A 56,998-nucleotide genomic window follows, 5' to 3' on the forward strand; every position below is an offset into this window, starting at 1 on the left:
AGGCCCGAGCGTCGCGAGGCCGCACCGCCGGCCGAGCCGCGCCAGCCGCCGGGCGACTGGAGCCATTGCGCGGCGATACCCGAGCACCAGGAGGAGGCGGAAGCGCTGGCCCTGGCCGATCTGCGCCGGGTGGCGCGGGACAATCGGGCTGAGCTGAACCGGCTGGCGGACAAGCTGGCGTCCGAGGCCGAGCGGATGGGTACGGGCCTTGGTCAGAACGCGCTGCCCTCGCTTCGCCTGGAGGCGGTGGCGCGGGGTGTGGCGCGGTACTGGCACGAGCGGCCGGCCGAGAGCATGCAGGCGGCGATACGCTTGCAGGGTGCGAGGAAGATCGGCCGCTATGGGACCGGCCCGCCCTCGTGATGGTGGCCGGGTAAGACTCGATCCTCACCCGCGACCGACAACCCCACCCCGACCCGGGTCCAGGGGCCTTTCGGCCCCTGGCCGCCGGAGGCCTCTTCCGCCATCATGCTCTTTCATCGCCGAAAGAGGGCTCGATGTTCGAGGCGTTTTGGGCGTCGTTCGTTGTATTGGTCGTGATTGTGGACCCGGTGGCGCTGGTGCCTATTTTTATCGCGCTGACGCAGGGGCTGGACGATGGTCTGGCGCGGCGGATCGCGCTACGCGGGCCGTTGATCAGTTTCGTGGTGCTGTTAGTTTTTGCCTATGGCGGCGAGAGGCTGCTGGCGACCCTGGGCATTGGCACGCCGGCGTTTCGGATCGCGGGCGGGCTGCTTTTGTTCACGATCGCGTTTGAGATGTTGTTCGAGAAGCGCGGTGCCCGCAAGGAGGGTGTCGCGGACCGGGCGGCGCGCTCGGACGAGGACAGTCTTGATCTTGCGGCGTTTCCGCTGGCGGTGCCCTTGATATCGGGACCGGGGGCCATTGCCTCGGTGGTACTGCTCATGGAGCAGTATGGGAGTAGTTGGCGCGGTCAGGCAGCGGTGATTGGTGCCGTGGCCACGACGTTGCTTTTGACCTTCTTGATGTTGCGGGCATCGGCGCCGGTACAGCGGGTTCTGGGCCGGACGGTGATCAACACGCTCAGTCGCGTCCTCGGTATCATCGTGGCGGCGTTGGCGGTCCAGATCGTGGTGACCGGAATCACCTCCATCTATCCGCCTTGATCCCGCTTCCGCGCCCGCTCAGGCAGTGCGAAGCGGGTTGGCGGCGAAAAATCACTCAAGCGCTGCGCCAGCGCGTCATGCTATGCGCATACGCTCGAAGAGGGCGCTGCTGGTGTCGTAGGGCAGGCGGCCGGCAGCCCAAGCGGATAGCTCGGTGCTGGTGACGTGGCCGGCGATGGCACTGGCGAGGCCGGCGCCTATGAGCGCGCCGAGCTTGAAGCCATGGCCGGAGCAGGGGCTTGAGACCCAGCCTTTGGCGCCCAGGGGCTCGACGACGAAATGTTCGTCGTCCGTGACGGTGTAGAAGCAGATCTTGCGTTCGAGGATGGTATAGGAATCGAAATCCTTGAACGTCTGGCGGCCGCAGGCGATCACGGCGTCGATCTCGTCCTGGCGGGCGATGCGGTCGCCATCGGGATCGCCCTGGCGGGAGAAATGGTGGTCGCCGATCTTGAGCCGGGCATTGCCGCGGGGCGGCAGGCAGTAGGTGATCTGGGGGCCGACATCGGCGATGACGGGGGCCTGCGACCAGGCTTCGGCCAGATCCCGGGGCGGGGCCAGATAGAGGATGCACTGGCGTGAGGGTGTGACGGTGCGGGCAAGGCTGGGCACGAGGCGGGAGACCCAGGCGCCGGCACAGATGACGATCGCATCGCCGGCATGGGTCTTTCCATCGGCCGTGAGCGTGCCTTTCTCGGGGTCGATGGCGGAGACCTTGGTGTCGGCGTGGAAGATGGCGCCGTCCTTGGCCAGCCTGACGACGAGGTCGGTGAGGATGCGAATGGGGTAGAGGATGCCGGCTTTGTCTGTTTCGACGACGCGGGTGTCCTCGTCCAGCCGGACCATGGGCAGGCGTGCATGGATCGCGGCGGTGTCGAGCTCGCGAAAGCCGACATCCATCGTGGAGAGGGTGAGACGGACCCCGTCGTACCAGGGCTGCTCGCCGCGCACGAGGTAGCAGGCGGACGTGGGCAGATGGTGGTTGGCGCCGATGTCCCGCCACATGGCCTCGTAGGCCCTGAAGGCCTGGGGCATCATGTAGGCATAGCCTTCCTGGGTGCCGTAGGCGTGGCGGGTGATGCGGTGCTCGTCGTGGGAGGAGGAGCGGGGATTGGGGATGGGGCCCTGGTCGAATATTTCCACGGCGTAGCCCTGGCGGGTAAGCGCCCAGGCGGTGGAGAGGCCGGCGATGCCGGCGCCGACGACGAGGATCCTGCCGTTGCTGGCTGCGCTCTTCAAGGTGATGCTCCGTCCGGGCCTGATGCTGTCGGCCGGGTTTATGCCCGGGTGCGTCGGGCGTCCAGCGAAGATCGGCCAAGCGACGGCTGGCGGTTCGCCGGGTTCCCGACTGGCGGAAAAGCGGCAGGGGGTGCGTCGACAGGGCGCGGGCGCAAGCGCTAGGTTGACGCGCGCAGGCCCTGGGGCCGACATCACGCAGAAGAAGGCTGAATACGTTGGAAGATCGGCTCTCGCAGGATGCGATTGATTATCACCGGCTGCCCAAGCCCGGCAAGCTCGAGGTGGTGGCAACCAAGCCGCTGGCGACGCAGCGTGATCTGTCGCTGGCCTATAGCCCGGGCGTGGCTGCTGCCTGCAAGGTGATCGAGGCCGATCCGGCGATGGCGGCCGAGGTGACATCGCGATCGAACCTCGTGGGGGTGGTCAGCAACGGCACGGCGGTTTTGGGGCTGGGTGCCATCGGGGCACTGGCATCGAAGCCGGTCATGGAGGGCAAAGCGGTCCTCTTTAAAAAATTCGCGGGCATTGATGCTTTCGACATCGAGGTCGAGGAGCGCGATCCCGAAAAGCTGATCGAGATCGTGGCGGCATTGGAGCCGACCTTCGGGGCGATCAACCTCGAGGACATCAAGGCGCCCGAATGCTTCGAGGTGGAGCGAGCGCTTCGGGCGCGGATGAAGATTCCAGTCTTTCACGACGACCAGCACGGCACGGCGATCATCGTCTCGGCGGCGGTTGTGAATGCCTTGCACATCGGCGGCAAGAAGCTGGCGGAGGTGAGACTCGTTACCTCGGGGGCGGGGGCAGCCGCCCTTGCCACGTTGGATCTCTTGGTGACGATGGGACTCAAGCCCGAAAACATCATCGCCACCGACATCAAGGGAGTTGTCTACAAGGGCCGCAACGAACTCATGGATCCCTACAAGGAGCGTTATGCGGTCGACACGCCGCATCGCACGCTGGCCGAGGCGATCGAAGGCGCCGACATTTTCCTCGGGCTCTCGGCGCCCAACGTGCTGACGGCCGAGATGGCGATGTCGATGGCGCCCAATCCCTTGATCCTGGCGCTGGCCAATCCAACGCCCGAAATCCCGCCCGCGATCGCGCGGGGTGCGAGGCCGGATGCGATCATCGCGACGGGCCGCAGCGATTTTCCAAATCAGGTCAACAATGTCCTTTGCTTTCCATTCATCTTCAGGGGGGCCCTGGACGTCGGGGCCACGACCATCAACGAGGAAATGAAGCAGGCCTGCGTCGAGGCGATCGCAGGTCTGGCGCGCAAGACGACACCTGAGTCGGTGGCTACGGCCTATGGCGTGGAGAGCTTCACCTTCGGGCCCGAATACGTGATTCCGAAGCCCTTCGATCCCCGCCTCCTGGTCGAAGTGCCGGTGGCCGTGGCGAAGGCCGCCATGGAGAGCGGCGTGGCGACCCGCCCGATCGCCGATCTCGAGGCTTATCGCAGCACGCTGGACGAGCGCGTGGTGCGCTCGAGCCTGATCATGAAGCCGGTCGTCGAGGCGGCAAGGCAGCAGCCTCAGCGTCTGGTCTATTCCGATGGCGAGGAGGAGCGCGTGCTGCGCGCCGTGCAGGCGCTGGTCGACGACAAGCTGGTGCGGCCGATCCTGATCGGCCGGCCCGAGGTCGTCGAGATGCGCATCCAGCGCCTGGGCCTGCGATTGCAGCAGGGCACGGATTATGAACTTTGCAATCCCAACAGCGATCCGCGCTTCAACGATTATGTGGCCTTCTATTACGAGCGCATGTGCCGTCGCGGCGTAACGCCCGAATCCGCCAAGGAAGTGGTACGCACGCGCCGGACGGTGATCGCCGCCATCATGGTGGCGCGCGGCGAGGCGGATGCGATGCTGGCCGGCCCTGTTGGCTCGTTCGAAAGCCATGTCCGCCACTTGACCTCGATGCTGGGCCTGAAAGACGATTGCCGGCAATGCTCGACCATCCAGGCCCTGGTGCTGGATTCCGGCCCGCTTTTCGTCGCCGACACCAATGTTGGCTACGAGCCCTCGGCCGAGGAGATCGCGGCGACGACGCTTCGTGCGGCCGAGGTTATTCGTCGGTTCGGCATCGAGCCCCGCGTGGCGCTGGTCAGCCACAGCAATTTCGGCTCGAGCGACAGGCCCTCGGCCGGCAAGATGCGGGACGCCCTGGCGACGCTGCATAAATTGGCGCCGGAACTTGAGGTCGACGGCGAGATGCAGGCGGACGCGGCGATGAGCCAGGTCGTTCGCGACCGGCTGATGCCCGAGGCGAAGTTCAAGGGAGCGGCCAATCTTTTGATGATGCCGTCTTTGGATGCAGCCAATATCGCCTATAATCTGGTAAAAAGCGTGACGGGTGCGGTCTCCGTCGGCCCGATCCTCGTTGGTCCCGCTTTTCCAGCGCACGTGGTAACGCCCTCCGTCTCCTCGCGCGGCATCATCAATATGAGCACGATTGCCTGCGTGGATGCGATTTCCGGCATGCAGGCGCGTTGATAGCCGGCCAGCACCAAAATCTCGTAAGCGTAAAAGAAAAGGGTTAACGCGTATTTCACTATGACATGAAAGGGTTAAGTATCGATTACCACTCGACGTCGGCGGCCAGTTGAACCACTTGTTAGCCAGGACAAAACTGGAAGAAGCCGATGTCGAACCCGCCCGAAGACGTGCGTCTCGTGAGCCTGGAGAACCTTCGTCGAGGCCTGGGCGAGATACTTGGGCGCGATTCGCTCATTTTCCGGCGCTTCGAGCGCGCCTTTATCGACAATAGCCCGGATCTTCTGGACGCGGCGGTCGCCGCCTTGAAACTCTATCCCGCTCCGACCCAGGCTGCCGTCGACGATCTGTTGGTAAGCTGGCTCTTTGGTGCCAACGCCTTGCCCGAGACTCCCGATACGCTCTTGAACAGCCGGGCCTAGATCCGCGGCTCCAGCGGTGCCGGCGTTGACAAGCATATAAAGACATCTACATATGCATCCGCCGCCATGGCGGCGAGCGATGCCCTACCTCTCGTGCTGCAAGCCGCACGAGATCTCGACCCGGCCGCTCGCCCTCTTGGCCCCACCGGGTAAGATGCAATCGCTTGATGACTCCGCTCGACACGTTTCTGATTGGCATGAAGGCCGCCGCCGATCCTTCGCGGCTGCGGCTGCTGGCGATCTGCGCGCATGGCGAGTGGACGGTGAGCGAACTGGTCCAGATTCTGGGTCAAAGCCAGCCGCGCATCTCGCGCCACCTCAAGCTGCTGGCCGAGGCCGGACTGCTCGAGCGCTTCCGCGAGGGCAGTTGGGTCTTTTATCGTCGGGCGCATAGCGGCCCCGGCAGCCGGCTCGCCAAGGCCTTGAGCCGTCATCTCCCGGACGACGATCCGCAGCTTTTGCTCGATCGGCAGCGCCTGGCGACGGCGCGGGACGCGCGCCGTGCCGCGGCCGAGCGATATTTCGACGACCGCGCCGATGGCTGGGACAGCGAGCGCGACCTCGCCGTGGACGGCGGCCTGATCGAACAGGCGCTGACCCAGCTGGCGCAGGAAATCCGCCCCGCGGCGCTCGTCGACATCGGCACGGGTACGGGGCGCATCCTCCGCGTACTCTCGCGCCATATCGGCAGCGGCCTCGGCATCGATTCCAGCCACGACATGCTCAAGGTTGCCCGCGCCCATCTCGACCGGCGCGAGACCCGCCATTGCCAGGTGCGGCACGGCGACATGTATCAATTGCCGCTGCAGGACCAGTCCTTCGAGGCGGCGATCCTCCATCAGGTCCTCCATTTCGCCGACGACCCGTTGGCCGTGCTTACCGAGGCGCGCCGTGTGCTCAAGCAGGATGGCCGGATTATCGTCTGCGATCTTTTGCAACACGACGAGGAGTGGTTGCGCGAGGAAAAGCGCCACCGCCGCCTCGGCTTCTCGCCCGAGGAGATGTCAGCCTGGTTCAGCGAACTGGGCTTCATCGAAGAAGAGCCGCTGCGTTTCGAGGGCGATCGCCTTACCGTTGTCATCTGGCAGGCTAGGCTCGGTCGCGCCCGTCAGGACGACACATCTGCCGAACTTTTGACGCGAGAGGCCGCATGAGCCGCGACGCCACGACGGCATCAGCCGATCTGCCCCCGGTCGAGCTATCGATCGAGATCTTTCCGCCCAAGACAGCGGAGGCGCGGGAGCGGCTGATGGCCAATCTCGAACTCTTCGCCGCCGCCGGGCCGCGCTTCATCTCGGTGACCTGCGGCGCCGGCGGCAGCGGCGAGGACGGCACGTTCCAACTGGCGACGGAGACGGCCAGCCGCTATGCCATCCCGGTCGCCGCGCATTTGACCTGCGCCTATGCCAGTCGCGAGGCGATCGACGCACTGGTCCGGCGCTATTGGGAGCAGGGCGTGCGCCGCATCGTGGCCCTGCGCGGCGACAAGCCCAAGGGAGCCTTGCATTACCAGCCGCGGCCGGATGGCTATGCCTATGCCAATGACCTCGTGGCCGGCCTGAAGGCGATCGCTCCCTTCGATGTCAGCGTCGGTTGCTATCCCGAGACCCATCCCGAGGCTCCGGACGCCGATAGCGACTATCGTTATCTGCTGCGCAAAATCGAGGCGGGGGCCGATCGTCTGATCACTCAATATTGCTTCGAGACGGACAAGATTCTCCGCTTTCGCGACCGGCTGGTGAAGGACGGCGTCACGGTCGAATTCGTCCCGGGTATCATGCCGATCCATAATTTCAGGCAGATCAAAAGATTCAGCGCAGCATGCGGTGCCGGTATCCCCGATTGGCTCGAGGCGATGTTCGAGGGCGTCGACGAGGCGAGCCCGGTGCACGGCATGGTGGCGGCCACTGTAGCGACGGAGCAATGCCGCCGCCTCGCCGCCGAGGGGCTGACCCGCCACCATGTCTACGCGCTCAATCGTGCCGAGTTGCCGATGGCGCTCGTCCATCTGCTGCGTGCCTCCAGCCGAATGCCTCAGGCGGCCTAAGACCCTTACCCATCTCCGCCGACCCACGCGCCTGGCCGCTCGCAGCGCGTACCTGACGCCCTCGGTTCATTTCACTGCTGTTGGATGCCACCCATGACCGATTTCCTCGACTACGCCCGTCAGCGCATCGTGCTGTTCGACGGCGGCATGGGCTCGCAGATCCAGGCCCGCGACCTGACGCTCAAGGATTTCTGGGACCAGGAGAACTGCTCGGAAATCTTGAACCTCAGCCGCCCCGACCTCGTGCGTGAGATCCATACCGCCTATCTCAAGGCAGGGGCGGACGCCATCGAGACCAACACCTTCGGCGGCGCGCCCTTGACGCTTGGCGAATTCGGCCTGCAGGACCGCGCGGTCGAGATCAACAAGCTTGCAGCCGAGCTGGCGCGCGAGGCGATCGAGGCCATGCCCAAGGATGGACGCACGCGCTTCGTCGTCGGCTCCATCGGCCCCGGCACGCGCCTGGTCTCGCTGGGACACGTTGCCTACCAGACCTTGGAGGATGGTTACGAGGTGCAGGCGACCGGCCTCATCGAGGGCGGCGTCGATGCCATCCTGATCGAGACCTGCCAGGATCCCTTGCAGATCAAGGCGGCCGTCAATGGCAGCCGGCGCGCCTTTGCAAAGATCGGTCGTGCCGTCCCGATCATGGCGCAGGTGACCATCGAGACGACGGGCACCATGCTGGTCGGCACAGACATCGCCGCCGCCACGACGATCATCGATGCCCTGGATGTCCCGGTGCTGGGGATGAATTGCGCGACTGGTCCCAAGGAGATGGCCGAGCATCTGCGCTACGTCTCGCAGAACTGGCCGGGTCTGATTTCCGTCCTGCCCAACGCCGGCCTGCCCGAACTGCGCGAGGGCCAGACCTACTACCCGCTCGGTCCCGACGAGATGGCGCTCTGGCTGGAGCGCTTCCTCAATGAGGACGGAATCAACTTCGTCGGCGGCTGCTGCGGCACCGACCACCGTCACATCGCGGCGGTCGATGCCATGTTGCGCCGCAACGCGCCGGACGGCTTCAGGCCCGCGCCCAAGGCCCGTAATGTAAGCCTCCAGCCGCAACTGGCCTCGCTCTTCAGCGCCGTCAGCCTGCGCCAGGAAAGCAGTTATCTTTCCATCGGCGAGCGCTGCAACGCGAATGGCTCCAAGAAATTTCGCGAGCTCCAGGCGGCCGACGAATGGGATTCCTGCGTCGCCATGGGCCGCGAGCAGGTGCGCGAAGGCTCCAACGCGCTGGACGTCTGCACGGCCTTCGTCGGTCGTGACGAGGTCAGCGACATGACCAATGTCATCAGCCGCATGCGCGGTTCGGTCGACGCGCCGATCGTCTTCGATTCGACCGAGCTCAATGTGCTCGAGGCCTCGCTGCGCCTCTATGGCGGCAAGGGCATCTTGAACTCGATCAATTTCGAGGATGGCGAGGAGCCGGCCGAGAAGCGCATGCGCCTCGCCAAGCAATTCGGCCAGGCGGTCATCGCGCTTACGATCGACGAGACCGGCATGGCCAAGGACGTCGAGAGCAAGCTTCGGGTGGCGCGCCGACTCGTGGCCTTTGCCTGCGACCGGTTCGGCCTCAAGCGCCATGACCTCCTGATCGATCCTCTGACCTTTACGATCTGCACCGGCAACGAAGACGACCGCAAGCTTGGCCTCTGGACGCTGGAGGGGATCGAGCGGATCGCCGCGGAATTCCCGGAGATCCAGATCATTCTCGGCCTCTCCAATATCAGCTTCGGCCTCAACGCCGCGGCAAGGCATGTGCTGAACTCGGTCTTTCTTGACGAGGCGATCAAGCGCGGCCTGACGGGCGCCATCGTCCATTCCTCGAAGATCGTGCCACTGCACAAGATCCCGGAGAACGAGGCCAAGATCGCGCTTGACCTGATCTATGACCGGCGGGCCGAGGGTTATGATCCGCTTCAGGCCTTCATCGCCCTCTTCATGGACAGAAAGGCCTCAGAATCGGTCAAGAAGAGCCGCCCCGACACCATTGAGGAAGTTCTCAAGCAGCGCATCGTCGATGGCGACAAGCAGGGACTCGAGGCAGATCTCGAGGCCGCCATGCAGACCTACCCGCCGCTCGAGATCATCAACACGCTGCTGCTGGATGGCATGAAGGTGGTGGGCGAGCTGTTCGGTGCCGGAAAGATGCAGCTGCCCTTCGTCCTGCAGTCGGCCGAGACGATGAAACGTGCCGTGGCCTGGCTCGAGCCCTTCATGGAGAAGGTCGAGGGCCAGGAGAAAGGCACGATCGTGCTGGCGACGGTCAAAGGCGACGTGCACGATATCGGCAAGAACCTCGTCGACATCATCTTGACCAATAACGGCTACAAGGTCGTCAATCTCGGCATCAAGCAGCCTTTGACGGCCATCATCGAGGCCGCGAACGAGAACAAGGCCAACGCCATCGGCATGTCGGGCCTGCTCGTCAAATCGACGGTCATCATGCGCGAGAATCTCGAGGAGATGCAGCGCCTGGGCCTGAGCACGCCGGTCTTCTTGGGCGGTGCGGCCCTGACACGCGCCTATGTCGAGGAGGATTGCTGGAAGGCCTATGGCGAAGGGCCGGTCGCCTACGCTCGGGACGCCTTCGACGGCCTCTCGCTCATGGACAAGGTGGTGACGCAGAAATTCGGCGACTACGTGGCCGAGCGCGTCGCCAAGAATGCCGGCAGGAGCAAGCCCGGCAAGAAGCACCGCACGCTGGAGGCCCTGGAGGAGGAGGCCAAGGGCGGTTCTATCCGCCCGCTCGAGATCGACGAGATCGAGGAAATCCGCCTGCGGCGCAACGAGTTGGTGGGCGACGTTGCCGTGCCTACGCCGCCTTTCTGGGGCGGCAAAATCATCGACAATGTACCGGTGCGCGCGCTCTTGCCCTATCTGAACGAGAACATGCTCTACCAGTTTCACTGGGGCTACGAGAAGCAGGGCCGAAAACTCGATGCCTTTTTAGACTGGGCATCCAAGGAGTTAAGGCCGATACTTAACAATTTGGTTAAGGAGGCCGAGCAAGAGCAGATTTTCTTTCCGAAGGCTGCCTACGGCTATTGGAAGGCGGCGGGCGAGGGCAACGACGTCGTCCTCTTTGCTGAGGATGGGAATACCGAGGTAGCCCGCTTCCGCCTGCCCAGGCAGAAGAAGGAGGGCGGTCTCTGCATCGCCGACTTCCTGCGCGACATCGACGATGCCACCCGCGACGTCATGGCGATGCAGGTCGTCACCGTGGGTCAGCATGCCTCCGAGGTGGCGCGCGAATGGTTCGCCGCTGACCGCTACCAGGACTATGTGAGGCTGCATGGCCTGGGCGTGGAACTGGCCGAGGCCATGGCCGAATACGTCCATGCCAAGATCCGCGCGGAACTGGGATTTGGCCATCAGGACGAGCGCGATATGCGCGAACTTCTAAAGCAGGGCTATCGCGGCTCGCGCTACAGTTTCGGCTATCCCGCCTGCCCCAATGTCGGCGACCAAAAGCAGCTCCTGCGTCTCTTGGGAGCCGATCGGGTCGGCGTCGAACTGGGCGATGAGGATCAACTTTGGCCGGAGCAGAGTACGAGCGCCATTGTTCTTCATCACCCGCAGGCCAAGTATTTCAATGTCTAGCAGGCTTGCCGCCGGCGGCAGACCCGTCAGCCGGCGGCACACCTTGTCTCCGGGATAGGGCATGTCTAGATTCGAGGGCATTGAGACATGCCCGCGGCGGCGCCGGTTCGAATGGCAGCAGGCGTGGTCCTCGTCAGTCGTGATCGCATGCGAGTAAATGATGCTGGGTACCTGGGGCTTTGGCGGTGACCGGAACTACCGCCTCGACAAGATGAGCCTGAAGGAACTCGTGCGTGCGTTCTTCACGCACTACGCGATCCTCGTCTACATCGTGCTGGCGGTCGTCTCCATTCTCCTCTCGTACCGTTTCCTTTTGAGCTGGTGGCAGCCGGTGGTGGGGCTCGTCGCGACCGCCATCGTCTATCCGTTCGCCGAGTATGTGCTGCACCGCTTCGTCCTGCACGCACGCTTCATGTACAAGACCGAGATGACAGCACCCGTCTGGAAACGCATTCACTACGATCATCATCAAAACCCACACGACATGTCCGTGCTGTTCGGTGCACTCTACACCACGCTGCCGGCTTTAATCGGCATTTCGTTTCCGATCGGCTGGCTCCTGGCCGGCCTCTCGGGCGCCTTCGCCGCGATCGCCGCTGCCATGATCGCCTTCACGTTTTACGAATTCATTCACTGCATGCAGCATCTGCCATACACGCCTAAGAACAACTTCCTGCGCTCGATCAAGAAGCGGCATCTGGCGCATCATTTCCACAGCGAGCAGGGCAATTTCGGGATCACCTCCAATCTCTGGGACAGGATTTTGGGGACGATCTACGAATCTCAGCGCGACGTGCCGCGCAGTCCCACCACCTTCAATCTCGGCTATACGGCGGAGGAGCGCGAACGTTATCCCTGGGTGGCGGAGCTGTCGGCCAGCGAGGCTGAACTGGAACGGCGCCGGACCGGGCGCGGGAACGAGCGTACCGCTCCTTGAGCACGCTCACGCTTGAGCCAATCACGGACAAGGCTGGCATCCGCCGGTTCGTGACGGCACCCGATCTCGTCTACGAGGACGATCCCACTTATGTCCATCCGCTCGTCTTCGAGCGCATGGAACATCTGGACGCGAAGAAGAATCCCTTTCTCAAAGGCATCGAGATTGCCTACTGGCTGGCGCATCGCGATGGTCGTCCGGTCGGCCGAATCTCCGCCCAGATCAATGCCCGCCATCTTGAGCGCTATCAGGATTCCACCGGCCAGTTCGGCTTCTTCGAGTGCATGGACGACCCCGAAGCGGCGGCCGCGCTCCTGAAGGTTGCTGAGGACTGGCTGCGCGCCAAGGGGATGCGGCGTGTAAAGGGACCGTTCAACCCGACAATCAATGACGAAGTCGGCCTGCTGGTTAAAGGGTTGGAAACGCCGCCCATGATGATGATGGGCCACGGCCGTGCCTGGTATCCAAAGCTGGTCGAGGGGCAGGGCTACCAAAAGGTGCAGGATCTCCTGGCCTATCACTTCAACGTTCAGGCACCCTGGCCGGCGGCTGCCCAGCGCATCATCGATCGAAGTGCCAAGCTCGAGACACTGCATATCCGTCCCTTGGACATGAAGCGCTTCGATGAGGAGATCCGCCTCGTCTGCGACATTTTCAACGATGCCTGGGCGAATAACTGGGGCTTCATTCCCTTCGGCGAGGATGAAGCGGCCTATCTAGCCAAGTCGATCAAGATGCTGGTCGATGCCCGACATTTCGCGATCGGCGAGATCGACGGTGTGCCCGCAGCCATGGTCGTGACGATCCCCAACGTCAACGAGGCGGCCTTCGACCTCAAGGGTCACCTCCTGCCGTTCGGCTGGGCCAAGTTGCTCTGGCGGCTCAAGGTGAAGGGGGTCAAGAGCAGCCGGATGCCGCTCATGGGGGTGCGTCAGGCCTATCAGCATACCGCCAAGGGTGCCGCCCTGGCGCTGGGCGTCATCGGTGCGGTCAAGGATTATCACAAGGGCCGGGGCGTCGAATGGGCCGAGCTCTCATGGATTCTCGAGAGCAACCGGGCGATGAACGATTTGATCGTGCTGGTGGGGGGTGTGCCCTACAAGACCTATCGGATCTATGAGAAGGCCTTGGCTTGACAGCCATGGCCAGCACCTACGATGCCATCCTCCTCGCAGGCAGTCGCAAGGCGGGCGATCCTTTGGCTGCGGCGCGAGGCGTCGCCTTCAAGTGCCTGATCCCGATCTTGGACGTGCCGATGCTGCTCCGCGTCGTCCGCTCCCTCGCTGGATCGAGCTCGATCGGCCGCATCGTGCTTGTGGGCGACGCGAGCCTCCTCGACGTCTCGCCCGAACTTGGAGCGTTGGCCGAGGCGGGCCGCCTCATCACCGTGTCGGCTGAAACTTCGCCCAGCCGCAGCGTCGCCGCGGCCCTGGAGCGGCTGGGAAGCTGGCCCGTGCTGGTAACAACGGCCGATCACCCCTTGCTGACGCCGGAATTGGTCGAGCGCTTTCTCGGTGATGCCAGGACGAGCGGCGCCGACGTCGCGGCCGGCCTGACGCCGGCGCAAGCGATCCTGGCGCGTTTTCCCGGCAACAAGCGCACATATTGGAAATTCAAGGACGGGCGCTTCTCGGGCGCCAACCTCTTTGCCCTCCAGACGCCGAAAGCTGCAAATGCGGTGCTCTTCTGGCGGCGGGTGGAGGAAGAGCGCAAGCGCCCCTGGCGCATCGCCAGGCTCTTTGGACTTCGTCATCTCGTGGCTTATCTCACTGGACGGCTCAGCCTTGATGCGGCGTTCGGCCGGGCATCCTCGGTCGTGGGCGCCAGGCTAGCCCCGGTCAGCCTCCCGGTGGCCGAGGCCGCCATCGACGTCGACAAGCTGGAGGACCTCCTCCTGGTCGAGAAGATCTTGCGCGAGCGGGCGCATGCCTAACTACGAAACCGTCTGCCGGCTGGCGCATCTCACGGACCTCCATATGGGGCCGCTGCCAGAGGTGAAGATCACCGATCTCTTCAGTAAGCGAATCCTAGGCTACATGTCCTGGATGCGGGGGCGGCGCTTCCGCCATCGGGCTGACATCCTGGAGCGCATCGTCGAGGACGTGGCCGAGCAGGAGGTCGATCACAAGCTGCTGACGGGCGACCTCGTCAACATCTCGCTGCGCAAGGAATTCGAGGCCGCCGCCCGTTGGCTGGAAGGTGTCGGCACGCCCGACAACATGACCGTCATTCCCGGCAATCACGATGCCTATGTGAAGGGGGCGGCCGAGAATAACTGGAAGCTGTGGCGCGCTTTCATGGCAGGCGACGAGAAGGAGCGCGTCCAGCCCTATCCCTTCGTCAAGCGCATCAAGGGTGCGGCCATCATCGGCCTTTCCAGCGCTATTCCGACCGGCTGGCGGGAGGCGGCGGGTGCGCTTGGCGATTCCCAACTCCTGGCCCTGGACGAAACCCTGGCCAGGCTCAAGCCCGAGGATGGCCTGCGGATCGTCCTCATCCATCACCCGCCGATCGACGCCTGGAGCCGCAAGCGCAAGCGGCTGCGCGACGGCGCTGCCTTTCGCGCCATCATCCAGCGGCGCGGCGCGGAGCTCATCCTTTGCGGTCACGAACATATCTTGATGATGGGCACGCTACCCGGTCCGAGGGGCGATGTGCCCGTCTTTTGCAGCCCGTCGGCCTCGGTGGCCGGCGGTCCCGGCAAGGGCGGTGGCGGCTACCTCCTCTTCGAGCTGCAGCAGGCCAAGGGTGCCAGAGGCGCCAATGCGCCCTATCGCCTTAGTGCCGATTATCGTCGTCTCAATGTCGATGACTGGACCGTCGGCAGTGCCTTCAAGGCAAACTTCGAGCGCACGGCGGCGGATTTGCCGGTCGACCTTAGCAAGGTGGCCTGAGCCATGCTTGTAACATCATCATCGCCTGGCACACGGCGGTGCCTTGCACGCAGCGCGAGCGGCCTCTAGTGATCGGCCCTAATGGTAGCGGTCCCAAACGGGCACCGGCTTGGCGTTTGCCAGGACGAGAACCGCCGCCAAGAGCAAGCGCGAGGTCATGAGCCTTTTCAGCCGATACATCGCGGCCGAGCTATTGCGGCCGATGCTGGCGATTCTAGGCAGCGCGCTTTTCGCGCTCCTGGCGGAGCGCATGCTGCGCGTCGTTGACATCGTCATCGGCTGGCGTGGCAGCCTGCTCGTCATCTTCGAGATGATGAGCTACCTGATCCCGCATTATATCGGCTTGGCCCTGCCGGCCGCGCTTTTCATCGCCATTCTCATGACGTTCAGTCGTCTCTCCCGCGACGGCGAGTTCGACGCGATGCTGGGGGCAGGTGCGGGCTTCTGGCGCCTGCAGCGGCCTCTCATGCTGATCTCGCTCGTCCTGATGGTCATTAATATCGGCGTGCAGGGCTATCTCCAGCCCTATAGTCGCTACGCCTACCGCGCTGCGGTCTATGCGCTTTCCAACGTCTCCTTCCAGGCCCTCCTGCGCGAAAACGATTTCGTCACGCTGCAGGACACGACTTATACCGTGGACACGCTGGCCCCCGATCATAACAGCTTCACCGGCGTGTTCCTCGCCAATCTACGCGAGAATGGCGACCTCATGGTCATCACGGCCGAGAAGGGACAGGTCGTGCCGGCCTCCATGGACAAGCCTGTGACGCTGCAATTGCAAAATGGCCTGCAGCAGCTCCTGCCTTCCGGCTTCATCAACGATACGGCGAACGGTGCGGCGCCAACGGTGCTGCGCTTTCGCAATTTCAGCACCGACCTGCAAGGCAACGACACGTCGTTCAGGCCGCGGGGCATGGACGAGCGTGAATACACGCTGCCCGAGCTTGTCGACGCCAAACCCAATCCGGCCGAGGGCATCATGCCCTGGGAGATCACGGCAGAGTTGCATATCCGTCTCGTGCGGATCGCCTCGACTCTGATCCTGCCGCTCATCGCCACGCCGCTTGCCATCGGCCGACGCAGGGCACAGCGTTCCTACGGCTTCATTCTTGGCATCATTCTCCTTCTGGCTTTCAACCAGCTGACCGAATTCGGCAAGTCGATGGCCGATAATAACAAAGTCAGCGTGGCCGTCGGACTCTGGTTGCCGTTCTTCGCCTTCCTGATCCTGGGCATCTACCTGACCTGGCGAAAATCGGTCCGCGTACCGTCGGGCGGTGGCTCCAACTGGCTGGACCGGCTCCTAGACGGCGCGCTCGCTGCCATAAGGCGGCTGCTGCCGGCCAGCCGGGAGGCGTCCCCTTGAGTCGGCTGACCTATTACCTGAACCGCAAGTTCCTCCTGCGCTTCGTGATCATCCTGGTTACGGTTGCGGGTTTCGCCAGCCTTTTCGACCTGCTCGAGACAGGCTCTCGCGTTCTTCGCCGGGCCGCTGCCATCGAGGGCATGGGCGACAGCGTCGGCTGGCGAACGCTGGTCTGGTATGCGGGTATCCGGCTGCCGACGTTGATCACCGATCTTCTGCCCCTGATGGCGCTGGTAGCAGCCCTCGTGACCATCAACGACATCCTGCGTCACCGCGAGCTCGTCATCATCTGGACTTCAGGGGTCTCCAGAGCGGGTCTGGTCCTTCGCATGCTGCCCGTGGCCCTCTTGCTCTTCGCCGGCAAGTTTGCCTTGGACGACTGGGCCATTCCGGCCAGCGCGCCGACGCTGGATGCGCTGGGCCTGGCTGATTTCGGCCGCGTCGCCGGTCCTTCCAGTGACTGGCTCTGGGTACGCGACGGCGAGAACGTTGTGCGTATCCCAGCCACCAGTCGTCCCGGCAAGGAGATGAACAATGTCATCATTTTCCGGCGCGATAATCTAGGGCGGACGACGGAGGTTCTGCGCGCCGCCCGGGTGCGTGCCAACCGTTCGGACTGGCATCTCGAGGATGTGCTGCTTCAGCCGGCCTCCGCCAAGCCGGTGACGCGGATCGCCCAAATGACGCTGCCCATCAATGTCAGGCTCGACAAGGTCGAGGTGATGACGAAGGCACCCCGCGAACTTTCCTTCCTCGACCTCTGGGACGCGGTCAATCATAACGGGTACGGCCTGGGCTCGGTCGAGGCGCAGCGGACCTGGCTGCATGGCCGCCTTGCCGCCGGCGTCACCATGATGTTCATGGTCGGTATCGGCATGGCGATCGTGCGCCGTTTCAACCGCACCTCGATGGTATTTCGCATCTTCACCGAAGGCTTGGCGATCGGCTTTCTCTCGATGATCGTCTCGGGCACGCTTCTGGCCTTCGGCGAAGTCGGTCTCATCAGCCCGATCTTCTCGGCCTGGGCGGTCCCGGCCGTCCTTGCCTTGATCCTTCTTCGCTGGATGGGCCTGCTCGAACTGCCACGCCGGCAGCGGCGGGGTGACGATTTCCACGGCCGCTTCCGTGTCGCCGACGCCGAGGGCGCGACCAAGACCGGCGCTGCCATGCCGTTCGGCTCGCACCGGGCGGAGCGCTCATGAGCAGCAACCGATGGATGCAAGGCGGCACTCTGCTGACATGACGCCCGTCATTCTCGTCCACAACGCGCGCAGCACGCGCAACAGCAAAGGCCTTGAGGCGCTCAAGGAAGTGGCCGCGGCGGATACATCCGTGACCCAGCTCTTCTTCGACGAGCGGACGGATCTCGACGAGATCGCTGCCGTCGTGCAGGCGGCTGTACCCTCTCTCTTGATCGTGAATGGCGGCGATGGCACGGTCCAAGGCGTGTTGACGAGGCTCCTTGGGCGCTTCAGACCAGCGACCTTGCCGCATCTGGCGGTGTTGCCGCGCGGCATGGCCAACATGACGGCGGGTGATTGTGGTCTTAGGAGTCGGAACCCGGCGGCTCTCAGAGAGCTCCTCGAACGGGTCGCGCATGGGCGGATCGAAGAAACCACGACGCATCGGCGGGTTTTGAAGGTTGAGGGCGTGGTCGGACGGGAGGAGGCCGTATACGGCATGTTCGCCGGCTTTGCGGGGATCATGGATGCCATTCGGCTGACGACCGGGAAGGTCCACAAGACTGGCCTCAAGGGCGAGTGGTCGCATCTCGTGACCTTGATCTCGTTGCTTTTCGGCCTGGCGATCGGCCGAAAACCCCATGGCGCGCTGGACGGCGAGCCGATGCGCGTTACGATCGAGGGCAAGACAAGACAGAGGCGCGAACTGCTTTGGCTCGCCACGACGCTGGATCATCTTGTGCTCAGATCGCGGCCCTTCTGGAACGACGCTGACAGCGACTTGCGCTTTACCAGCATCGCCTATCCGCCGCCCAGGCTCATTCGCCATGCCGCAGGTATCCTCTACGGCTGGCCGGCCAGGCCGAGCGAGGCGCAGGGTTTCTTCAGCCAGGGTACTGACCGCCTGAGCCTAAACTATACCGGCACGTTCACCATCGATGGCGAATTCTTCGAGGCGGCGATGCATCAGCCGCTGACGCTGAGCGCGCCCGACGAACTCGCGTTCGTGCGGTTCTAAGATGTATGCGATCGAAATGCGCGCGATCGTCGAGGCCGAGATGGACCGACCGGTCCCGCCCGAGATCACCGCTTTGGTCGACGCGCTTTGCGAGCTCTACCCGCGATCGGCCACGGCCATTCTGTTCTATGGCAGTGCGCTTCGTGACAAGGCGGTTGGCGATCGCATGGTCGACCTCTATGTCCTGACCCAAGGCTATCGGCAGGTCCATAAGAACGCCATCGCCCGCTTCTTTAATCGGCTCATTCCACCCAATGTCTATTATATCGAGGCGTCCATGGCGGACGGGGCGAAAGTGCGGGCGAAATACGCCCTGGTCGACCAGACGCAGTTCAGAAGGCTCGTCTCGCCGCGTACCAGCAATCCTTATTTCTGGGCGCGCTTCTGCCAGCCGGTGGCCGTGCCGTGGACGCGTGACGAGCAGGCACGCCGTGCGGTGCGTGAGGCGCTGATCGCCGCACCGATGACACTGGCAACGCAAATCCGGCCCGTGATCGAAGGTGAGCCCGACAGTCGCACGCTCTGGACTGAGGGCTTTGCCCTGACCTACGCGACTGAGCTCAGGGCGGAGCGCCAGAGCCGTGCGCTTGATGTCTATCTTGCCGACCAGGCCCGCTATGACGAGGTGGCGGCTATCATCGCACCCTGCCTGCCGCCGGCACCGGGCCTCGATGCGCGCGATCGCGCGCTCAGGCTCTGGGCACGTCGGCGCTGGCTGGGCAAGCTCTGGTCAGTCGCTCGCCTTATGAAGGCAGCCTTTACCTTCGATGGCGGTGCCGATTATCTGGCCTGGAAGATCGAGCGTCATTCCGGCGAACGGGTCAATCTCCGCCCTTGGCAACGGCGCCACCCGATCCTGGCGACGCCGACGATCCTCTGGCGTCTCTGGCGCAAGGGCGCCATCCACTAGGCCCGTTGACGGGCATAAACAGATCTTTTGGGGATTCTAACGATCCCCGTTCAGCTTTGACGCAAGGATGGCCGCTCGCCGCTGGAGCCTCATCCTTCCCGCTGCCCATTCGGCCGCGAAGCGCACGCCATCCGATAAAATGCCCGCATTTTGGCGCTGTCTCGACTCCGGACCGCGCCGGCACGCCTCCTTCATGGCGGCGGCGTCACATCTGGATACCGCGAAATGCAGATTGCGCCCCCCAAGCAAGGCTTATTTGGGCCAAGGAACGGGCGGTGCAGGCTGCGTAGAATCGTCAGAATGACAGAATAGCAAGCTTGGCCGCCGGTCGGAAATCTAGGATTGGGCGCTTCATAATTGCGCGGGCCGCCGAATATACGGGCAGATGGACGGCACGCGTAGGTTTCGAACATCGCCTCTAATTCGATTTAAATATAATACATCACGCTTAACCGGCAATAATTATTTTATATGGATAAATTCATATTCGAATTACTTAGGAAAAACTTATACTTATGGTTGTGATCATAAGACAAATCGCTTTTTCCCACGAAGAAAAACCAAGTTGACCTATCCACTAATACTGGAGAACCTTCGTGGGCGATAACGGCATCACATACATGGAGAGACCACATGGCCGACTATGTTGGTACGCTAGGTGACGACCTGACTGTTTACGAGCAGGGAACGCCGCCGGTTACACAGTTCGACGATGTTCAGATCGGCAAACTGGGTGATGACCATTTACGCGGCGCGGGAGGCAATGATCTGCTCTTTGGCGATACCGGCAATGATTTCCTCGAAGGCGGCAAAGGTATCGACCTCGTCATTGGCGCCGATGGCAACGACAATCTCCACGGCAATGACGGGCAGGACACGCTTTACGGTGGCAAGGGCAACGATGTCCTCTTCGGCGGTGCGGGCGACGACACGCTGATCGGCAATCAGGGCATCGACACCCTGACCGGTGGCGCCGGAGCCGATCGCTTCATCATCCGTGGTCGCGAGTCATCGGATATCGGCGGCGCGGTCCACGATGGCATTGAGATCGTGCAAAAGCAGACCATCACCGATCTGCATTTTGACCAGGGCGACAAGCTGCAGCTGGACGGCTTCGTGCTGAACGGCCAGGATCTCACCCAGTCGCTGCATCTGGGCAATGGTATCGGGAGCCAGGCCTCGCTGGACAACGTCGTTGCAACGCTGGACAAGGCCTATGCCGACGGCGTGATCGCCTATGATCCCACCGTTCAGGAAGGCAATAACCTGCATCTGTTCCTACAGGACAAGGCGGGCGAGCTTCATGAGGTCGTTCTTAACCATTACGGCACGCCGGCCTGATTCCGCAAAGCGATCCGAGGCGACCAGCGAGGCCAAAGGGCGTGCCTAGCCCGGCGGCCGTCGCGCGCAGGCTAAGCGGAATCAGCTGCCCCAGGATCTGAAGCTGCCGGTACTCCAAGAGCTGCTGCGCGAGCCGAAGCCACCGCGGCTGACGACTGAGGTTCGCGAGGGCGGGGGGGCTTGATAAACGTCGCGCGCGGGGGCGCGGACGGTGGAGCCGCCTAGGGTGCTGAGCGGCGATCCCGAACCGGTATAGAGGTCGCCGTTTTGTACGCTGCGATAAATGGGGCGGGCGTAGTGATAGCCGCCGGGGCGGCCCCAATAACCGCTGCCGCCGGTCACTTGATTGACAAGGTTGCTGACGAGAAATCCGGTCAGGAAGGGGACAAAGAAGCTGGAGCCGCCTTCTTCCCGACGATAGCAGGCGTTGACGCCGAACTGAGCCTCGCATGTCGACTGTTCGTCGAAGCGAGGGGCTTGTTCGTCGTTTTGCGCCTTTGCCTCGTCGAAGGCCTTCTGGCAGTCATCGGGATCGACCTTGCCCTCGGCTTTGCAGGCCTCTACCGAGGGATAATAATTGCCTTCAGCCTGTTGGTCGGCACGCGAGTTGTAGATGGCCAGGGCCCCGCCGGCCGCGGCCATTAGGGTCAAGGTGATGGCGGTCGAGCGCTTCATGCCGGCCTCAATAGCTCATGCAGGCCGACTGCAGCATGCCGCCTGTCAGCGAGACCACCGCAAGATAGATGGCTGGCGCCATCTCGCCTTCGGGAATGCGCTCGCAGAGCCCGGGGATGAGCAGGCGCGCCAGCCGATAGGCGCCCACTTGCACGATAAGGGCCACAAGACCCCAGACGACCGCGTCGAACAGGCCGACCGAGTTCACGAACGCGGCCGCGAGTGGAATGATAAAGCCCAGGATCGAGCCGGCAAAGGCGATTGCCGCCGCGACATTGTTGGCGCGGATCAGCGCCATCTCGTCATAGGGGGTAAGGCGCGTATAGACGAGCCCGTAGAGCCCCAGGAGAACGCAACCCACGATATAGTAGGCTATGAAGGCCGGGAGACCCGCCAGCGATTGCGCGATATGCAATGAGAATCCTCCTCAAGGGCGGCCAAACCGCTCAACTGGTCGACAGGCTGGCGCGATCCAGGTCCATGCCCACCATCAATTCGACCGAGCGTCCGGTCGGGATGGTTTCGATGGCCGCCAGAAGAAACTCGGGCTTGCCCGAGGCAAGGACGCGGCTGAAGAGCATGGCCCGCTGGTCGACGCGCCGGGCTGGCGGTTCGTCCTCGCTGTCCCTGACCGCTTCGGAAAAGACGACGGGATCGGCCGGACCGCGCGTCTCGGCGAACCAGACGCGCTCGTAGCTGGTGCCGTCCTCGAGCGCCAGGCGCGCGCTTTTGAGCTTGGCCTCCCATTGCGACCAGGCGGCCCTGTCGCTTTCGTTCGGATAATAGCTCTGGAGCGGCCGGTAGAGCGTCACCTCGGCTATGTGCTCGGCCGCGTGACCACCATTCGTGAGTGCCTGCACCATCGTGTTGTCCTCGCTATAGTAGCGATGCACGAAGGAGCCGTCCCCCAGATCGACAAGGCCGCGTGCGGCCACGATCATCGAGGTCTCCGGCAGGATGAGCCGGGAATCCGCGCCAAGGAGGCGAACGGCCAGTGGATCGATAAAGAATGGCTGGCCGATGACCACGCCTAGCGGCGAGGGCGCCCCCTCGGTCTCCGCGGCGCCACCACCGCCAAGCGACTTAAGCAACCGTCCGAACATTCAACCGTCCCTTTGCTCACGCCGGTCATTCTGACGGCGATCGCGCCATCGCGCAATCCATCCCGATTTTGACATGTTGGACCATCCATGTCATATGACATGTCATAAATGACTTGGAAACGCATGCCGGAACGCGCCGCACTCTACCAACGCCGTCGTCGGGACCGCCTGCGTGCCAGGGGCCTGATCAAGCGGGAGATCTGGGTGCCGCCGGAATATGCGGATCTGGTTCGGCTGTTCGAATCGGCCCTGCAGCATCATAATCCGCCCCGCATCGACACGTTCCCGCAAACGCCCGGGCGACATGCCGAGCCAGCCACAAGGAGCGATCTTGCCATGAGCGATGCCAAACGTTGGAGCGTCGAGACGCTCCAGGCCGCCTTTGCCGCCTCGTCACAGGCCAGGGAGGGCGAGTTCGCTGTCGACATGGTCGAGGGGGCCGAGCCCGTCATGCATCTGACCATGCATGATTTCGGCGACCTGCCCGTGACGGTCTCGGTGGCGGGCTCGCAGATCGTGATGAGCGTACTCCTTTGGCCCGTGGCATCGATTGCCGACCAACCCGCGTTCGAGCGTGAGCTTCTCCTGACGCACAAGATGATCCCACTCTCGACCTACGGCATCACGACCACGGCCGAGGGCGAGCTCTGGTATGAGATCTTCGGGGCGCTTTCCTCGGAATCGAGCTTCGAGACCGTCTTGATCGAGCTCGAGACCCTGGCCGACAACGCCATCGACGCCACCGAGCATTTCGAATCGCACGTCCATCGCGTCGCCTGAGCACGCGCCAACCGCAGGACAGCAAGACCATGGGCATTCTCTCCAAGATTTTCACCGCCGTCCGGGGGGCGGCCAGCGAAGGCGGCCAGGCCGTCGTCGACCATCAGGCACTGCGCATTCTCGATCAGGAGATCAGGGACGCCGATCGGGCGCTTTCCCAGTCCAGGACCGACCTTGCGAGCCTGATCGCCGAGCGCCGCATGGCCGATTCCAAGATCGTCGACATCGACCGTCGAATTGCCGAATACGAGGCACATGCGGGAGCTGCCCTCCAGCGCGGCGAAGAGAAACTGGCGACGGAGGTGGCCGAGCGCATCGCCCAGCTCGAGAGCGAGCGCGCGGCGGCCGCCGAGACGGCCTCGCATTACGAGACCAATGAGCGCGGTCTGCGCGAGACGATCCGCAAGACGGAGGCCAATCTCAGGCGGATGAAATCGCAGGTCGATACGGTCAAGGCCACGGCCTCGGTGCAGCGTGCCCAGGCGGCGGTCGCCAGCCGGCATTCCGGCGCCCAGTCCCGCATGCAAAACGCCATGGATTCGCTGGATCGCATCAAGCAGCGCCAAGCCAAGCAGTCGCTGCAATACGAGGCGGCCGAGGAACTGCAACGCGAGGAAACCGGTGCCGATCTCGATGCCCGCCTGGCCGCAGCCGGCATTGGCGGAGCGCCCGGTGGTGCATCCGCTGTCCTCGAGCGGCTGAAGGCCAAGCAACTCGGGTCGGCCACCGAGGACCGCCCGACCGCCGCGATCGAGGGACCGCGCCGGCAGATCACCTGAGCGACGGTTGCGCGAGGATGCAGCGACGGCACATGACCGAGCGGCCCTGGTGGAAGACGCAGGCCGAGCAATTGGGCTTCGTCTTCCACACCATGTACGGCCAGCCCTATTGGGACGAGACCGCGTGCTGGCAGTTCGGCCTGCGCGAGATCGAGGAGGGCATCGATCAGCCGGCAGCAGAACTGCATGGGATGTGCCTGTCGCTGGTCGATCGCGTCGTCGAGGATGAGCGGCTCCTTCGCCGTCTGGCCATCCCCGAGCGCTTTTTCGACCTGATCCGCCGCTCGTGGCGAGATCGCGAGCCCGCTCTCTATGGCCGCTTCGATCTTGCCTATGACGGCCGGGGCCCGGCCAAGCTGCTCGAATATAATGCCGACACGCCGACCAGTCTCTACGAGACGGCGTTCTTCCAGTGGCTCTGGCTGGAGGAGGCGATCCAGGCGGGTCAGGTGCCGGCCGACGCCGATCAGTTCAACCGGGTCCAGGAATGCCTAATCGAGGGCTTGGCCAGCCTAGGCGTGCCGCCGGGCTGGCCGATGCATTTCGCGGCGGCGGCCGGTTCCGCCGAGGATCGCGGGACCGTGCGCTATCTCGAGGATTGCGCCCTGCAGGCCGGGCTCATTCCCCGCTATCTCGACATCGAGCAGATCGGCATCGACACGCAGGGCCAGTTCACCGGGCTCGAGGGTGAGGCCATCACCCATCTCTTCAAGCTCTATCCCTGGGAATGGCTGCTGCGCGAAGACTATGCCGCTCATCTCGATGGCGCCGATACCCGCTTCACCGAACCGCCCTGGAAAGCCATCCTCTCCAACAAGGGCATTCTCCCTTTGCTCTGGGAGATGTTCGAGGGCCATCCCAATCTGCTGCCCGCCTATTTCGAGGATGAGGCACAGGGCAGGGCGATGCTCGATGCGCGCTATGTCCGCAAGCCGCTGCTTTCGCGCGAGGGCGCCAACGTCACGATCCTCGATCTGGACCAGGAGGAAGAAACGGCCGAGGGTCCCTATGGCGCCGAGGGTCATGTCCTGCAGCTTTATGCCAGACTGCCCGAGGTCGAGGGCAACCACATGGTCGTCGGCGCCTGGATCGTGAACGGCGAGGCCTGCGGCATGGGGCTGCGCGAGGATAAGAGCAGGATCACGCGCGATCTCTCGCGCTTCGTGCCGCATATCATCCTGGAATGACGGTCGGGAAGTGCCGGCTTTAGAGAAAGTCGATGCCGAACCAGAGGATGACGACGACCAAGACCAGATAGAGCGGCAGGGAGATCTGCTCGATGCGGCGCCGGTCCGGCGGCAGGTGGCCCGCCATGATCTTGGCATAGGAGGCCAGGGCCAAGATGAGGGCCGAGGCGATGCCCAGGAAGGTACGGGCCCCGACATCCAGGTGGCTGCCGCCAAAAAAGGCGACGCCGCAGGCGGCGATACCGACGATCTGCAAGGCCAGATCCCGACTCACCAGCCAGAGGAAGAGGGGTTGCAGCGCAGCACTCATCGGCTCTCCGTTTCCCTGACTTGAACGTCGACGCGTTCGCGGCAATGGTGCCTTGCCGCCTGCCTAGAGGATTAGCCGCGCCTTGTCGCCTGATCCGGTCGCCCCGGCACCCAATCTCTCATCTTGGAGGACCAAGCTGCTCAAGATTTTCATCGATGCGGATGCGTGCCCGGTCAAGGAGGAGATCTATCGCGTGGCCGGACGCTATGGCCTGTCGGTCCTCGTGGTGGCCAACGCCTATCTGCGTGTGCCGGACGACCCGCGCATCGAACGGGTGACCGTGACGGAGGGCCTCGATCGCGCCGACGATTGGATCGCCGAGCGGGCGGAGCAGGGCGATGTCGTCATCACCGCCGACGTTCCGCTGGCCGATCGCTGCGTCAAGGCGGGGGCCCGCGTCATCGCCCCGAACGGCCGTCCCTTTACGCCGGCCTCGATCGGCGCCGATCTGGCGATGCGCAACCTCATGACCAGCCTTCGTGAGGCAGGCGAGATCAAGAGTGGCGGTCGTCCCTTTTCCAAGCAGGATCGCAGTCAGTTCCTGCAAGCGCTCGACACGGCCATCCAGGCGATCCGACGAACGGGCAAGTAGCCCACTCTCAGGCGAGAACCGGGTATCCCTGGACGATGGCCTGGGCTTCAAGGTCGAGGATGCTGTCATAGTCGCTCTCCTCCAGCACCTCGAAGCCCGAGATGCCCAGCATCGCCAGCCCTTCCGCCGCCGCCGGATCGGCGATCAGATCCCGCAGGGCCGCCCGCATGACGTCGATCTCAGCCGCGTTGGTGGCAAGGCTGGTGATGAGCGGCAGGCCCGGTGTCGACGCGGAAACGGCAAGAACGCGCAGGCCTTCGGTCAATTCCGGGCGATGATGGGCGGCCAGGCCATAGGTGATGGCATCGATCGCGGCCACGCCCGCATAGCCTTTGGCCACGGCCGCCATGCTGGCCAGATGGGCGCCGGTCGGCAGGACCCGGGCGAAGAACGGCCGACCGGCCGCATGCGGGGCGATCAAGGCGCGCAGCAGGTTCATGCCGCTATTGCTGTCGGGCCCATTAACGGCCACGACCTGGCCGCGCAATTCGGCAACCTCCTCGATCGGTGAATCCGCCGCCACGATGACGACGCTGCAATGCCGTCCCCGTTCGATGCAGGGCCAAGCGTAGCTGGGGGTCGCCACATAGCGGACGCGGCCACGAAGAAAGGTGCGAAGCGGATAGCCGCAGGTCTGCGCCATGAGAAGGTCGGGGGCCTGCCAAACCGCCGGCGGCGCCGCCCGGCGATCCAGGCTTGAGGGGACGTCCTTCAGGTTGCGATCTTGAAGGATCGCTGCCAGCGCCGACCAGACGGCGTCATTCGCCGACTGTAGCCACGGCGCGTCGTACATGCCCAAGCTGGCGATCCGAGCTGTCATAGCCTGTCACCTCTTCCGGATAGGCTGGATGAACCAGCCGGTCATGCGGGCGAAACAGGAAACGATCGGCGACATCCAGATAACCATCATAGACGAGCCCGCCATTGCCGGCCACCAGGCGTTCGCGGTGACGGCGGTAATAGGCGGGGATCGCGTACCAGGGCAGGCCCGGCTTGTCGTGATGCACGACGTGAAGGTTATTGTAGAGGAACAGCAGCCCCAGAACCGGGGCATTCTCAACGATCGCCGTCCGGTGCGCTGTGGCCGGCGCTGCCCGGTGCTCGGCAAAGGAGCGGACCAGCGCCAGGGCAAAGCCGGGATAGACGAAGACCAGCAGATAGGACCAAAGCGACATGTCGCAGACGACGAGAACCCAGAAGAGGATGGGCACAATGCCGGCCGCGTGCAGGGCCCAGATCCCCAAGAGCTTGCGATTCCCCGTCATCAGCCGCCACGCCTGTCCGGCCAGGAAGACCAGAATGCCATGCAGCGGCCCGAGCACGACGCGGCCGGCCAGCGTGTCGATGACGCGATAGAAATGTACGAAGCGATGGCGCAGCCTCTTCGCCTGCGCCGGTGTCAGATAGTAGCTTTCCGGATCGTCGATCGGGTCGGTAAGCCTGTCGTTTTGATGGTGGCATCGATGGCTGTGCCGGTAGATGGCATAAGGCAGCCACAGGCCCAGGGGCCAAAAGCCGATAAAGTCATTGACCCATCGAAAGGGCGTCGGGTGATCGTGGATCACCTCGTGCTGCAGCGACATGTGCCAGGCCATGAACCAGGCTGCCGCCGGCAGAAGCAGGACCAGCGGGATGTCACTGTGGAAATAGGTGAGCGCCAACCAGCCGCCATAGACCAGGGCCGTCAGACCCATAGTCGGCCATTCGATCCCCCGACCTGCCATCCCCCTGCATCCCCCGCATCGGTCTTCCACCATTGAGATGCTCGAAAAATGACGAGGCAACGAGCGAATGCGTGACTTTTGCGGCGTTTGATCACAACACGTGAATATGGAATATTAAATCGACAAACTGATGCGAATTCGAAGCGATTGATGTGAATGATCTGCAGGCAATTCGATGAATAAGCGCGTGATGGTTCGGCTCTTCCGCGAGCGCCTCATTCAGGTGCTGGAAAAGTCGGAACTGAGCCAGACAGCCTTTGCCGAGCGGGTCCAGATCGATCGGTCCACCCTTTCCCAGCTGCTCGCGCCTGGAAATGAACGCCTGCCGAGGATGGAGTCGGTCATTGGCATCGCCACGAGTTTCCAGGTCTCACTGGATTGGCTCTTTGGCCTCAGTCAGCGTGACGGGCTTGGGGCCGATGTGCTGCACGAGAGCCTTCAGGTCGAATCAGACGCTCTCTCGCATCTGGATGAGCGGCTGTTGCGCTGGCATCGCGAGGCGGCCGGCTACAAGATCCGCCACGTGCCCGCGAGCTTCCCCGACGTCTTGAAGACAGACGACGTCATCCGCTTCGAGTATGGGCTCTCAGCCGTACCCACGCCCGAGCGGCGGATCGGCATCACCCAGTCGCGGCTGGACTATCTGCGCGAGCCGGACACGGAGATGGAAACAGCCATGCCGTTCCAGACGATGGAAAGCTTTGCACGGGGCGAGGGTGGCTGGCAGGGGCTGGACCGGTCGCTCCGGCGCGAACAGATCCTCCATGCAATGAGCCTCGTCGACGAACTCTATCCACGCTTTCGTTGGTTTCTCTATGATGGACGCCAGGATTTTTCGGCACCGGTGACGGTCTTTGGCCCACAACGCGCGGCCATCTATATCGGCCGCAACTATTTTGTCTTCCGCTCGACCGAGCACATCCGCATCCTGGCGCAGCATGTCGATCGGCTGATCCGCGCTGCGACGATAACCGCGACCAGAACCCGCCCCTGGCTCGAATCCCTGCTACCACTGGTGCGCTAGGTCGCCGGCGCAGGGCCCGAGGATGCTTGACGGCAACCATCCAGGCCGCCTACCGCCATGGCGAAGCGCGCAAGGACCAGCCCGATGACCCGTTCTCTCTCACGCCGTCGCCTCTTGAGGACGGGGACCGCAGCCGCCCTCGGGCTGTCCCTGCCATTGCGCCATCCGTCTGCGGCGACGACCAGCAAAGGCGGCATCCTCAAGGTCGCCGCCGATACCGAACCGCGCAATCTCAACCCCGCCATCGTCGCCTCCAACGGAGTCTTCTTCGTCGCCAGCAAGGTCGTCGAGCCGCTGGCCGAGCAGGCTTTCGCGCCCAACGGCGCCCCCATCGGCCAAGTCCCCCGTCTGGCCACGGGCTGGGAGGGAGCACCGGACGGGCGGAGCGTGCGCCTCACCTTGCGTCAAGGCGTGACCTGGCATGACGGCCAGCCCTTCGATTCCAGGGACGTGGCGTTCACCGCGCTTGAAGTCTGGCGCAAGCTGCAGAATCTGGGGCAGGTCGTCTTTGCCTCCTTGGAAGCGGTCGACACACCCGATGCCGCGACGGCGATCCTGCGTTTCGCGCAGCCCGTGCCCTTCCAACTGTTCCGCAATGCCATGCCGGCACTGACGAGCGTGCTGCCGCGCCATCTCTATGAAGGCGGCGACATCATGACCAACCCCGCCAACAAGCAGCCCGTCGGCACGGGTCCCTTTCGTTTCGTCGAGCACAAGGAAGGCGACTATTACCGGCTTGAACGCCATGTCGGCTACTGGCAGCAGGACCAGCCTTATCTCGACGGCATTCTTTATCGCGTGCTGCCCGACAAAGGTGCGATCGCCGCCGCACTCGAGACGGGCGACATCGACGTCGCGGCCTTCTCCGCCGTCTCCCTGGCCGATATCGACCGTCTCACCCAGCAGGAAGGCATGCAGGTCGACCAGGAAGGTTATGAGGCCCTGACCTACCAGGTGATGATCGAAATCAATCATCGCCGCAAGGAACTGGCCGATGTCCGCGTGCGGCGGGCGATCGCCTTTGCCGTCGATCGCAAGCAGGTGGCGGACACGATCTTCATGGGCAGAGCCACGCCCGCCACGGGGCCCGTGCCACGCTCGGATGCGCAATTCTTCGAGGAGAGCGTGCCGCACTACGCCTTCGATCCGGCCATGGCGGAGCGCATGCTGGACGAGGCGGGCTATCCGCGCGGCGCCGATGGCAAGCGCTTCAGCCTCAGCCTGCTACCGGCTCCTTGGTTCGAGCAGACTTTGCAAATGGGCGACTACCTGAAGCAGGCCCTGGCTCGGATCGGCATCGAGGCTATCATCACGGTCCTGGACCCGGCTGCCCATCAGCAGGCCGTCTACACCGATCATCGTTTCGATCTGGCGATCGGCTCACCGGCCTATCGCAACGATCCCGGCATCTCGACGACCATACTCTATAAGAGCGGCATTCCGGCGGGTGTGCCCTTTTCCAACCAGTATGGCTACGCCGATACCTTGATGGACAACATCATCGCTCAGGCGGCCGCCGCGACCGACCCCATCATGCGGATCACCGTCTTTCAGCGCTTCCAGAAATATGCGGGCCTGCAACTGCCGATCATCCCGGTCGTTGACTTCACGATGCTGACAACCGCCCGCCCCAACGTACGCGGCATTGCCGCCAATCCTCGCTGGGCTGTCTCGAACTGGGCCGACACGTGGCTGGCCTGAGCCCCTGGGCAAAGGCGTGAATTTCAGGCTTGCCCGCTTCGCGGCGCGACGCCTGGGGACAGGCCTGCTTGTCCTGCTCATCGTGAGCATCGTCAATTTCATGTTGCTGGCAGCAGCACCCGGCGATGCCGTCGATGCCTATCTGGCCGAGACAGGCGGGGCAGGCGGCGATGCCGCGGGTCTACGGACCGCATGGGGATTGTCCCTTGGCCTCTGGCCGCGCCTATGCCTCTATCTGTCAGGGCTCCTGCATTTCGATCTCGGCTGGTCGGTAGCCTTCGATCGCCCCGTGGTCGGCCTCATCCTGGAGCGCCTACCCAATACGTTGCTCCTCTCGGGCACCGCTCTGGCCTTCGCCGCCGCCCTGGGCACGTCCATGGGCATCCTGGCCGGCATGCGGCCCCATGGCATCGGCGACGGCATCTTGCGCGCGCTCAGTCTGATCCTCAGTGCCATCCCGAACTTCTGGCTCGGCCTCATGCTCATGCTGCTATTCACACTGAAACTCGCCTGGCTGCCCTTGGGAGGCATCAGCAGTCTCACCGCGAGCGAAGGGAGCCTCTCGCATGTGCTGGACGTGGCCAAGCATCTGGTGCTGCCGGTAAGCGCGCTCGGGCTCGGCTACGCCGCCCTCTACCAGCGGCTGATGCGGGCCGGCATGGTGCAGGCCGCAGGTGAGGACTATGTGCGCACCGCGCGCGCGAAGGGCCTTGCGCGCCGGCGCATCCTGCTGCGGCACATGGCGCGCAATGCGATTCTGCCCGTCGTCACGATGTTGGGCCTCCAGGCCGGGACGCTTCTCGGGGGTAGCGTCGTGATCGAGAGCGTCTTTGCCATTCCGGGGCTGGGCCGACTGGCGGCGGAGGCCGTCACGCGCCGGGACGCGCCACTCCTCCTGGGTATCATTCTCATAAGCGCGCTGCTCGTCATTCTCATCAATGTCCTGATCGACCTTGTGCAGTCGAAGCTGGACCCGCGCGTGGTCCGCAGCTGATGCGTCGCCATCCAGGCTTGATCGAGGCGGCGGCCGGCGGTGCCTTCCTGGCCCTTCTTCTGGCCATGGCCTGCCTCGCGTCCTGGCTCTGGCCAGGTGACCCGCTGGCCTTCGTCAGCAAGCCACTTCGGCCGCCCTTCACCGATCCGCATCTCCCGTTGGGCAGCGACCGACTTGGCCGCGACGTCGCGGCGATGCTGGCGCATGCGGCCGGCAACACGCTGCTGATCGCTGGCAGCGCCACTGCTGCGGCCTTTCTTGTCGGTGTCGTGCTTGGCACGGTGGCAGGCTTCGCGGGCGGCCTGCTCGACGAGTTCCTTATGCGGATTGTCGAGGCCTTCCAGGTCATTCCAGGTTTTCTCTTGGCGCTGGCCCTGGTGGCCATTCTCGGACCTTCCTTGCCGGTCATCGTCCTGGCGATCGCGGCCGGTGCCTGGCCAGCACCTGCCAGGCTGACGCGAGCCGAAGTCCGCAGCTGGCGAAGCCGCGAGTTCGTTGACGCCGCCCGTCTTCTCGGCATGCCTCCAGCACGGATCGCCTTTTGCGAGGTCCTGCCCAATGCCCTGCCGCCGGTTCTCTCTCTGATCGGCATCATTACCGCCGCCGCCATTCTGGTTGAATCCGCTTTGTCGTTCCTCGGTCTGGGCGATCCCAACCGCATTACCTGGGGGCGCATGGTGGCCGATGGCCGCAGCGTTCTTCGCAGCGCACCGGCCCTGACACTCATTCCCGGTACTGCCATCTGCCTGACGGTCCTCTCGGTCGGCATCGCGGGCGATGGGCTGACCCGGCTCCTCGATCCGAGGCGTCTTCGATGAGCCTGCTCGACGTAACCGGGCTCAAGGTGGGGTTTGGCCAGAGCCTGCCCGTGCGGCAGGTCGATCTCGTCATCGAACCCGGCTCGCGCACGGCCCTTCTGGGTGCCAGCGGCTCGGGCAAAAGCCTGACGGTGCTGGCCATCGCCGGGCTGCTGCCACCGGGAGCACGGATGCAAGGGCAGATCGTCTGGGGTGGGCTGCCGGCCGGCATGCGGCTGGGCCGCGATGTCGGCCTCGTTTTCCAGGATCCGATGTCCGCCCTGAATCCGGTCCTCCGGGTTGGCGAGCAGGTGGCCGAGGTGGTCCGGGCGCATCGGCACCGATCCTCTCGCCGCGCCATGGAAGAGGCGACGAGCCTTTTTCACCAGCTCGATCTTCCCCAGCCGGACCGCATCGGGCAGGCCTATCCCCACCAGCTCTCGGGCGGCCAGCGCCAAAGAGTTGCCATCGCTGCGGCGATCGCCGCCGATCCCGCACTCCTGATCCTGGACGAGCCGACGACGGCGCTGGATACCGTTACCCAACGCCATATCGTCGACCTGCTGCAGAGCATCGCCTCGGCGCGTGGGATGGCGATCCTCCTCGTGACCCACGACCTCGCTTTGGCGGCCCATCTCGCAGCGGATGCCTTCATCATCGATGAGGGGCTGATCGTCGAGCGCCAGCCCATACAAGATCTTATCCTGGCTCCCAGGCACGCCGCCGCCCGCTCCCTCGTCCAGGCCCACCGCCAGCTTCACGCCCATGACTGAGCCGCTCCTGCGGGTAGAGGGCCTGAGCAAGCGCTTCCACGGCAAGGACGTTGTGGTCGATGTCGATCTGAGCCTGACGGCCGGCGAGACACTGGTCGTGATCGGCGCCTCCGGTGTCGGCAAGACGACCCTCGCACGCCTGATCCTCTGCCTTGTCGAGCCGGATGCCGGCGCGATCCACCTGGACGGCATCGATCTGGTAGGACTGCGCGGTGCCGCTCGCCGCCGCCATCGCCGCGCGCTGCAGATGGTCTTTCAGGACTCGCTGGCTGCCTTAAATCCACGAGCCGACGTGCTGCGGCTCCTGACTGACCCCCTGCGCGTTCGCCTCGACATCGCCCGCAGCCGGCGGACAGCGCTGATCCATGCGGTCCTGGACGATGTCGATCTCGATCCCGGCTTGCTCGGTCGGCCGCCGCATGCGCTCTCCGGCGGCCAGCGCCAGCGAGTGGCCCTGGCCCGCGCCCTCCTGGCGGATGCGCGCCTCATCATCATGGACGAGCCGATGGCAGCGCAGGATGCCGTGCGGCGACTGCGACTGGCGGCACTCGTGAAACGCCTGCAGGCCGAGCGCAATCTAAGCTTTCTCGTCATCACCCATGATCTGGAGACAGCCGCCATTCTCGCCGACCGCGTCGCCGTCATGGCAAGCGGGCGTCTCGTCGAGACGGGCCCGGCTGAGCGCATCCTCCGGCAACCCGCCAGCGATGCTGCCCGGCATCTCCTTGCCGCCCGGCTGCGGCTGCCGCCGGCCCAGACGAAAGGCGGTGACTGACAGGCGTTAAGTCCGGGAGAGCAGACGGGCGGACTTGAGATCATCGCGGCGAACGATCCGACGCGAATCTGCGTACATGATGCGGCGATGACGGAACATTCATCGCCTATTGGCGCTAATAAGAAACAGTCCCGCCTGTAGGTCTTTGTGTTCATGACACGCTGGATCAAGTTTTTCGCGCTGACACTGGCTGGTTTGGTGGGCTTGGTGGTCGTGGCCCTCATCATCGTCGTGGTCCTGCTGCAGCGGGGTTATTTCGACCCGATGATTTCCCGACAGGCCTCCAACGCCCTGGGCCGTGAGGTCGTGCTTACCGGCCCGATCACGCTTGGCTACGATCAGGGCCTCAGCATAGGTCTCGGGCCCTTGACGATCGGCAATCCCGATTGGGCGCAGGAGCAAGGCATCAGCGCGCCCATGGCCAGCGTCCAGCATGCCGCGGTCAGCATCGCGCTCTGGCCCTTGCTCACCGGCCGGATCGTCCTGCCGGAGATCGCGCTCGACCGCCCCGAGGGCCAGCTTGTGCGACTGGCCGATGGCCGCAACAACTGGCAATTCGACAAGCTGCAGAGCGGGGGCAATCAGGACCAGTCGGAGCAAAGCTCGACGACCTTCCCGGAACTGGGAGAGATACACATCGATGACGGCTCGATCGACTATCTGGACAAGATGAGCAGCCGCAATCTGGCTGGCACCTTCAGCGCGTCCATGACCCGTGGCGTCCAGCGCTATGACATCAAGGCCAATCTCGGCGTCCGTGACCTTGACGGCAAGAGCGCCGAACCCCAGCGGGCTCAGCTTGCCGGCTGGATCAACAATCCCGCGGCACCGCAGGACGGCTTCGAGCTGACGGCCACGAGCAATGGCGAGAACGCTGGTCCGCTCCTGGCATTGGCGGGCGTGGCGACCAAGGGCCGGCTGCCAGGCTATGACGCGACCGTGACCGTCGGTCGTGACGCCGATGCCTGGCGGCTCGTCAATCTGGATGTATCCCTAGGCGACAACATGATCAAAGGGAACGGCGCCGTTGGCGATCCGACGACGCTGGCAGGCCTGAACCTCGACATCACCGCCGTCTCGCCCAAACCCGGGGCGCTCCTCGAAATGCTCGGCCTGGGTGCCCGACCCGTGCCTGCCTTCAACCTAAGGGCCATCGGCAAGACCGAAGGTGAGCGAAATTCACTGACGATAACAGGCAGCCTCGGCAACGACCGGCTGGACATCGCCGCCGGCACGACCGGGCCGCTGGCCGAGCTGCGCGAACTCGATCTCAACGCCAATGCCAAGGGGACCGAGCTGGGCAAACTCTTGCCGCTGGCCGGACTGACGGAGAAACCCGTTCCCGCCTATGCGCTGGATGCCCGGGCGAAGCGGCGCGGTGATAAGGGGGCCGATATCGACGCCGCGCTGACGCTCGGCGGCACGACCATGACCGCCAAGGGCAGCATAGACGACTTGCTTCATGGACAGGGCGTTGATCTTGCCAGCACGGCAAAGGGCCAGGATCTGGCCGAGATCCTGGACATTTTCGGGCTGCCGAAAATCACCCTTCCTCCCTATAAGGTGGCTGGACGGGTTGGCCGCTCCGGGAACCTCTTGACGGTCAACGGCCTCGACGGCCGGGTCGGCAACAGCGACGTCCAAGGTGACGTCTCCGTCAACATCGCGGCCAAGCCCGCTTTTGTTAAAGCCGATCTCCAGTCGAACCGCGTCGAGTTTGCCGATCTTGCCGGTCTCGTGGGGGCGCCCCCCGGCGCTGGCCCCAAGGATGCGGCAAGCCCGGAGCAGAAGGCGGCAGCGCAAAAGCTCGCGGCGGAACAACGCCTCATTCCGGATGCCAAGATCGACGCCGCGGCCTGGAAAAACCTCAATCTCGACGTGCGTTTTCAGGGCAAGTCCGTGATCGCGCCCAAGCTGCCGATCCAAAATCTGGCCTTTCATGTCATCGCTAAAGACGGACTGATCACCCTCGAGCCTTTCGAGGCGGTAATCGCCGGCGGCCACATCAACGCCCTGGCCGCCATCGATGGGCGCAAGACGCCTGTGGCCGGCAATCTCGACATGCGGATCCGCAGCCTGCAGTTGAACGACTTCATGCGGCGTTTCGGCTTCACCAATGACGCCCTGGGCGTCTTTAGCGGGCGCGCGCAGCTGCGGGGCCAGGGAGCCGATGTGCGACAGATGGCGGCCACAGCCGATGGGCGCATCGCCTTGACGATGACCGGAGGATCGGTCGATCGCCTGTTGCCGGAACTTGCCGGGATCGACCTCGGTCAGGTGCTCGTCACCTATATCAAGCGGCTCATGGGCACCGAGAGCGAAAACACCCAGATCCGCTGCGCCATCGCCGATCTCGACGTTCAAAACGGCATGGTGAGCACGAAGACCGTCCTGGTCGACACGCCTTCCGACAAGCTCACGCTCCAGGGCAAGATCAATCTTGGCAATGAGCAGATGGACCTTATGTTTCACGCCTATCCGAGGGATGCCAGCATTGGTAGCATGCGCATGCCGATCGCGATCGGCGGGCCGATGCGCAATCCCTCGGTGGCGCCGGCGCCGGGCTATGTCGAAAACCGGCCGCTTGGCTGGGCGATGGCCCCACTGGCGGCGCTTGTTCCCTTCATCGAGTTGGGCTCAAAAGATGATCGCCCCTGTGAGGGCGTCGTGCAGTAATAGGTCGGAGATGAAGGTATTCCAACCTATTATTCATTGCGTGGTCATCGTTCGACCCCACATCTGCCGCAGGATATTAACAGCGCGAGGCCAGCATCATGACGCCTGACGAACGCAAGCTGCTCGAGGGTCTGTTCGACCGTCTGGACCGCAACGCCGGGGCGGGGCGTGACGAGGAGGCCGATCGCTTCATCGGCGAGCAGATGGCCAAGCGTCCCTACGCCGCCTACTTCCTGGCGCAAAGTGTTCTCGTCCAGGAAGCTGCGCTGGCTCAAGCCGAGGCTAAGCTGCGCCAGGCCGAGAGACCGCGCGAGGAGGAGGTGCCAAGCTTCATGCCGCGAGCTCCGGTGGCGGGCCCTTGGGGCGTCCGACCGACGGCCCCAGCGGAATCGCAATCGTTACGGTTCGGCAGCCAGCCCGGCGTACGGCCAGCACCCGCCCCAACGGCACCGCAGGCCTACGGCCAGCCACAGGCGGGATATGCCGCACAGCAACCTTATCCACAGACGATGTCAGGCGGTGGCTCGTTCCTAAGGGGTGCCGCGCAGACCGCCGTTGGCGTAGCCGGCGGCTACCTGGCTGCCGAGGCCATCTCCGGCCTCTTTAGCCACGGCGGCGGACTTGGTGGCTATGGCAGTGCAGGCTACGCGCCCGGCGAGACCATCATCGAGAACCAGACGATCAACGAGACGATCGTCGAGGATGACGGCCAGGACGCAGCCGGTCAGGACAGTACCGACGACCCGGCACAGGATGCCAGCCAAGACGCGGATTACGACACAGACGCTGGCTACGATAGCGGCTACAGCGACGATGGGTTTGATGGTGGGGATGGCAGCTACGACGTCTGACCGGGCTAGCCAGGGCAGACCGCGTCCTCCGGTCGCGTCTGCTGCGCTCTAGCCAGCCAGATAGGCCGCGATCCGCGCGAGTGCAGTCTCGATCGCCTCGCTGGCGGCGGCATAGGAAAAGCGAAGATACCCTTCGCCAAATTGCCCGAAGCTCGTGCCCGCCACGGTGGCAACGCCGCAGGTCTCCAAGAGTTCGTCCTGGAGGACTCGGGCCGAGCGACCCGTACCTTCGATGTTGGGGAAGGCGTAGAAGGCTCCACCGGGCGTGACGCAGCGAAAGCCCGGAATCCGATTAAGCCCTTCGATGATCAGCTTGCGCCGTGCCGCGAAAATCTGGGTCATGCGAGCAACGTCGCTTTGCGATCCCTTGAGAGCAGCAAGTCCTGCCCATTGCGTCGCTGCGTTGACGCAGGAATGCGTGTTGACGGCAAGGCGGGTGGCAAGCGGCGCAAGATGACGCGGCCAGACCCCGTAGCCCAGCCGCCAGCCGGTCATGGCATAGGTCTTTGACCAGCCATCCAGAAGGATCAGCCGGTCAGCGATCTCGGGATAGGCGCTGAGGGATGCGTGTTGACAACCGTCATAGCAAAGGCGGGCATAAATCTCATCGGAGAGGATTGCCACATCGGGGAAGCGCTCGAGTCCCTGGACGAGGCGGTCGAGTTCGCACTTGGGAACGATCCCACCCGTCGGATTGGCCGGCGAGTTGACGATGATGAGACGTGTTCGGTCGTTGATGCCGGCCAGCACTTCGTCCGCCGAGAAAGCAAAGCCCTTGCTTTCATGCAGGCCGATCGGCTTGGCCTTGGCGCCGCTCCACTCGATCAGCGAGCGATAGATCGGAAAACCAGGATCAGGATACATGATCTCGGCGCCAGGCTCGCCGAACATGGCGATCGCCATGAACATGGTAACCTTGCCGCCAGGAACGATGACGACCTGGTCGGGATGAACGACCATGCCGCGGCGATTGAGCAGATCCTCGCTTACAGCCTCCCGCAGCGGCAGGATACCGTTGGCGGGCGTATAGCCGTGGTGTCCGGCCCGCAGTGCCTCAATGGCGGCCTCGACGATGTGGGGCGGGGTGGCGAAATCCGGCTGGCCGATGCCCAGATTGATGATATCGCGTCCGCTCGCCTGCAGCTCGACGGCCCGTGCCAACACCTCGAACGCGCTCTCGGTTCCGAGCCGCGCCATGGAGGCCGCAAGCTGCATGTCCGTGATCCTCTTCGGCTGATACGATTCACTCGGGCGGCTCCCATCGGGCTTCGCGACGAAACCGTCAAGGGGCAGCCGGCGTCGCTTTAGCCAGAGGAAGGCACATGAACACCTGGGCGGCCGCGTGCTGGGTGCACGTCGCCGTTCAGATATTTGTTTTGCTGATAGAGTACGAAGGACGGGTCGCCGCTCAGGCGACCATGTCGTCCAGAAGGTCGATGACCTCTTCGTCGTCGAGCTGGTGGAAATCGCGATAGAAGAAGCCGATGGCCCCCATATCCTCGGCAACGGTGTCGATGATGACCTCGTCGGCGTCCTGCTCCAGGAGGGTGACGGCTTCCCGAGGGGCTACCGGCGCGGCGACGACGATCCTTGCCGGGCCACCGCGATGGACGGACTTCAGGGCCGCGCGGATCGAGGCACCGGTTACCACGCCGTCATCGACGACGATCGCTGTCCGGCCATCCAGCCGGACCGGTGGCTTTTCACCGAGATAGAACAGGCGGCGACGCTCGATCTCGGCCTGCGCACGGGCGGATGCCCGGGCGATATAGCCGGGATCGATGCGGTGCGCCTTGATCACGTCTTCGTTCAGCACGGTCTCCACTACGGCACCGCCGACAACAGCGCCTGCGGCCAGTTGCGGCTGCCAGGGGGCTGCGAGCTTGCGAACCAGGACGACCTCAAGGGGACAATGAAGTATCTGGGCAATCTCTCGTCCTACCGGCACGCCACCCCTGGGCAATGCGAGAACGATCGGCTGCTGGCCTCGCAGGTGCAAGAGACGCGCCGCCAGTCGGCGACCGGCATCTCGCCTATCTTCGAACATCGAATCTGCTCTCCAGCGGGCGGTACCCGCTTTGTTGGTCTGTCCCGGCCCCCGTTAAGGGCTCTCCCAGCGCGCAAAGCTGCTGGCGGAGCCCATCGGGGGTCGACAATTCATTGCGTCAAGCGCCCGTATCGTCGCTGACAGGGCATAGCCGATACGTCGCGCAGTCTCGCATAAATTTTTGATGAGAAAGCGTTGATCGGTGGTCGCCTCGTCGAAAGGGGAGGATCTAGCTCACCTTGCTCCTTTTGTCCGCTGACAAGGCGAACCCTGGTTCTACCGTTTGTTGGCGGCCCCGACTACCATCAAATGAGCCCTTCGAACATGCGAATTTCGCCGGTTTGCGCACGAAATAATGATCGGCTCGATCATGCCCGAGGTGACGACCGGCATACTGAGATCACACGGCCCAGCGGATATCGAAGGCAACCGGAACCTTGGGGTTGCAGTCGGGTTAATGCGCCATCCTAGCAATCGGGTGTAAAATGAAACGCGCTTTACTCGTTCTTTCATTCGTTCCATTCCTCCTCGCTGCCTGCGGCGATACCTGGACCGGTATCAAGGAAGATACGCGCGACAATGCCGCCGCAACCGGCCGAGCCGTCGAGAAGGCCGGTGAAAAGATCCAGGGCGCTGCGGATTAATTCGACTGATGATTGAGGCGCCCCTAGGGAGTACCCGGCGGAGGCAGGGCCTCGTGGGGATTGTAGCTTCGGCATGAGGTGGGGGCCGAGGGCGGCGTCTTCAGAGTTGCCCCGGCCCCTGTCATGACCAGGATGTTGGCACCCGAGGAATAGGTCCCATCCGCTCCTCGGCGGAGGAACAATCGATGGTCCCCAAGGTCGAGCGCGATCTCACTCGGATCGGTCTGCCTGAGCACCGCGAGCCGGCCATCGTCGCAAAGATACCCACGATCGCCTGGTCGCTCGACCGACTGACCACTCGATTCACTGGCGCAGGCACCCAGCGATAAAATACCCAGGAACAAGATCGCCGTGATCGTCTGATGCCCCGTCAGGCCGCCGCTGGGGCGGCTCATGCGCCGAGAATGCATTTGTCGTAGATGTCCTTGAGCCGGCCATTGGGGTCGTAGCGCGCCTTGAGGCGGTCATAGGCCGCACGATCATAGATCCTGTCAAATTCCGCTCGTTCGTAGAACGCATCGGAATAGAGCGACTTCAGGCCGCCCAACTCTTTCACCTTGGCCTCGATCAGCCGGTTGTAATAGGCGCGGGGGCGGTCCTCACGGCGGCGCAGCACGTCCCAAAAGCCCACATTGACGTAGAGTTGGCCGGGTTCGAGGGGGAACAACGGATAGCGGTGCTGCGGATCGTAAGCCCGCACTGGGCAGCACCAGACCGGGGCGATGCCGATCTCCTTGTGAAACCACTCGAGAAAGACCGAAAGCTTCTCGACCGGGATCGGCACGTCCTGGATTACCGATTCTGATCGATAGCCCAGCAGCCGGTAGGGACGTTCAAGCAGGCTGTAGCGGCTCGAAAGCTGAAGGAGCCGCATATAGACGCGGGAATTCAATCGTTTAGGGCCGAACACCAGCCGGCGCAGCAGGGGATTTTGCGCGCCTGTCGCCTTCGAGCACCAGAACCAGTCGGTGTCCCACCGCCAGATGAAGTCTCGGGCAGTCAGGTAATCCTCGAGGCGGTTTGGGATCGAGCGGTAATAGATCTGCTTAAACGTATAGTCGCTGACATAAGGTGCTTCGTCGACGAAGCGGCCGGTGGAGAGATAATGCCGGCCCGGGCCAAAGACCTCGCCTTCGACGAAGTCAAAGGTGTCGCTTGCACATGCCGATGCCAACGCCTCGCCGAATGCGCTGGCATCGTCGACCGGGCGATGCTCGATCTTTACATAGCGTTTGCTAGGGTGACCTTTGACGATCGTACGGAGCGCGTAGCCGAGCGTGCCGAACGTATTGGGAAAGCCGAAGAACAGGTCGCTATGTTCGTTATCGGCGCGACAGGTGACGACCTCGCCGTCGGCCAGGAGGACGTCGAACGATTCGATGGTCTCGTGCACCAGGCCATAGCGAAAGGATGAACTTTCGATGCCGATACCCGCCAGGGCGCCACCAATGGTGATTGAACGGAGTTCCGGGACGACGGTTGGCATCAGGCCATGCGGCAGGCTCGCATCGACGAGACCATCATAGGGCGTCATGCCCTCGGTATCGATCAACCCGCGCTCGGTATCGATAGCTAGAACATTGTTCATCGACCTGACATCGAGCCGCTTGGCCGGCGCCTCTTGCCGATCACGGAAGAGATTGGTCGTCGTTTTTTGCAGGCGCGCGCCGACACCGTTCTGCCGCATGGCGCGCGCCAGCACTGCCTTGCGGGCCTCGTGGGCCGGATGCACCCTCCCAGCCTGTCCGGTTGATGCAGCCTCGGCCCGCGCTGCTGGCGATCTCCCTTTGGCAACGCTGCCTGCCACTGCCTGCTCGGCCAATGATCAAACCTTTCCTGTTTTCGCGCTTAAGCGATCCACTAAGGTACCTGGGCGCCGTTCACCGGCAGATAGATGGCGTACAGGCTCGTCGTCGCGCAAATATAGAGCCGATTGCGCTTAAAGCCGCCAAACGTGATGTTGGCGACCACCTCTGGCACCAGGATTTTGCCCAACAGCGCCCCGGCGGGATTGAAGACATGCACACCGTCCCCAGCCGACGTCCAGACATTGCCCTCGGTATCGCAGCGAAAGCCGTCGGATGCGCCGACATCTGGTGCGGCGAAGACTTCGCCGCCCGAGAGCGCGTTTGTCTCGCTCACGGCGAACCTGCGAATGTGAAGCGGCCCGTTCGGATCAAAGCTCTTGCCGGTATCGGCGATATAGAGGGTCTTCTCGTCAGGTGAGAAGGCAAGGCCGTTGGGATTGGTGAAGTCATCGGCCACGACCTCGAGCCGATCGGTGCGAGGATCGAATCGGTAGACATAATTGGCGCCGATCTCGCTCTCGCCTTTGTGGCCTTCGAGGTCGCTCTTGTGACCGTAGGGCGGATCGGTGAACCAGATCGTCCCATCGGACTTGACGACGACGTCGTTTGGCGAGTTCAGTCGCTTGCCCTGAGAATTGTCGGCGATGACGGTGATTTTGCCGTCATATTCGGTACGGCTGACACGGCGGCCGCCATGCTCGCAGGAGATCAGGCGGCCTTCACGATCGCGCGTGTTCCCGTTGGCATAGTTGGATGGCTGGCGGTAGACCGACACGCTGCCTTGCAGCCCGCTCTGATCCGGGGTGAAGCGCAGGATGCGATTATTGGGAATATCCGACCACAGCAATACGTCCTGGTCACGAAAATAGACCGGACCCTCTGCCCAGGCACAGCCGGTGAACAGCTTTAAGAGTCGCTGATTTGGATTGAAAAGGCGCTTGAAGCTTGGATCAACGACGAGATATTCCGACACCTGCTCGCTCATTTTTAGCCTCCCGGTTCATGCCGTTGTCGCTGTGTCATGCCGCAGCCAGCAGAGGAACGCCATAGCCGGGCAGGCGGCTAGGGCAGAGGAATGGCGTCGCCCCAATCGGCGCGCCTTGCCAATCCGTAGCTGGTCTTGGCTCGACGACCATAGGAGTTCCATTCAGCGCTGCCGTCTGGATGGCAAAGCTTGAGCGAGATATGGCCGACGTCCCGTTTCGGACGTGCGATGACTCGGGTGTCCGCCGGTCCTCCAGGCATCCGCGCGACGGCCAGATAGATAAATTTCTCGTCCTCCCAGGGCAGGGCGGCTTCTTTTGCCTGGCGGTGCAGGCGCGAGCGCGCCACCCGTGCAGCGAAATGGCACCAGTCCGGCTGAGCCAGCGGGCAGGCCGACTTGTGCGGGCAGGGGGCGATCATCCAGGCATCCTGGTCCAGGAGTTGCGTACGCGCCGCCATCAGGCGCGCCCATCCAGCGGGCGTTCCCGGCTCGACAATGACAAGAAGGCCAGTCGTCGCCCACCAAAGACGCTCGACCAGAGCAGGGCGCCGGGCGGGATCGATCTCGTCCAGGACATACGTCAGCGTCACGAGGTCGGCTTTGGGCAAGAGTTCCAAAGATCCTTCGAGATGACCATCCAGGTAGCTGGCATCGACCTCTAGGCCTTCAGCAAGGCGTTGGCCCAGCTGGCGGATCGCCGGGCTGGCCTCGACGAGGAGGGCGCGCTGGAGCGTGGGCCAGATCTCGCCCGCCGCCCAGGCGGCTGTGCCCGGGCCGGCACCGAGGTCGAGCAGCGATGCCGGCTTGAAGTCGGGCAGACATTTGCAAGCCGCCGTCAGGGCCGCATGGGTGGCGGCGAATGTCGCCGGCAGTCGAACGGCCAGATATGCCAGGGCCGATGCCTCATCTGCGATATGGTGCCGACCATCGCGGATCTCGGCACGGTAGCGCTTTGATAGCAAGGCTGCGTGCCGGCCGAGTTCGTTCGCCGAATGACCATGCAACAGGTCATCAACTGCTTGTTTGAGCCTGACCGGCAGGTCCATCCCTATTGCTCAGCCTACTTCGTTGACGACGAACCCGACGTCCATGCAGGGCTTTATCCCTTGGTTGTCGTTCGATCCATCCAGGATGGCTCTAACGGCAATCATCTCTGGCATGCCGGGCTCACTGGCGGGCGAGCCCGATTCTCCAAATGACCCGGTTTTCTATATAAGGTGACAGGTGGTCCTCGTGACAGTCGGAACGGGCCCGACCCGAACGCCAGGGCTCAGACAACCGTGAGCTTAACGTCGATATTATTCCTGGTGGCCCTGCTATAAGGGCAGAATTCGTGTGCTTTTTTCACCAGATCCTCTGCCTGGGCCTTGTCGATGCCCGGGATATTGATCTCGAGTTCAACCGCCAGTCCAAATCCCGGTTCTTTTTTGCCGAAATGGACCTTGGCCGTCACGGTCGTATCGTTTGAGACCTTGATCTTCTCCTTGCCGGCAACGGCCTTGAGCGCACCAAGAAAGCAGGCTGCGTATCCGCAGGCGAAAAGCTGCTCGGGATTGGTGCCCGGACCGTCATCGCCACCCATGGCCTTGGGCACCGAGAGGGCGAGGTCGAGCTTGCCATCCGAGGTCTTGGCACCACCGTCACGACCGCCTTTGGATGTCGCCGTCGCCGTATAGAGGATTTCCATGCCCGTCTCCTTGAGGCTGACCAGATTGCGCGGACGGCCGCTTTGCCGCCCAGCCCTTCATGTTGCTCGTCGAGGGATCTTCTCAAGGCTTGCTACGATACTCGCAGCATCGGCGAAGGTATGTGTGGCGTTGGCTCTAGCGCATGGCGCTTGTTCAATGACGGGGGACGCGCGTCGCGTCTCGGGAAACCCTTAGTCATTGTCGAACCGACAAAAGCCTTGTCGGTGGTCGGAGTGGCAGGATTTGAACCTGCGACCCCTGCGTCCCGAACGCAGTGCTCTACCAGGCTGAGCTACACTCCGGCTGCGGCGGTCTATAGAAGGGGCGACCGGGTTCGGCAAGCCCCAGCCGGCGCTAGTAGGCGCGCTCGATACAGAAATCGACAAGGTCGAGGAGCGCGTCACGCACTGGCGACGAAGGAAACACATCGAGGGCGGCCTTGGCGCGGGCACCATGCTGGCACGCTCGCTCGATCGTTTGCTCGACACCCTGGTGACGGCTGAGATATGCCTGCGCCTGACTGAGATCGACCTCGGACTGATCGAGCCGCTCCATCGTCCTTTCCCAGAAGGCACGCTCCTCGCTGCTACCCGCATTGTAGGCAAGCAGGACCGGCAGCGTGATCTTCCCCTCGCGAAAATCGTCGCCGACGGTCTTGCCAAGCTCGGCCTGCGAAGCCGCGTAATCCAGCGCGTCGTCGACGAGTTGGAACGCGATGCCGATATGCGTGCCATAATCCGCGAGCCCACGCTCCTCGACTGCTGGCCGATCGGCAATGACCGCACCAACCTCGCAAGCCGCTTTGAAGAGCGATGCGGTTTTCGCCTCGATGACGCGAAGATAGGCGTCCTCGGTAGTCGAGAGATCGTTGGCCGTCACAAGCTGGGCTACCTCGCCCTCGGCCAGGATAGCCGAGGCGTTGGCCAGGATCTCGAGCACCCGCATCCGGTCGGTTGCCACCATGAGCTGGAAGGCGCGACTAAAAAGAAAATCACCTACCAGCACCGGACTCTTGTTGCCCCAGATCGTATTGGCGGTCGACGTGCCTCGGCGAAGATCGCTCTCGTCCACGACGTCATCGTGGAGCAGCGTTGCTGTGTGGATGAACTCGACCGCCGTCGCCAGAGCGATCTGCGCCTCGCCCTCATAATCGCAAAGCTTGGCCGCCAGCAGGGTCAGCATCGGCCGAACCCGCTTGCCACCCGAGGCGATCAGGTGACGGGCAAGCTCTGGAATGAGGCTAACCTCGCTCTGCAGCCGCTCCAGGATCAATACATTCACGCGCTCAAGATCGGCGCCGACCAGCCGACGTGCGCCATCGAGCCTGTCCGCCCGCTGGCGTTGGTCAGAACGTAAAGGAGGCACCGTTACACTCAACAAACCGATCTCCCGTTCCTGGCCTACCAGCCCGCCCTATGACGTGTGGATGCGATAGCTTGCAAGTCTGTGCCATTCTCGTGCATGGCCTGCTTACAACCGAGCCCGGCCCCTAGCAAAGGCCGTTGTTCCAGGAAAACACCAGCCGGCGCTGCGAAGGATCGGAATGGCAAGGCCCCCCAATGCTCGAATCGTTAAATAGCAAAGATCCCGTCCAGATCCTGCTCATCATGGCGATGCTGGAGAAGGCCGGTATCGACGCCACCCTGATCGATGCCCACATAAGAGTACTTGCGGGCAGCCTCGGCATTTCTCCGCGCCATGTATTGGTCTCGGCAGACGATCTGTCGCGGGTACAAGAAGTTCTGGCCTTCATGGCAAGGTGCGATCCGTGATGGACAGCGTAGCCACCAGTCTCGATAGGCTCCTGGGTGGCAAGGTCAATCTCTTGCAACCGCAAAAAGGCTATCGCGTGGCGATCGATCCTGTGCTGCTGGCGGCGGCTACGCCGATCGCTGCTGGCGAGCGGGCCCTCGACATGGGTTGCGGCACCTTCGCGATCGGCCTTTGCCTCGCGGCGCGCGTCCCCGGCTCGTTTGTCGTCGGCCTCGAATCCAACCCTGCGATCGCTGCCCTGGCTCGCGCGTCCATCGATCTCAACAATATGAACGAGTTCCTTTCCGTGATCGAGGGCGACGCGGCCCGACCGCCTGTGGCATTGCGGCGAGACAGCTTTGATCACGTGATCACCAATCCTCCCTATCTGACCGAGGACGCCGCCGGCAGGGCCGCGCATGCCGGACCCAAAGCCCATGCGCATGTCGAGGGTATGACGCTGGCCCCCTGGCTCGATGCCTGTCTTCGCCGGCTTCGTCCGGCCGGGTATCTCTCGATCGTGCATCGCGCCGATCGGCTGGACGAGATCTTGAGTCATCTGAGCGGTCGGGCAGGCGACATCCGCATCTTTCCGCTCTGGCCTCGGGCCTCTTCGCCCAAACCCTCCCGTCTCTTGGTTCGCGCCCGCAAGGGGTCGCGGGCAGGTGTTCAACTCTTGCGAGGGATGGTGCTGCACGGCGAGGGCGGTACCTTTACAGCAGAAGCGTCGGCCGTCCTGCGGGACGGGATGCCGCTCAAGCTCTAGGCCGGCGATTCGACGAAAGCAGCAGCGAGGCACGATGTTGGGCAAGTTAAGGCGTTTCTTTCGCCGCAAGCACGGCAAGGTCATCCCGGCCGTCAGGCTGCAAGGTGTCATTGGCTCACGCGGGCTGAGCGGGGGGCTCACTCTGGCCGCTCTGGAGAAGACCCTCGAGGAGGCCTTCGCCGACAAGAAAGCGCCGATCGTCCTTCTTCTGGTGAACAGTCCGGGTGGTTCGCCCGTGCAGTCCTCTCTGATCGCCAGTCGTATCCGAGGTCTGGCCGAGAGTAAGAACAAGCACGTCATCGCGATTGTCGAGGACGTGGCGGCGTCGGGTGGCTATTGGCTGGCGACGGCGGCCGACGAGATCTTCGTCGATCCCTCCTCACTCTTGGGCTCGATCGGCGTCATCAGTGCCGGCTTCGGCTTTACGGAAGCCATTGCGAAAATTGGCATCGAGCGACGCGTGCACACGGCCGGGCAGAACAAGGCGCTCCTCGATCCGTTTCGGCCTGAACAACCGGAGGACCTGCTGCTGCTGAGCGAGATCCAAAGCGACATCCATGCCGCCTTCAAGGAGCAGGTGGTACATCGGCGGGCAGGGCGGTTACGCCTGGAGGAGAAAGGCTTGTTCGAGGGCAAGGTCTGGACCGGGCGGCGTGCAGTCGAGATCGGGCTTGCCGACGGCATCGCTACGGCGCACGAACTGATCCGTCAGCGCTTTGGCAAGAAGGCCAGGATCAGAGTCATCCAGGAAAAACGTTCCTGGCTGGCGCGCCGACTGCGCTTCGGTGTTGCCTCGGCAGTCGGAGATGCAGCCGAAGCGATCACCACCTCGACGCTCTCAGCGCTCGAAGACCGAATCCTTTGGCAGCGCTTCGGGCTCTAGGAGCCATCTCTTTTCGACCTCTTTGCGTCCGACATCGTTTGCCTCGTTCTGAAATGGCTCTAGAAGGAGCGATCGGCGAATATGTTCGAAAGCGATGCCCATGCTTGGCCTCTCGATTGGCAAGCTCTTTATCCTGGTCCTGGTTGTTCTGGCCGCCTGGCGCGGCATGCGCATCATTAGCGACATACGTATTCGCGCTCAGGCCTTGGACGCGAGGCGGCGCGCTGCGGCGCACCGCGCACCCCAAGGCGGTGCCCGAGCATGGCCGCCAGGACCGGATGCGGCCTTCGAAGCGGCGCGCGCGACGACCGACCTCGTTGCCTGCCCGCGCTGCGGCACCTACGTGCCGAACGGAACGATCTGCAGGAGCACGGACGAGTGTCGCTTCCGGCGCTAGGCAGGCTAATCTTTGCTCCACCAGCATCGCTTGATTCGCGCCGCACCCGCCACTAGCGTGCGCCGCCTCATGACAAGGTGATGCTTGTGCCTACCGTCGTTTCCGATCGTCCCGCCAGCTTTCAAGACCTTATCTTGCGCCTCCAGACATTCTGGGCGGCGCAAGGCTGCGTCATCCTCCAGCCTTACGACATGGAGGTCGGCGCCGGAACCTTCCATCCGGCCACGACCTTGCGTGCACTCGGCCCCGAGAGCTGGAACGCCGCCTATGTCCAGCCGTCGCGTCGGCCGACCGACGGCCGCTATGGCCAGAATCCCAACCGACTGCAGCATTATTACCAATTCCAGGTGATCTTGAAGCCATCGCCCCCGGACCTGCAGGATCTCTATCTGCAGTCGCTCTTCGCGCTGGGCATCGATCCCCTGATGCACGATCTTCGGTTCGTCGAGGATGACTGGGAGAGCCCGACCCTCGGTGCCTGGGGGTTGGGCTGGGAGGTCTGGTGCGACGGCATGGAGGTTTCACAGTTCACCTATTTCCAACAGGTCGGCGGGATCGATTGCCGTCCAGTCTCGGGTGAACTGACCTACGGACTCGAACGGCTGGCGATGTACGTCCAGGGCGTGGAACGAGTCTATGACCTGGCGTTCAACGATCCGGCCTCGCCCGCTGCCAAGACATATGGCGATGTGTTCCTGCGCGCCGAGCAGGATTATTCCGCGTTCAATTTCGAGGTGGCGGACACCGACATGCTCTTTCGCCATTTCGAGGACGCCGAGGCGGAATGTGCGCGGATCCTTGAGCGTCGGCTGGCTCAGCCCGCCTATGACCAATGCCTGAAGGCAAGCCACCTCTTCAATCTTCTGGACGCACGCGGAGCGATCAGCGTCACCGAACGCCAGGCCTTCATCGGCCGAGTCCGAAATCTGGCCAAGGCGTGCTGCGAGATGTGGGTCGAAGCCCGGCCGAAATCGCAGGTCCAGGTCGAGGGAGCAAGCGCTCGTGGCTGATCTCCTGCTTGAGCTCTTCTCCGAAGAAATCCCGGCTCGCATGCAGATGCGGGCGGCTCAGGACCTGGCCGAACTACTCGGCCAGGCGCTGACCGAAGCCGGTCTCGCGCCCGCAGGCGAAATCCGCCATTACGCGACCCCCCGCAGGCTGACCGTCTTTGTGCCGGGTCTGCCGGAGCGCCAGGCTAATCGCAGCATTGAGCGCAAGGGGCCCCGTGCCGATGCTCCAGCGGCGGCGAGAGAGGGTTTCCTTAGATCTCTGCCGGCTGGTGCTTTTACCATCGAGGAGCGCGCCGACAAGAAAGGCGGGGCCACGCTTTTCGCGCTGGTGCAGGAGCAGGGGCGCGCCACACGCGATTTCCTCAGCAGCCTCCTGCCCGAGCTGCTGGGCAGGTTGCCCTGGCCCAAATCCATGCGATGGGGGAAGGGCGAGACCCGCTGGGTTCGGCCGCTGCACGCCATCCTTTGCACGTTGGCCGGCGAAACGATTACGTTCGGCTTCGCCGGCCTGCGTAGCGGCCCGACTACCCGCGGACATCGCTTCATGGCGCCGGATGTTCTGGAGCTGCGCACCTTCGAGACCTACGTGCCAACTCTGCGCGCGGCGAAGGTGATGCTGGATCCGGCCGAACGGCGAGAGGTGATCGAGCAGCGCTCCAAGGCGCTTGCCGTCGGTCAGGGCCTCAGGCTCAAGCACGATCCGGGCCTCTTGGATGAACTGGCGGGGCTGGTCGAATGGCCGGTACCGCTTTTAGGCCGTATCGACAGCACCTTCATGCAGCTGCCGCAGGAGGTTCTCGTCACCTCGATGCGCGAGCACCAGCGTTATTTGGCCGTCGAGGACGACCAGGGCAATCTGGCGCCGTTTTTTATTACGGTTGCCAATATCGAGGCGCGCGACGGCGGCGCTGCCATCATCGCGGGCAATGAGCGGGTGCTGCGGGCGCGATTGTGGGACGCCAGTTTCTTTTGGGAGCAGGATCGGACGCGCCGGCTCGAGCAGGGGTTGAGCCGCCTCGAAAATACTGTCTTTCATGCCGAGCTTGGCAGCCAGGGTGAGCGCGTGCGTCGGCTGACGCGGCTGGTGGAAGCGCTCTGCGATCATGTGCCAGGCGCTGATCTCGCGCTGGCACAGCGTGCGGCGCAGTTGGCCAAGGCCGATCTCGTGAGCGGCATGGTCGGCGAGTTTCCCGAACTCCAGGGAATTATGGGCGGCTACTACGCACTCGAGCAGGGCGAGAGCGAACCGGTCGTTCGCGCCATCGCCGAGCATTATTTGCCCAAGGGCCCCGAGGACGCCTGTCCCACCGCACCCGTCAGCGTCGTCCTGGCGCTGGCCGACCGTCTTGACCAGCTCGTCGGCTTCTTCGCGCGCGGGATCAAGCCCACCGGCTCCAAGGATCCCTTCGCCTTACGTCGAGCTGCCTTGGGCGTGATCCGGCTCGTACTCGAAAATGGCCTGCGGCTACCGCTGCGCTCAGTGATTCAGGCCAGTCTGTTCGGCTATGGAAGGCAACTGGAGACCGTCGACGGCAAGGCATTGGAAGAGGATCTGCTTGGCTTCTTCGCCGACCGGCTGAAGGTCCATCTTCGCAATGAAGGCGTCCGGCACGATCTGCTGACAGCCGTCTTCGCCGGCAGCGCGGATGACGATCTTGTTCGGCTGATCACGAAGGTTAAGGCCTTGCAGGCGTTCCTCGATACCGATGACGGACGTAATCTTCTGGCCGGTTATCGCAGAGCTGCCAACATCGTCTCGATTGAGGAGAAGAAGGACAAGCGGCGCTTTGCCGATGTCCCCAATGCAGAACTGGCGCGCGAGCCTGCGGAACGGAGGCTGATTGAAAGCCTCGCCGCTGCAAAGCTCTCCATCGAGCGCGCGGAGGCTTTAGAGGATTTCAATGCCGCGATGGCTACCGTCGCCGGGCTGCGGCAGCCAATCGATAATTTCTTTCAGGCGGTAATGGTCAATGTTCCTGATCCACCAGTACGAGAAAATCGCCTGCGACTTTTGGCAGCAATTCGCGCAAGCTTAGGTCGCATCGCGGATTTTTCGGTCATCGGGGACAGTTGAGAAATCCGCTGAACTCGCCTATCTTCTAGTATTATTAATCTATCACTTTTCATTGTGACTTGATTATCACAATACGAGGGGCAGGCCAGATGACGAAGTGGGTATCTAGCTTTGGTGACGGCAAGGCGGAGGGTACGGCTTCGATGAAGGCGACGCTCGGCGGAAAGGGCGCCAACCTCGCTGAGATGAGCAATCTGGGTCTGCCGGTGCCTCCTGGCTTCACCATCACGACCGACGTCTGTACCTATTTCTACGCTCACGATAATTCCTATCCGCCCGAGCTCACGGCGATGGTCGAAGAGGCACTGGGCAAGATGGAGGCGCAGACCAGCATGGGCTTCGGCTCGGCCGAGAAGCCTCTACTCGTCTCGGTACGTTCGGGCGCGCCGATCTCGATGCCTGGGATGATGGACACGGTCTTGAACCTCGGTCTCAACGACGAGACCGTCGAGGGGCTTGCCCGCGCTTCGGGCGATCCGCGCTTTGCCTATGACAGCTATCGCCGTTTCATCCAGATGTATGGCGACGTCGTCATGGAGGTGAAGCATTATTCCTTCGAGGAGGCGCTCGAAGACCTCAAGCGGGAGAAAGGTGCCCGCTTCGATACCGAACTCGATGCCGAGGCGCTCAAGGAACTCGTCAAAACTTATAAGGCGATCGTGCGGCAGGAAGCATCCCGCGATTTCCCGCAAGATCCCAAGGAACAGCTCTGGGGTGCGATCGGCGCCGTTTTCGGCTCCTGGATGAGCGCTCGGGCAATCACGTATCGGCGGATCAACAGCATCAGCGCCGAGATGGGCACGGCCGTGACCGTCCAGGCCATGGTGTTTGGCAACATGGGCGACGACTGCGCCACCGGCGTCGCCTTCACCCGTAATCCGTCGACAGGCGAGAAGCTCTATTACGGCGAGTATCTGATCAACGCGCAGGGTGAGGACGTGGTAGCGGGCATCCGCACACCGCAGGCCCTCTCCAAGGCAATGGCGGAGGCGGGCGAGAGTGATCCGGCCGAGTCGATGGAGGTCAAGCTTCCAGGGACATACAAGGAACTGACCGACGTTTTCGACAAGCTCGAGGCGCATTACCGCGAGATGCAGGACATCGAGTTTACCGTGCAGCAAGGCAAGCTCTATGTCCTACAGACACGGACTGGTAAGCGGACGGCGGCGGCCGCCCTCAAGATCGCGGTGGATCTCGCTGCAGAAAAGGTTATCACCCAGGATGAGGCCGTGGGTCGCGTCGAGCCCGCCTCGCTCGATCAATTGCTTCACCCGACACTTGACCCCAAGGCCGAGCGCAAGATCATCGCCAAGGGGCTTCCGGCATCTCCCGGCGCTGTATCCGGCAAGGTTGTCTTCAACGCCGAAGATGCCGAGGCCAAAGCGGCGGCTGGCGAGGCCGTTATCCTCGTGCGCATCGAGACCAGCCCGGACGACATCCACGGCATGCATGCGGCAAAGGGAATCGTTACTCAGCGTGGCGGCATGACCAGCCACGCCGCCGTGGTCGCGCGTGGGATGGGCAAGGCTTGCGTATGTGGCGCTGGGGAATTGTCGATCTCCTATCGCGACAAGACCTTCACATCGCAAGGCGTCACCGTGAAGGAAGGCGAGGAGATCACCATCGATGGCGGGGCAGGGCTCGTCATGGCCGGTCGCGTTCCCACCGTCGACCCGCAACTGTCGGGCGATTTCGCCACGCTCATGGAATGGGCTGACAAGCTCCGCCGCCTCAAGGTGCGAACCAACGCCGATACGCCGACCGACGCCCGCACCGCGATCAAGTTCGGTGCTGAGGGCATCGGCCTTTGTCGCACAGAGCACATGTTCTTCCAGGACGAGCGCATTCTCGCGATGCGGGAGATGATCCTGGCCCAAGACGTCGAAGGCCGTAGGAAGGCCCTGGCCAAGATCCTTCCCATGCAGAAGGGTGACTTCGTCCAACTGTTCGAGATCATGGGGCCGCGGCCTGTGACCATCCGGCTTCTCGATCCGCCGCTGCACGAGTTCCTTCCTCACGAGCCGCACGAAATGGACGAGGTGGCGAAGGCAGCAGGAGTCGAACCCAAGACGGTTCGGCGACGCGTGGCTGAGCTCAAGGAAGCCAATCCGATGTTGGGGCTTAGAGGTTGTCGGCTTGGCATCCTCTATCCCGAGATCTCCGAGATGCAGGCGCGCGCCATCTTCGAGGCGGTCGTCGAGACGGCTGCCAAGGTCGGCACGGCGCCGATACCGGAGGTGATGGTTCCCCTGGTCGCCATGGCTAAGGAATTCGAGCTGATCAAGGCTCGCATCGACGCGGTCGCCCGGGAGGTGATGGCCGAGAGCGGCAAGCAGATCGAATATCAGGTCGGCACGATGATCGAGCTGCCGCGCGCGGCTCTGCGCGCAGATGAGATCGCGCTCGAAGCGAGCTTCTTCAGTTTCGGCTCGAACGATCTGACGCAAATGACATTGGGTCTATCGCGCGACGATGCCGGCAAGTTCTTGGAGCCCTACCAGAAGGCAGGGATCTTCGAACATGACCCCTTCCAGTCGATCGACCAGTCGGGTGTGGGTGAACTCATCCAGATCGGCGCAGAGCGGGGACGGAAGGTCCGGCCGGATATCAAGCTCGGGATCTGCGGTGAGCATGGCGGCGATCCAGCCTCCATCGCCTTCTGCGAGAAGGTGGGGCTCGACTATGTGTCGTGCTCGCCCTATCGCGTGCCGATTGCCAGGCTGGCCGCCGCGCAGGCGATGCTGCGGCAGAAATCCGCCAACTGAAGGTGATCGGCGCTCGGACAGCGTCATGCTATCGACGCGCCGCTCCCGAGGACGGACCGCTTCTTCGTCTGCTGCATGAACGGGCCATTCGCGTGCTCGGGCGCACGGGCTACAGTGCCGCCGAGTGCGAGAGCTGGGCCGAAGGGCTGCTCGATGAACGATACGGCGAGGCGATGGCGGAAGGTGAGACCTTTGAGTTGGCCTTCACCGCCGACGGCCGACTGGCCGGCTTCTGCTCCTGGCGGCAACGCGAGATCCTAGCTCTCTTCGTCGATCCAGATCTCGCGCGAACGGGTGTAGCATCGGGACTCGTCGATCGCGCTGAGGCAGCGATTGCGGCGCAGGGCTTTCCGCGTATCGTCGTCGGCGCGGCGCTCTCCGGCGTGCCGTTCTACGAGCAGCGCGGTTATCGCGTCGACGAACGCCATGTCTGGACGACGCGCGGCGGCCTGCCGCTCGAGGTCGCCTGGATGAGCAAGGATCTTCTACGACCAAGGGGCGTCGGTCCCAAGCCCGAATCGCCGCTTCAGCGTCTGCGCAGGGCAGGAGTTGCGGCGCTGCCAGGGATCATCTCCAATCTTGAGCGCGATCGCTTCAGTCAGTTGGCGTTGGAAGATGCCGCCTGGGTGGATCCGCGCGGACGCGCTGTCGGCCTGGTAGGCCCTCCCGGCTGTGGGAAATCGAGGCTGATCGAGCTCGTCGTCGCCGAATTACGTGCCCGCGACCGCAAGGTGGTGACATTGCGGATCGGCGGCCTTGACGAGGAGACAGTGGCCTTGGTCGATGCGGATGGATATTTTTCCCAAGTTCTCTCGCCCCGGGATGTGAGTTCGCTGCTTCAACCGATCGTCGTCCTGGCGCGGGCGGTGTTCGACGTGGTCGTCATCGAAGCGACAGTGCCAACAGGCATGGACCAGCTGGCGCTTAGCGCCTGCGATCTCACACTTCTTGCGCTGCAACCCACATCCGAGGACTGCGTAGCGCTTATGGAAGCCGGCCTGATGGCGCGGCCCGATCAGGCACTGATGCTCAAATCAGATAGCGATGCGGAGACAGCGCCCATGCTGGCGCGCCTTGCCGCGCTGGCGCATGGGAAGCTGGCGCCACTCATGGTCTCGAGCGTGACGCGGCAAAATCTTCCAGCGGTCATCGATCTCTTCCTAGATCGCTGCTCGGGCGAAGCGGAGCGTCGGCACCGTCAGGCCCGGGGTTGGATCGTCTCGGCGATCCAGGAAGAACGCGGACGCTACGGCCTCGCCTACATGGAAGCTCATCTTCGCCGGTTAGTCGACGATGCGCGCCTCAGCCCGTCGCATCGGGTACGAAATATTCTGGATGCCATTGCCCGTCAGACCGCATAGTCAACCGGCCTAAGCCTTTGCCCATGGCAGCGGCAAAGGCAGGATCCTGGCTTCGCGCGATCGAAGCTGGGTCTGACCATCCAGATAATCGAGACGAAGCAGCGCCAGCGCGCGGTCGCCGGCGACACTGCGAATCTCCCCAGCTTCCCGATGATCCGCCATGATCAGTTCACCAGCGGCGGGGGGCTGCCCGTCGATCGCGACGGGGACCAGCCGCTTTTTGACAAGGCCGCGATATTTGGTGCGGGCTGTTAGTTCCTGGCCGATATAGCAGCCTTTATCGAATGCGACGCCGTGCAACTCCTCGAAATTGCTCTCGAGCAGGATAGACTGGTTCGGGAGCAGATCCACGCCACCCTCGGGCACGCCGAGCTCGATCCGGTGTCGTTCATAAGCACTCAAGGTCACGTTGTGTGCGCCGTATTGATAGGCTAGGGCGGAGACAGCCTGGAACGGGCCCATGACTCGCACACCCATCTCAGCGCGCCGGGGGTCGACAATGAGGCGCAGTTCACCAAGCTTTCGCACCGTTCCGGGCTCGGCGGGGATATCGAAAACCGCAAAAACATCCTGACCGAAGAGTGCTAGAATGCTCGGAGGGGATTGGACCCTGGTAATCTCGACGGCCGTCCGCAGACGATAGAGCGTCAGCCTTCGCTGGAGGTCGTCCAACGTGTCCTCGCGTGATTCCAGAAGAACACCCGCATGGTCATCATAGAGGAAGAAATCGAACAGATACTTGCCCTGCGGCGTAAGAAGAGCCGCGTATAGCGCCTGGCTTGCGCTAAGCCGCGACGTGTCATTGCTGATCAACGCTTGCAAGAAGGACTTCGCGACGTCGCCTCTGATATCAAGGAAGCCTCGATGGGGAAGAATTAATGCATTCAACTCGGGCACGGACATGACCTCGGAAGCGGGCAACGGACTGGGATATAACGAAGTGGTGAGGGCACGACACGGCTGCAAGCCGCTTGGCGATGGACGTGCATTCTCTAAATTAGAACATGGCATGAGGCTTGCGCTTGCGGCGCAGAGGCTTTCGGCCCCGACAGAAAGTGGGGCACTTGCCTTCATGCCGGCACGATTATGGTTTAACTCGGAATGACAGCGCTTGAACCAGACTTCAGGCGGCGGCCCGGCGACGGCTCGCCGCCAAACCATGCCGCTGGAAGGGTCCTGGTCTTGCGCCAGGGGCAATCAAAGGAACTGACTTGCGACTCGTAGTTGTTTCTAACCGCGTCACTCAGGTTAGCAAGACGCGGCCGGCCGCCGGCGGTCTGGCGGTTGGGGTCCATGCGGCACTGGCGGAGCATGGTGGCATCTGGTTTGGCTGGAGCGGCGACGTCGCGGAAGAACCGAAACTGAAGCGCCACCGACAGGGTGATGTCACCTATGTGCTGACCGATCTGACCAGCGAGGAAAAGGCTGGATTTTATAGTGGCTTTTCCAACCGCACTCTCTGGCCGCTCTTCCACTACAGGCTCGATCTCG

At 63.2% G+C, this 56,998-nt stretch carries 54 protein-coding genes and 1 tRNA gene (1 of these 55 cut by a window edge); 38 read left to right on the plus strand and 17 right to left on the minus strand.

What is annotated here, in order from left to right:
• A partial coding sequence (locus tag CFB17_RS19080; RefSeq protein WP_165769389.1) for a hypothetical protein occupies positions 1–363 on the plus strand: 363 nt, incomplete at its 5' end.
• Between the two features lie 134 nt (positions 364–497).
• Positions 498–1,127, plus strand: a complete 630-nt coding sequence (locus CFB17_RS02805; RefSeq protein WP_088559898.1) for a MarC family protein — start codon at positions 498–500, stop codon at positions 1,125–1,127.
• 75 nt (positions 1,128–1,202) lie between these two features.
• Here the strand turns inward: CFB17_RS02805 and CFB17_RS02810 are convergent, their stop codons facing one another.
• On the minus strand, positions 1,203–2,366 hold the full coding sequence (locus CFB17_RS02810; RefSeq protein WP_243389694.1) for an NAD(P)/FAD-dependent oxidoreductase: 1,164 nt from the start codon (positions 2,364–2,366) through the stop codon (positions 1,203–1,205).
• A 215-nt stretch (positions 2,367–2,581) separates the two neighbouring features.
• Between CFB17_RS02810 and CFB17_RS02815 the strand changes: the two genes are divergently transcribed.
• From CFB17_RS02815 to CFB17_RS02880, 14 genes are all read left to right on the plus strand, one after another.
• On the plus strand, positions 2,582–4,861 hold the full coding sequence (locus tag CFB17_RS02815) for an NADP-dependent malic enzyme (RefSeq protein WP_088559900.1): 2,280 nt from the start codon (positions 2,582–2,584) through the stop codon (positions 4,859–4,861).
• Between the two features lie 149 nt (positions 4,862–5,010).
• Positions 5,011–5,283: a hypothetical protein gene (locus tag CFB17_RS02820; RefSeq protein ID WP_088559901.1), complete on the plus strand. Its 273-nt coding sequence runs from the start codon at positions 5,011–5,013 to the stop codon at positions 5,281–5,283.
• 167 nt (positions 5,284–5,450) lie between these two features.
• Positions 5,451–6,437, plus strand: a complete 987-nt coding sequence (locus CFB17_RS02825) for an ArsR/SmtB family transcription factor (protein ID WP_088559902.1) — start codon at positions 5,451–5,453, stop codon at positions 6,435–6,437.
• On the plus strand, positions 6,434–7,330 hold the full coding sequence (locus CFB17_RS02830) for a methylenetetrahydrofolate reductase (RefSeq protein ID WP_088559903.1): 897 nt from the start codon (positions 6,434–6,436) through the stop codon (positions 7,328–7,330). The genes CFB17_RS02825 and CFB17_RS02830 overlap by 4 nt, the downstream gene beginning before the upstream one ends.
• 84 nt (positions 7,331–7,414) lie before the next feature.
• Positions 7,415–10,939, plus strand: coding sequence for a methionine synthase (gene metH / locus CFB17_RS02835; RefSeq protein ID WP_407642372.1), 3,525 nt, complete (start codon positions 7,415–7,417; stop codon positions 10,937–10,939).
• A 157-nt stretch (positions 10,940–11,096) separates the two neighbouring features.
• Entirely contained in the window at positions 11,097–11,876 is a 780-nt protein-coding gene (locus CFB17_RS02840) for a sterol desaturase family protein (RefSeq protein WP_207761913.1), read from the plus strand.
• Entirely contained in the window at positions 11,873–13,012 is a 1,140-nt protein-coding gene (locus tag CFB17_RS02845) for an N-acetyltransferase (RefSeq protein WP_088559905.1), read from the plus strand. The genes CFB17_RS02840 and CFB17_RS02845 overlap by 4 nt, the downstream gene beginning before the upstream one ends.
• 5 nt (positions 13,013–13,017) lie before the next feature.
• A complete protein-coding gene (locus tag CFB17_RS02850; RefSeq protein WP_088560215.1) occupies positions 13,018–13,809 on the plus strand; it encodes a nucleotidyltransferase family protein in 792 nt (263 codons plus the stop codon).
• On the plus strand, positions 13,802–14,770 hold the full coding sequence (locus tag CFB17_RS02855; protein ID WP_088559906.1) for a metallophosphoesterase family protein: 969 nt from the start codon (positions 13,802–13,804) through the stop codon (positions 14,768–14,770). Before CFB17_RS02850 ends, CFB17_RS02855 begins: the two co-directional genes overlap by 8 nt.
• 157 nt (positions 14,771–14,927) lie before the next feature.
• Entirely contained in the window at positions 14,928–16,136 is a 1,209-nt protein-coding gene (locus tag CFB17_RS02860) for an LptF/LptG family permease (protein ID WP_088559907.1), read from the plus strand.
• Entirely contained in the window at positions 16,133–17,338 is a 1,206-nt protein-coding gene (locus CFB17_RS02865) for an LptF/LptG family permease (protein ID WP_165769390.1), read from the plus strand. Before CFB17_RS02860 ends, CFB17_RS02865 begins: the two co-directional genes overlap by 4 nt.
• A gap of 37 nt (positions 17,339–17,375) precedes the next feature.
• On the plus strand, positions 17,376–18,335 hold the full coding sequence (locus CFB17_RS02870) for a diacylglycerol kinase family protein (RefSeq protein WP_165769391.1): 960 nt from the start codon (positions 17,376–17,378) through the stop codon (positions 18,333–18,335).
• Between the two features lies 1 nt (position 18,336).
• On the plus strand, positions 18,337–19,245 hold the full coding sequence (locus CFB17_RS02875) for a hypothetical protein (RefSeq protein WP_088559910.1): 909 nt from the start codon (positions 18,337–18,339) through the stop codon (positions 19,243–19,245).
• Positions 19,246–19,878: 633 nt separating this feature from the next.
• Complete coding sequence (locus tag CFB17_RS02880; protein WP_088559911.1) at positions 19,879–20,586, plus strand: calcium-binding protein; 708 nt, start codon at positions 19,879–19,881, stop codon at positions 20,584–20,586.
• Positions 20,587–20,667: 81 nt separating this feature from the next.
• Here the strand turns inward: CFB17_RS02880 and CFB17_RS02885 are convergent, their stop codons facing one another.
• The 3 genes from CFB17_RS02885 to CFB17_RS02895 are packed head-to-tail and all read right to left on the minus strand — an operon-like array spanning position 20,668 to position 22,364.
• Entirely contained in the window at positions 20,668–21,261 is a 594-nt protein-coding gene (locus CFB17_RS02885; protein WP_088559912.1) for a DUF1190 domain-containing protein, read from the minus strand.
• Between the two features lie 7 nt (positions 21,262–21,268).
• Entirely contained in the window at positions 21,269–21,676 is a 408-nt protein-coding gene (locus CFB17_RS02890) for a DUF350 domain-containing protein (protein WP_207761914.1), read from the minus strand.
• A gap of 31 nt (positions 21,677–21,707) precedes the next feature.
• Positions 21,708–22,364: a DUF2491 family protein gene (locus CFB17_RS02895; protein WP_088559913.1), complete on the minus strand. Its 657-nt coding sequence runs from the start codon at positions 22,362–22,364 to the stop codon at positions 21,708–21,710.
• 123 nt (positions 22,365–22,487) lie between these two features.
• Between CFB17_RS02895 and CFB17_RS02900 the strand changes: the two genes are divergently transcribed.
• From CFB17_RS02900 to CFB17_RS02910, 3 genes are read left to right on the plus strand one after another with little or no spacing between them, the layout of a single operon-like run.
• Positions 22,488–23,144 (plus strand): YjfI family protein, encoded by a 657-nt coding sequence (locus tag CFB17_RS02900; protein ID WP_165769392.1) that lies wholly within the window; start codon positions 22,488–22,490, stop codon positions 23,142–23,144.
• A gap of 29 nt (positions 23,145–23,173) precedes the next feature.
• Entirely contained in the window at positions 23,174–23,923 is a 750-nt protein-coding gene (locus CFB17_RS02905; protein WP_207761915.1) for a PspA/IM30 family protein, read from the plus strand.
• A 17-nt stretch (positions 23,924–23,940) separates the two neighbouring features.
• On the plus strand, positions 23,941–25,110 hold the full coding sequence (locus tag CFB17_RS02910; protein ID WP_088559915.1) for a glutathionylspermidine synthase family protein: 1,170 nt from the start codon (positions 23,941–23,943) through the stop codon (positions 25,108–25,110).
• Positions 25,111–25,129: 19 nt separating this feature from the next.
• Here CFB17_RS02910 and CFB17_RS02915 read toward each other — a convergent pair whose 3' ends face one another.
• On the minus strand, positions 25,130–25,420 hold the full coding sequence (locus CFB17_RS02915) for a hypothetical protein (RefSeq protein WP_088559916.1): 291 nt from the start codon (positions 25,418–25,420) through the stop codon (positions 25,130–25,132).
• A gap of 82 nt (positions 25,421–25,502) precedes the next feature.
• Here CFB17_RS02915 and CFB17_RS02920 point away from each other — a divergent pair, with 82 nt between their 5' ends.
• Positions 25,503–26,012 carry a YaiI/YqxD family protein gene (locus tag CFB17_RS02920; protein WP_322112117.1) on the plus strand — a complete coding sequence of 170 codons (510 nt, stop codon included), beginning with the start codon at positions 25,503–25,505 and terminating at the stop codon, positions 26,010–26,012.
• Between the two features lie 7 nt (positions 26,013–26,019).
• Here CFB17_RS02920 and CFB17_RS02925 read toward each other — a convergent pair whose 3' ends face one another.
• Positions 26,020–26,805 (minus strand): phosphate/phosphite/phosphonate ABC transporter substrate-binding protein, encoded by a 786-nt coding sequence (locus tag CFB17_RS02925; protein ID WP_207761916.1) that lies wholly within the window; start codon positions 26,803–26,805, stop codon positions 26,020–26,022.
• Positions 26,771–27,736 carry a fatty acid desaturase gene (locus CFB17_RS02930; protein ID WP_243389696.1) on the minus strand — a complete coding sequence of 322 codons (966 nt, stop codon included), beginning with the start codon at positions 27,734–27,736 and terminating at the stop codon, positions 26,771–26,773. Before CFB17_RS02930 ends, CFB17_RS02925 begins: the two co-directional genes overlap by 35 nt.
• Positions 27,737–27,911: 175 nt before the next feature.
• Between CFB17_RS02930 and CFB17_RS02935 the strand changes: the two genes are divergently transcribed.
• From CFB17_RS02935 to CFB17_RS02970, 8 genes are all read left to right on the plus strand, one after another.
• Positions 27,912–28,760 (plus strand): helix-turn-helix transcriptional regulator, encoded by an 849-nt coding sequence (locus tag CFB17_RS02935; protein ID WP_088559919.1) that lies wholly within the window; start codon positions 27,912–27,914, stop codon positions 28,758–28,760.
• A gap of 84 nt (positions 28,761–28,844) precedes the next feature.
• Positions 28,845–30,461, plus strand: a complete 1,617-nt coding sequence (locus tag CFB17_RS02940) for an ABC transporter substrate-binding protein (protein WP_088559920.1) — start codon at positions 28,845–28,847, stop codon at positions 30,459–30,461.
• 100 nt (positions 30,462–30,561) lie between these two features.
• Positions 30,562–31,455, plus strand: a complete 894-nt coding sequence (locus tag CFB17_RS02945) for an ABC transporter permease (RefSeq protein WP_088560219.1) — start codon at positions 30,562–30,564, stop codon at positions 31,453–31,455.
• Positions 31,455–32,273, plus strand: a complete 819-nt coding sequence (locus CFB17_RS02950) for an ABC transporter permease (protein WP_088559921.1) — start codon at positions 31,455–31,457, stop codon at positions 32,271–32,273. Before CFB17_RS02945 ends, CFB17_RS02950 begins: the two co-directional genes overlap by 1 nt.
• The gene (locus CFB17_RS02955; protein WP_088559922.1) at positions 32,270–33,025 is read left to right on the plus strand and encodes an ATP-binding cassette domain-containing protein; all 756 of its coding nucleotides are present in this window, start codon (positions 32,270–32,272) and stop codon (positions 33,023–33,025) included. The genes CFB17_RS02950 and CFB17_RS02955 overlap by 4 nt, the downstream gene beginning before the upstream one ends.
• Entirely contained in the window at positions 33,018–33,800 is a 783-nt protein-coding gene (locus tag CFB17_RS02960) for an ATP-binding cassette domain-containing protein (RefSeq protein ID WP_088559923.1), read from the plus strand. The genes CFB17_RS02955 and CFB17_RS02960 overlap by 8 nt, the downstream gene beginning before the upstream one ends.
• A 153-nt stretch (positions 33,801–33,953) precedes the next feature.
• Positions 33,954–36,476 carry an AsmA family protein gene (locus CFB17_RS02965; RefSeq protein ID WP_088559924.1) on the plus strand — a complete coding sequence of 841 codons (2,523 nt, stop codon included), beginning with the start codon at positions 33,954–33,956 and terminating at the stop codon, positions 36,474–36,476.
• 98 nt (positions 36,477–36,574) lie between these two features.
• Positions 36,575–37,327, plus strand: a complete 753-nt coding sequence (locus CFB17_RS02970) for a DUF2076 domain-containing protein (RefSeq protein WP_088559925.1) — start codon at positions 36,575–36,577, stop codon at positions 37,325–37,327.
• Between the two features lie 48 nt (positions 37,328–37,375).
• Here the strand turns inward: CFB17_RS02970 and CFB17_RS02975 are convergent, their stop codons facing one another.
• A complete protein-coding gene (locus CFB17_RS02975) occupies positions 37,376–38,542 on the minus strand; it encodes a pyridoxal phosphate-dependent aminotransferase (RefSeq protein WP_207761917.1) in 1,167 nt (388 codons plus the stop codon).
• A gap of 193 nt (positions 38,543–38,735) precedes the next feature.
• Positions 38,736–39,374 carry a phosphoribosyltransferase gene (locus tag CFB17_RS02980; RefSeq protein WP_088559926.1) on the minus strand — a complete coding sequence of 213 codons (639 nt, stop codon included), beginning with the start codon at positions 39,372–39,374 and terminating at the stop codon, positions 38,736–38,738.
• Between the two features lie 485 nt (positions 39,375–39,859).
• Here CFB17_RS02980 and CFB17_RS19085 point away from each other — a divergent pair, with 485 nt between their 5' ends.
• Positions 39,860–40,018, plus strand: a complete 159-nt coding sequence (locus CFB17_RS19085) for a hypothetical protein (RefSeq protein ID WP_165769393.1) — start codon at positions 39,860–39,862, stop codon at positions 40,016–40,018.
• 23 nt (positions 40,019–40,041) lie between these two features.
• Here the strand turns inward: CFB17_RS19085 and CFB17_RS02985 are convergent, their stop codons facing one another.
• From CFB17_RS02985 to CFB17_RS03015, 7 genes are all read right to left on the minus strand, one after another.
• Entirely contained in the window at positions 40,042–40,413 is a 372-nt protein-coding gene (locus tag CFB17_RS02985; RefSeq protein WP_088559927.1) for a hypothetical protein, read from the minus strand.
• Positions 40,410–41,840 (minus strand): FAD-binding protein, encoded by a 1,431-nt coding sequence (locus CFB17_RS02990; protein WP_088559928.1) that lies wholly within the window; start codon positions 41,838–41,840, stop codon positions 40,410–40,412. Before CFB17_RS02990 ends, CFB17_RS02985 begins: the two co-directional genes overlap by 4 nt.
• Before the next feature lie 38 nt (positions 41,841–41,878).
• Complete coding sequence (locus tag CFB17_RS02995; protein WP_088559929.1) at positions 41,879–42,811, minus strand: SMP-30/gluconolactonase/LRE family protein; 933 nt, start codon at positions 42,809–42,811, stop codon at positions 41,879–41,881.
• A gap of 77 nt (positions 42,812–42,888) precedes the next feature.
• The gene (locus CFB17_RS03000; RefSeq protein WP_088559930.1) at positions 42,889–43,857 is read right to left on the minus strand and encodes a small ribosomal subunit Rsm22 family protein; all 969 of its coding nucleotides are present in this window, start codon (positions 43,855–43,857) and stop codon (positions 42,889–42,891) included.
• A gap of 224 nt (positions 43,858–44,081) precedes the next feature.
• Entirely contained in the window at positions 44,082–44,498 is a 417-nt protein-coding gene (locus CFB17_RS03005) for an organic hydroperoxide resistance protein (protein WP_088559931.1), read from the minus strand.
• Positions 44,499–44,724: 226 nt separating this feature from the next.
• A tRNA-Pro gene (locus tag CFB17_RS03010) sits at positions 44,725–44,801 on the minus strand.
• Between the two features lie 52 nt (positions 44,802–44,853).
• On the minus strand, positions 44,854–45,876 hold the full coding sequence (locus tag CFB17_RS03015) for a polyprenyl synthetase family protein (RefSeq protein WP_243389698.1): 1,023 nt from the start codon (positions 45,874–45,876) through the stop codon (positions 44,854–44,856).
• Between the two features lie 182 nt (positions 45,877–46,058).
• Here CFB17_RS03015 and CFB17_RS03020 point away from each other — a divergent pair, with 182 nt between their 5' ends.
• The 8 genes from CFB17_RS03020 (at position 46,059) to CFB17_RS03055 (ending at position 55,507) form a co-directional block, all read left to right on the plus strand.
• Positions 46,059–46,271 carry a putative signal transducing protein gene (locus tag CFB17_RS03020; RefSeq protein WP_088559933.1) on the plus strand — a complete coding sequence of 71 codons (213 nt, stop codon included), beginning with the start codon at positions 46,059–46,061 and terminating at the stop codon, positions 46,269–46,271.
• Positions 46,271–47,017 (plus strand): tRNA1(Val) (adenine(37)-N6)-methyltransferase, encoded by a 747-nt coding sequence (locus CFB17_RS03025; RefSeq protein WP_088559934.1) that lies wholly within the window; start codon positions 46,271–46,273, stop codon positions 47,015–47,017. The genes CFB17_RS03020 and CFB17_RS03025 overlap by 1 nt, the downstream gene beginning before the upstream one ends.
• A gap of 34 nt (positions 47,018–47,051) precedes the next feature.
• On the plus strand, positions 47,052–47,900 hold the full coding sequence (locus CFB17_RS03030; protein ID WP_088559935.1) for a S49 family peptidase: 849 nt from the start codon (positions 47,052–47,054) through the stop codon (positions 47,898–47,900).
• Between the two features lie 100 nt (positions 47,901–48,000).
• Positions 48,001–48,297 (plus strand): hypothetical protein, encoded by a 297-nt coding sequence (locus tag CFB17_RS03035; protein WP_165769394.1) that lies wholly within the window; start codon positions 48,001–48,003, stop codon positions 48,295–48,297.
• Positions 48,298–48,377: 80 nt separating this feature from the next.
• Entirely contained in the window at positions 48,378–49,307 is a 930-nt protein-coding gene (locus CFB17_RS03040) for a glycine--tRNA ligase subunit alpha (protein ID WP_088559937.1), read from the plus strand.
• Positions 49,300–51,381 carry a glycine--tRNA ligase subunit beta gene (gene glyS, locus CFB17_RS03045; protein ID WP_088559938.1) on the plus strand — a complete coding sequence of 694 codons (2,082 nt, stop codon included), beginning with the start codon at positions 49,300–49,302 and terminating at the stop codon, positions 51,379–51,381. The genes CFB17_RS03040 and glyS overlap by 8 nt, the downstream gene beginning before the upstream one ends.
• An 89-nt stretch (positions 51,382–51,470) precedes the next feature.
• Positions 51,471–54,146, plus strand: a complete 2,676-nt coding sequence (ppdK, locus tag CFB17_RS03050; RefSeq protein WP_088559939.1) for a pyruvate, phosphate dikinase — start codon at positions 51,471–51,473, stop codon at positions 54,144–54,146.
• Complete coding sequence (locus CFB17_RS03055) at positions 54,071–55,507, plus strand: GNAT family N-acetyltransferase (protein ID WP_165769395.1); 1,437 nt, start codon at positions 54,071–54,073, stop codon at positions 55,505–55,507. The genes ppdK and CFB17_RS03055 overlap by 76 nt, the downstream gene beginning before the upstream one ends.
• Before the next feature lie 9 nt (positions 55,508–55,516).
• Here CFB17_RS03055 and ygfZ read toward each other — a convergent pair whose 3' ends face one another.
• Positions 55,517–56,329, minus strand: a complete 813-nt coding sequence (gene ygfZ, locus CFB17_RS03060; protein WP_243389699.1) for a CAF17-like 4Fe-4S cluster assembly/insertion protein YgfZ — start codon at positions 56,327–56,329, stop codon at positions 55,517–55,519.
• Between the two features lie 389 nt (positions 56,330–56,718).
• Between ygfZ and CFB17_RS03065 the strand changes: the two genes are divergently transcribed.
• Positions 56,719–56,998, plus strand: partial view of an alpha,alpha-trehalose-phosphate synthase (UDP-forming) gene (locus tag CFB17_RS03065; protein WP_088559942.1) — the beginning only. 1,106 nt of this gene lie beyond the right edge of the window; 280 of the gene's 1,386 nt are visible here — the first part of the coding sequence; it begins with the start codon at positions 56,719–56,721; its stop codon lies off the right edge, out of view.

The organism is Arboricoccus pini, assembly GCF_900187945.1.
Taxonomy (GTDB): domain Bacteria; phylum Pseudomonadota; class Alphaproteobacteria; order Geminicoccales; family Geminicoccaceae; genus Arboricoccus; species Arboricoccus pini.

Bases quoted from the DNA above. Each gene is read 5' to 3' on its own strand.
- CFB17_RS02850 (WP_088560215.1), top strand. From the start codon at position 13,018: ATGGCCAGCACCTACGATGCCATCCTCCTCGCAGGCAGTCGCAAGGCG.
- CFB17_RS03025 (WP_088559934.1), top strand. From the start codon at position 46,271: ATGGACAGCGTAGCCACCAGTCTCGATAGGCTCCTGGGTGGCAAGGTC.
- CFB17_RS02965 (WP_088559924.1), top strand. From the start codon at position 33,954: ATGACACGCTGGATCAAGTTTTTCGCGCTGACACTGGCTGGTTTGGTG.
- CFB17_RS02820 (WP_088559901.1), top strand. From the start codon at position 5,011: ATGTCGAACCCGCCCGAAGACGTGCGTCTCGTGAGCCTGGAGAACCTT.
- CFB17_RS02855 (WP_088559906.1), top strand. From the start codon at position 13,802: ATGCCTAACTACGAAACCGTCTGCCGGCTGGCGCATCTCACGGACCTC.
- CFB17_RS02975 (WP_207761917.1), bottom strand. From the start codon at position 38,542: ATGCAGCTTGCGGCCTCCATGGCGCGGCTCGGAACCGAGAGCGCGTTC.
- CFB17_RS02985 (WP_088559927.1), bottom strand. From the start codon at position 40,413: ATGAGCCGCCCCAGCGGCGGCCTGACGGGGCATCAGACGATCACGGCG.
- CFB17_RS02905 (WP_207761915.1), top strand. From the start codon at position 23,174: ATGGGCATTCTCTCCAAGATTTTCACCGCCGTCCGGGGGGCGGCCAGC.
- CFB17_RS19085 (WP_165769393.1), top strand. From the start codon at position 39,860: ATGAAACGCGCTTTACTCGTTCTTTCATTCGTTCCATTCCTCCTCGCT.
- CFB17_RS03035 (WP_165769394.1), top strand. From the start codon at position 48,001: ATGCTTGGCCTCTCGATTGGCAAGCTCTTTATCCTGGTCCTGGTTGTT.
- CFB17_RS02945 (WP_088560219.1), top strand. From the start codon at position 30,562: ATGTTGCTGGCAGCAGCACCCGGCGATGCCGTCGATGCCTATCTGGCC.
- CFB17_RS03030 (WP_088559935.1), top strand. From the start codon at position 47,052: ATGTTGGGCAAGTTAAGGCGTTTCTTTCGCCGCAAGCACGGCAAGGTC.
- CFB17_RS02955 (WP_088559922.1), top strand. From the start codon at position 32,270: ATGAGCCTGCTCGACGTAACCGGGCTCAAGGTGGGGTTTGGCCAGAGC.
- CFB17_RS02840 (WP_207761913.1), top strand. From the start codon at position 11,097: ATGATGCTGGGTACCTGGGGCTTTGGCGGTGACCGGAACTACCGCCTC.
- CFB17_RS02880 (WP_088559911.1), top strand. From the start codon at position 19,879: ATGGCCGACTATGTTGGTACGCTAGGTGACGACCTGACTGTTTACGAG.
- CFB17_RS02950 (WP_088559921.1), top strand. From the start codon at position 31,455: ATGCGTCGCCATCCAGGCTTGATCGAGGCGGCGGCCGGCGGTGCCTTC.
- CFB17_RS02860 (WP_088559907.1), top strand. From the start codon at position 14,928: ATGAGCCTTTTCAGCCGATACATCGCGGCCGAGCTATTGCGGCCGATG.
- CFB17_RS02870 (WP_165769391.1), top strand. From the start codon at position 17,376: ATGACGCCCGTCATTCTCGTCCACAACGCGCGCAGCACGCGCAACAGC.
- CFB17_RS02995 (WP_088559929.1), bottom strand. From the start codon at position 42,811: ATGAGCGAGCAGGTGTCGGAATATCTCGTCGTTGATCCAAGCTTCAAG.
- CFB17_RS02830 (WP_088559903.1), top strand. From the start codon at position 6,434: ATGAGCCGCGACGCCACGACGGCATCAGCCGATCTGCCCCCGGTCGAG.
- CFB17_RS02960 (WP_088559923.1), top strand. From the start codon at position 33,018: ATGACTGAGCCGCTCCTGCGGGTAGAGGGCCTGAGCAAGCGCTTCCAC.
- CFB17_RS02940 (WP_088559920.1), top strand. From the start codon at position 28,845: ATGACCCGTTCTCTCTCACGCCGTCGCCTCTTGAGGACGGGGACCGCA.
- CFB17_RS03040 (WP_088559937.1), top strand. From the start codon at position 48,378: ATGCTTGTGCCTACCGTCGTTTCCGATCGTCCCGCCAGCTTTCAAGAC.
- CFB17_RS02910 (WP_088559915.1), top strand. From the start codon at position 23,941: ATGCAGCGACGGCACATGACCGAGCGGCCCTGGTGGAAGACGCAGGCC.
- CFB17_RS02900 (WP_165769392.1), top strand. From the start codon at position 22,488: ATGCCGGAACGCGCCGCACTCTACCAACGCCGTCGTCGGGACCGCCTG.
- CFB17_RS02825 (WP_088559902.1), top strand. From the start codon at position 5,451: ATGACTCCGCTCGACACGTTTCTGATTGGCATGAAGGCCGCCGCCGAT.
- CFB17_RS02895 (WP_088559913.1), bottom strand. From the start codon at position 22,364: ATGTTCGGACGGTTGCTTAAGTCGCTTGGCGGTGGTGGCGCCGCGGAG.
- CFB17_RS02980 (WP_088559926.1), bottom strand. From the start codon at position 39,374: ATGTTCGAAGATAGGCGAGATGCCGGTCGCCGACTGGCGGCGCGTCTC.
- ppdK (WP_088559939.1), top strand. From the start codon at position 51,471: ATGACGAAGTGGGTATCTAGCTTTGGTGACGGCAAGGCGGAGGGTACG.
- CFB17_RS02935 (WP_088559919.1), top strand. From the start codon at position 27,912: ATGAATAAGCGCGTGATGGTTCGGCTCTTCCGCGAGCGCCTCATTCAG.
- CFB17_RS03020 (WP_088559933.1), top strand. From the start codon at position 46,059: ATGCTCGAATCGTTAAATAGCAAAGATCCCGTCCAGATCCTGCTCATC.
- metH (WP_407642372.1), top strand. From the start codon at position 7,415: ATGCCACCCATGACCGATTTCCTCGACTACGCCCGTCAGCGCATCGTG.
- CFB17_RS02915 (WP_088559916.1), bottom strand. From the start codon at position 25,420: ATGAGTGCTGCGCTGCAACCCCTCTTCCTCTGGCTGGTGAGTCGGGAT.
- CFB17_RS02970 (WP_088559925.1), top strand. From the start codon at position 36,575: ATGACGCCTGACGAACGCAAGCTGCTCGAGGGTCTGTTCGACCGTCTG.
- CFB17_RS02925 (WP_207761916.1), bottom strand. From the start codon at position 26,805: ATGTACGACGCGCCGTGGCTACAGTCGGCGAATGACGCCGTCTGGTCG.
- CFB17_RS03005 (WP_088559931.1), bottom strand. From the start codon at position 44,498: ATGGAAATCCTCTATACGGCGACGGCGACATCCAAAGGCGGTCGTGAC.
- CFB17_RS02875 (WP_088559910.1), top strand. From the start codon at position 18,337: ATGTATGCGATCGAAATGCGCGCGATCGTCGAGGCCGAGATGGACCGA.
- CFB17_RS02805 (WP_088559898.1), top strand. From the start codon at position 498: ATGTTCGAGGCGTTTTGGGCGTCGTTCGTTGTATTGGTCGTGATTGTG.
- CFB17_RS02885 (WP_088559912.1), bottom strand. From the start codon at position 21,261: ATGAAGCGCTCGACCGCCATCACCTTGACCCTAATGGCCGCGGCCGGC.
- CFB17_RS02930 (WP_243389696.1), bottom strand. From the start codon at position 27,736: ATGGCAGGTCGGGGGATCGAATGGCCGACTATGGGTCTGACGGCCCTG.
- CFB17_RS03000 (WP_088559930.1), bottom strand. From the start codon at position 43,857: ATGGACCTGCCGGTCAGGCTCAAACAAGCAGTTGATGACCTGTTGCAT.